Consider the following 57671-nt stretch of genomic DNA (forward strand, 5'->3'; position numbering starts at 1 on the left):
ACAGCACTGAAATTAACAACAAGATTTCCAACCTGCGCAACGAGTGGAATCAGACATTCATCAATCTGGCTACGCAGCACGTCGATGAACTGGGCAACATCATAGGTGGCACAGAGACATTCAACAGACTGATTATTCAGAAGCTTGTCAATAACAATACTGACCTTGACCAGTACGTCAGCCAGCAAATTGACAACACTTATGAGCAAAAAGTACAAAATCACATCTCTGCGATTACTCACAACATTGTGAATAACAATGAGGAGTTAAATCAGTACTTCGACCAGCGCTTACAGCACAGTGTCACCAACAACACTGAAGTGAACAACGAGATTGTCAACTTCGTTGCCAACAGCACTGAAATTAACAACAAGATTTCCAACCTGCGCAACGAGTGGAATCAGACATTCATCAATCTGGCTACACAGCATGTGGATGAACTGAGCAACATCATAGGTGGTACAGACACATTCAACAGACTCATTATTCAGAAGCTTGTCAATAATAATGAGGAATTCAACCAGTACATCGACCAGCGCTTACAGCACAGCGTCACCAGCAACACTGAAGTAAACAACAACATTGTCAACTTGGTTGCCAATAGTACTGAAATTGACAACAAGATTTCAAACCTCCGCAACGAGTGGAATCGGACATTCATCAATCTGGCTACACAGCACGTGGATGAACTGAGCAACATCATCGGCGGCACAGAGATATTCAACAGAGTCATTACTCAGAAGCTTGTCAATAACAATATTGAACTGAACCAGTACGTCAGCCAGCAAATTGACAACACTTATGAGCAAAAGGTACGAAATTACATTCCAGTGATTACCCAGAACATTGTGAATAACAATGAGGGCTTAGATCAGTACATCGACCGACGCTTACAGCAAAATGTAACCAACAACATTGAAATCAACAACGAGATTGTCAACTTGGTTGTCAACAGTACGGAAATTAGCAACAAGATTAATAACGTCTACAGAGATATTGACATCAAGATTGACAGCGTCCGCAACGAGTGGAATCAGACATTCTTAAATCTGGTGAGACAGTACGTTGATGAAGTGATCAACATAATAGGCGACAGAGACACATTCAACACCCAGGTTGCGAATATCATCAACATCAAGGTGGATGAGCTTCTCAACCAAATCATCAGAACCAAGAACGAACTGACTGTACTCATCAACAATGCAGACAGACAACTCTATGAGTGGACTCTGGGAGAACTCATGGCAATCAAAGGCTGCTTAACCGACCGTGAGGTTCTTGTCGAGACGCTAGTCACCTTCAGCGCTCAACTCAGAACCAAGCTGGATGGAACCGCCTGCGTGGACATCCAGACCATCAAGCCGTTCAAACCTGTGTTAGAGCCGAAGCAGCAATCCCAGCAATTACCAGGAAACAAATAACTAGACTTTAGCCCTTAAAGCTAGTTAGCTCAAATTTGATGGTGTAGAGGTTGCGTTACTGCGTTGCTTTAACGCAACCTACTTCAACAAAACAAAGGTGAAAAAATAGACACAAAAAATGATTTACGGAACAGTTGGTGAAGACGGAACAAAACAAAACGGGGAAGGATTTAATGTGAAATCACCAGACACAGGAACTTATATAACTACTTTTTTACAACCTTTTGTTAACCTTCCCAGCGTAGTCGCTACTTTGAAGAATTGGGGTGCTGATAATCAAATCATTGTTAAGGATATAACTCCAAACAAAGCTCAAGTTCCTATCTGGAATTTAGGACTTCAACAACAATCAGGTGAAGATTCTCCAAAGCTGGCTGTTACGAAAGAAAAGTCAGCTTTTAATTTTATTGCCATTGGTGAAGGTAGTTAAGTAAGATTTAGCTAAATTTGATGCAGCGATCGCTCTTTGATTTTTTTCCTGACTATCTCGGTGCAATCACTCGGTTACGCAGCATATTTTATCCTATCGTTGCTGAGTACCGTTATAAAAAACGAAGAGTCAAATACCAGGAACCAACTGTCTGAATGATTACAGGAATTATTAACTATAAAATACTTCCTGAAGATATTTCAATCTGCACCTCTGGTCAATAAAAAATTACTTTGCGAGGGTCGGAAATACTACTTATGGCAAAAAAAAGATATTCATATGTTGGGGTATCACTTTTCTTGGCTCTGTTGCTCCCAACCCCCGTTTTTTCTGATGCACCACCTCATTTAATTAAACAACCGTTCAGGAATTTGGAGAGTGAAGAAAACTCTACAGAAGGGATAGGAGGACAGCCTCAGGAATCCTCTAATAAAAAACCTAATCAAGTACAAGGCATCAATGATCCCTCATCTAAGAAAAATAGTGTTTCAGGTGGAGGTACTTCAGGAGGCTCAAAACCAGCAGGAACAAACAACCCATCATCTGGAGTGTTGACTAATGAAGCTACACAAAATCCTACAAATAAACCCTCTGGAGGATCTTCTGGAACAGGACAGAGTAGTCAGGTCTCGCCCATCATTGGCGGAAACAATACATCGCCTTCCGGAAGAAAAAATGAAGCTACACAAAATTCTACAAATAAACCTTCTGGAGAGCCTTCTGGAACAGGACAGACGAGTCAGCCCTTACCCATACCTGGCGAAAACAATACATCGCCTTCCGGAAGAAAAAGTGACTCAGAGGATCGGATACCCTCGCCTGTAGAAAATACCTTAAACTCCCTTTATAAAAATCCATTTGCATCGCTGCCGTGGTTGTTCTTGCTGGGACTGCTAGGTTTGCCTTTGTGGTGGTTCCGGAGACGTCGTCGTCAGCAGCAGGTCAACAAGTTCGTTGACCAAATCTTTGAGCAAAAGATAAATAACAACATCGGATTCATTATCAACAAGATTGCGGATAAGCAGGAATTCAAGGATTACATCGACCAGTATATAGCTCAGCAAATCGACCAAACCTTTGAGCAGAAGATAAGAAATAACATTCCATTAATGACTCACTACATTGTGAATGATAATGAGGAATTACAGCACTACATTGACCAGCGCTTACACTACGGTGTCATCAACAACACTATAATTAACCATGAGATTGTAAACTTCGTTGCTAACAGTACTGCAATTAACAATAAGATTAATAAAGTATACAGAGATATTGACATCAAGATTTCCAGCATTCGCACCGAGTGGAATCAGACATTTTTAATTCTGGTTACGCAGTACGTTGATGAACTGATCCATATAATAGGTGGCAAAGAGACATTTAACATCCTGATTGCAAATTTGATCAGTGCCAAGCTAGATGAGCTTCTCAACCAAATCATGAGAACCAAGAACGAACTGATTGTAATAATGAACAATGCAGACAGACATCTGTATGAGTGGACTCTAGGAGAACTCATAGCAATCAAAGGCTGCTTAACCGACCGTGAGGTTCTTGCCGAGCAGCTCATTTCCTTCAGTGCTGAACTGAAAACCAAGCTCGATTGTACGCCCTGCGTAGACATCAACAACTTCGAGCGGTTCAGACCTATCTTGATAGATCACAAGCAGCAAGCGCAGCAATTATCAGGAAGCTAATAACCAGAACTACATGGGCTTGCCCACTACTGGTGACTTTTGCTAATGACCATCAACAGAAAGCAGAATCAATATTGAAACAATTTGGTTTCCAATTGTTAAGACGTTTGGTGGCTTAAAGCGACAGTTACAACTTTTTGATAGTTAGCCCAAGAGTTTAAGTAGGTCGGCGTGATGAAACAAACTTATGTAAAGAAATGTAATTGATGTGAAACGCTTGTAGTAAGCGCTTTAGCGCTAAAGCGCTTACTACAAACAAAAAATATTTTGTGCCGAGCTACTTAATTTCTGGGTCAATTTCTGTAAAAGTATAGATCCGGGTCATGGATAGCCTTGCAGGGAAAGGGCTGGGGGGTTAGGTTTTTCGTTAATTTTGCGTAACCGCTTACCAAGTCAAATTGTTAAATTCACCAGACTTAACAATTCGTGCCAATTATCACCTAGCCAAGCAGTAGTTTTAGTGAGATGGGGCTGAAGTTTTTCCATTGCATCGGCAAACCCTTCGGCTTTCTTGGCATATTTCAACGCTCGGTTTAATGCATCACCAATTTCATCTTTATCTGGCTGTGGCTTATTTAACTCCTCCTGTGCATCAGCAAAGGCATTGTCAATTTTACGACGGTCTGAGGTTTCTAAGTTCGCTAAGATCTCACGTAAGGCGTTGAGTTCTGCTTGTATGTTGACGCTTGCTGGTGCGGGTAAACTGACTTGTTGAAAATTGACGTTTGCAGTGCTGCTATCTCCGGTTATAATTGCGCTACCAGTGGCATTACCCCCAATAGAAACTGAACGCTTTTGTCCGCTTTTATTGTCATTATTCATACCATTATCCTTGTCAGATTTCACTGGATTTGTTGCCTGTACTGTCTGATAACGCCGTCGCCTAATTTTGATTGCTGGGGTTAAATATTCTGGAATCCCTTGCAAATCAATGGAGGTACAACCCATTTGAAAACAATCTTCATAATTCCTGAGTGCTGCTAAGGCAGTATAAAACCCGACACTAAACTTAATCGCCGCCCTATCTCCAATCGCCTGATTCATCCCCACCACGCAATCAATGTATTGGTGAATTGCTGTGGCTTGTGATTCGCTGTAGCAGGCGTTGAGTAAAACACACTCAACCTGTGACTGAAACAAATCAAATAGCTTTGCCAGGGCTTGTGTACTGACAAGTTGCACCTGTCCAGAATTATCTTCCAAGGCTAATCCATCAGTACCAGAGCCATGCCCGGAAAAGTGAATAATTGTTGGTTGATGATTAGACAAAAAGCGGGTTAAATCATCCACTCGTACCGCAGATTCAGTGATGATTTGAAATTCCTCTCGATTTGGAGAAAGTTGCAGTGTGTTTTTGATTTCCCGCACCTCTTCATCTAGGCGCAAATTACTTGTGTTTTTGGGGTTGGCGGAGAGGATGAGGATTTTTTTCACGGTGTTATTTGATATGGTTTTTTATATGTGTTTTGGGAAAATAATACCGATTCAAAAAATGTTTGCGACAGATACCCCACCCGCGCTATCGCGCACCCTCCCCTTGCCAAGGGGAGGGTAGGGAGGGGTTTAACCGATGTGTTGCATTCTTTTTTCAAATTGGTATAAGTTGGTATTTGGGATTTTGATACAAATTGAGTATATTTTTTCTGGAAGATTGTAAAATATGCAGCTTGGTAGGTAATCGCACTGTTGTGGAGTTAAGGCGGCTCCTCCAAAGCATCGCGCAAGCGCAGACTTGTCAGTTCGCTAATTATCGCTGTTTAAAAAAAAGTTTCCTCCTCCTCCTCCTCCTCCTTCAACTCAGGATGCTGCTGCTCGGCATGAACCGTTAAAACCTTCGCCAGCGATTCCACCTTACAATCGTCACTGGGACATTCTTGCGTAGCTTTCAGTGCCTGTCCCCAGTTTTTCAGGTTCGCTGCGGCTTCGGCAATGGCACTTAAGGCAGAGGCATTGGAATAGGATTCCTGAATGTTGTTGGCAGAGGCGATCGCTTGCTTGAGCAAATCACCGGCAATTTCTGGTTGGTTGAGCTTGCCAATGGCTTTGGTAATGGCACGTAAGGGAGAGTCTTTAGAGACTTCAAAGGATTCCTGAATCTGGTTGACAGAGGTGATCGCTTTTTCCAGTAAGGCAGATGCTGTTTGCGGTTGTTGTAGCTCTGCATAGGCTTGGGCAATAGCACTTAAGGCATTGGCTTTGTCTCTGGATTCCTGAATCTGGTTGGCAGAGGCGATCGCTTTTTCCAGCAAAGCAGCGGCTTTTTCTGGTTGTTGTAGCTCTACAATGGCTTGGGCAATGGCACTTAAGTTATTGGCTTTATTATAGGAATCCTGATTATCGGAATCCTGAATCTGGTTGGCAGAGGCGATCGCTTTTTCTAGCAAAGCAGCGGCTTTTTCTGGTTGGTTCAGCTTGCCATAGGCTTGGGCAATGGCACTTAAGGTATAGGCTTTGGAATTGGAATCCTGAATCTGGTTAGCAGAGGCGATCGCTTTTTCTAGCAAAGCAGCAGCTTTTGACCGTTGCTTGAGCTTGCCATAGGCTTGAGCAATTGCTCTTAAGGCATCGGCTTGGTTCGCTGGTGCATCGATATAAATAAAGTCACCGGATATCTGAATCTGGTTGGCAGAAGCGATCGCTTTTTCCAGCAGGGGAGCGGCTTTTTCCGGTTGGTTGAGTTTGTCAATGGCTTCGGCAATGGCTCTTAAGGCATCAGCTTTGTCAGAGGAATCATTATTCTGGTAGTCATCAGCTATCGCTTTTTCCAGTAAGGCAGAGGCTTTTTCCGGTTGTTGTAGCTCTACATATACTTCGGCAATAGCTTTTATAGCATTGGCTGATCGGGGAATCTGTTTGGCAACAGTGATCGCTTTTTCCAGCAAAGCAGAGGCTTTTTCCGTTTGTTGTAGCTCTGCAATAGCTTTGACAATGGCTATTAGGGGAAGGAGTTTGTCATTGGGTCTCCCTACCTGGTTGGCAGAGGCAATCGCTTTTTCCAGCAGGGGAGCGGCTTTTTCCGGTTGGTTGAGTTTGCCATATACTGCGGCAATAGCACTTAAGGCAGAGGCTTTGTAACCCACCGCCTGAATCTGGTTGGCAGAGGTGATCGCTTTTTCCAGCAGGGGAGCGACTTTTTCCGGTTGGTTGAGTTTGCCATACACTGCGGCAATAGCACTTAAGGCAGAGGCTTTGTAATAGGAATCATGAATCTGGTTGGCAAGTTTCAAGGCTTGAGCAGAATTTTCATCCTTAGCAAAGGCGATAGCCGCTTCTGATTGATACCTAGGTTCCGTTCGCTGACTCACATCAGTCAATTGCCAGCGAATTTGAGTCAATTGCCCCAGACTTGTATAATTCAACCAACCCCAGATTCCCAGTACCAGTGAAAGGACACTCCCAATCCCCCCCAAAAAATAGTAAATTCGCTGCTGACCACGTTGACGCAGTGCTACACTTGCTTGAATAAATTCTTGCTCTCCTGCGCTTAGTTCCTCTCGGCGTTGTTTCAGCTTTTCTTCCGCTTCTTTTAACACTGCACCCCGCAACAATGCCCCTTCATCCCGTTGCATTTTTTGCCATTGAAGCATTGCGAACCGCAGCCTTTCTTGCCAAGCGCGAAAGCTACGGTCTGCATTCATCCATTGTCGCAGTTCTTCCCAATTACGAATCAACGCTTCATGAACAACTTCCACAGTTTCTTGGTTAGCAGCATTTTGACTGGTGACTACTAATCGATCATCCGCCAACTGTTTCACCAATTTCCAGCGTTCTTCACCCAATTCGGCTTTCGTCGCCACTCGTCGCGTATCTTGTCTGTCTTCACCCGGTTGCACTAATTGGATGAAAATCCGCCGTACCTGTTCTTTCTGGGCTGCGCTCAACTTACCATAATTCTGATCTGCATGACGAGCCAACGCACCTTGTACCTTACCTATGTGCTGATAAGCTGCATGAGTTAACTGTTTACCCTGGCGCTGGTTCCACAATTCCGTCAACGCAAACTCTAAAAGAGGTAAATTCCCCGGTTCATCTTCGACATCATCCAAAATGCGTTCCACCAGTCCCCCTTCAAATGTCACCCCCAATTTCTCAGCAGGCTTTGCAATCACCTGTGAAAGTTCATCATGGTTCATTGATCTGAGCTTGATATCAGTTTTCAATACATCTCCAAAAGCGGGATATGACAGAGCATTCCCCAAGAAATCTGCCCGCATGGTTGCAACTAGCACATGATTGTATTGGGACTGATAAGCAGAGGATTGAAAGCTGACTAATAAACTATCTAGAAAACTATGGCGAACTTTATGATCCGCGCATAAAGTGTAAATTTCTTCAAATTGATCGGCAATCAGCAACACCCGAGCCGTGGGGTGATTTTGGTGAATCTGGGCAAATACATCAGCTAGGGAGATTTCACCATCACCAAGGGATTGTGACAACTTACGAGCTTGGATGATCTTATCAGTAGCATCCAGATTTTCTGTGTAAAGCGGAACCAGAGCCAAAGCTAGGGCATGGAAAGGCTCAGAACCAGGACGGAAGTGAGTAAATAACCAGTGACCTTCATTTTGCAGCTTTGGCACTAATCCCGCCAACACCACCGAAGATTTTCCGCTTCCCGACGCACCTAACACGGGTATAAAATTACGGTTTTGAGTCGCCGCGAATAGTTCTTCTACAAATACCTCACGTCCAAAGAAAAACTCCGCATCATCGGGACCAAAGTGAAACAAACCGCGATAGGGACAGAGAAGATTTTCGCTACTTACAACCGTAGATTCAACAGGTCTTACCGTTGTATTTTCACGGTAATAGTAGTTGGTAATAGTAATAGTAGCAGTATTGCTATTACCAGTAATAATCGCACTGCGGTCAGCACTTCCTCCAACTTTGGCACTGCGATCTTCTTCTGTCATATCACCCTCATTTATTGATTCTGTAAGACTTCTACTGATTTAATACGTCACATTAATATGTAGTAGTTGTAAAATCTTACTTTTCACGGGATGTGGAAAACCTCTCTCCAAACCTCTCTCCTACGAGGAGAGAGGCTTTGATGTTTCCCCCTTCCCTAGTAGGGAAGGGGGCTAGGGGGTTAGGTTTTTCGTGGATTTTTCCACATGGCGTGAAAAGCCAGGTTGTAAAATCTACATACAGCATTCAAAAGAGTATTTCAGTACAAACATCTGTAATTACGGAAAACTTCACGACGACTAGCACCGCAAGGCGGAAGTCAAAAGTCAAAAGTCAAAAGTCAAAAGTATTATGGAATGGGCTTTTTGTGGATTTTAAATGGTTGCTCTATTTACGCCGTGACATACTAGTAGTGCTGCTTTGAAAGTCAAAAGTCAAAATTGTTTGACACTCAACATTAATACGGTGGAAGGCTTATCATTAAGACTGCTCTGAGCAGGGAGCAGCGAGTAAGGGGAGAGAAGGTGTTGCGATTTTTGCACAGATGTTCCAAATAATCTGATAGAGTACCAAATTTTAACGGTATCACTGGCACAAACATGACACGACAATCTTTTGAAGACGGAAATAAAAATAATAGTATTTTTCATATAGGACTCCTCCGCAGATTTTTGAACGACACGTAAGGTGGGCAGTGCTTAGCAAAACCCGGATGTAGTGGGCAAAATACGGTAAGCACTGCCCACCCTACAATACTTAAGATTTTTCATAAATCATTTAGGATTGCTATAGTATTTTTCTAAACTTATTGGAATCTCGGTTTCCTGTAAGCAAAATTTTCCCGTACCTCTACCCCAAAAATTTTTTATTATTATTTGAAACTATTGCTAATTAATAGTTTTTCTTCTTGAGTACATTATTAATTCACACAAATCAATGCAATTGATAGCGTGAGATACTGAATTGTATGAAAGATTGATTTACAGTTAGACTCAAAGTCGCAAATTGTCTGTACGCTTAAGCAAAATGAGACAAAAAGCTACAAAGAAATATTAAATTAATATTTCGCTTCATTGATTTGAGTCTACCAACTTCTGTTGCATTGGCTATTTCTAAGTATTTTATTCATAGTTTCCTTTATGCAGTCTAAAGGAATACTTAATTGATAAAAATTGAGATTGCCAAGATGTGTAAGCTGCAAGTGGGAGTGGGGTAGTTCTTTCATTTGATATCAAATTTGAAGATTGCCCAGGGCTAAGAAGCTTAGGGAATTATCTATGAGCTATTAGGAATTAGCAATGCTCATATTTTGGCACCTGGGGAAACTAACAGGAGGAATGATGAACAAAACCTTTGCAACGATAGATGGGAATGAGGCTGTTGCCCGCGTTGCTTACCGCCTAAATGAAGTGATTGCCATTTATCCCATCACCCCCTCATCGTCAATGAGTGAATGGTCAGATACTTGGTCATCTGAAAGTCGTCCCAACATTTGGGGTACCGTTCCAAGTGTGGTTGAAATGCAAAGTGAAGGGGGAGCAGCAGCAGCGGTGCATGGAGCATTGCAAACGGGTTGTCTCACCACGACTTTCACATCATCCCAAGGATTGCTGTTGATGATTCCCAACCTGTACAAAATAGCAGGTGAACTCACCAGTGCCGTTATTCACGTTGCAGCTCGCACACTCGCGACTCACGCCCTGTCTATCTTTGGCGACCATAGTGATGTCATGGCAGCCCGTGCAACTGGCTTTGCCTTGTTGTGTTCCGCTTCAGTACAGGAGAGCCATGACTTCGCCCTAATTGCTCAAGCAGCCACCCTTGAGGCGCGGGTGCCATTTATGCACTTCTTTGATGGCTTCCGCACCTCTCATGAAATTCAGAAAGTTCAACTACTGGAAGATAGCGACTTGCGATCGCTCATTGATGATGAATTAGTCTTTGCCCACCGCGATCGCGCTTTAACCCCAGACCATCCAGTGTTACGGGGAACCGCCCAAAACCCCGATGTCTATTTCCAGGAACGCGAAAGCATTAATCCCTATTACAACGCTTGTCCCGACATTGTCCAACAGGTTATGGATCAATTCGGGGAACGTACAGGACGGCATTACGGCATTTTTGAATACCATGGAGTCCCAGACGCAGAACGGGTTATCGTACTCATGGGTTCCGGGTGTGAGACAGTCCATGAAACAGTAGATTACCTCAACGCCCGTGGAGAAAAAGTTGGTGTTGTCAAAGTTAGACTCTTCCGTCCTTTTGATGTCAAAAGATTTGTAGACGTTCTACCTACCACAGTAAAAGCAATTGCCGTTCTTGATCGCACCAAAGAACCTGGTAGCGTAGGTGAACCCCTTTATTTAGATGTAGTGGCTGCTATTTATGAAGCAGGATGGGCAGATCGGGAACGAGGGAGTGGCAGAATTTCCCCCGATCTTAAAATTGTTGGTGGTCGTTACGGTCTTTCCTCGAAAGAATTTACCCCAGCGATGGTGGAGGCAGTTTTTCAAAACCTTGCTCAGGTAAAACCAAAAAATCACTTTACCATCGGTATCAATGACGACGTTAGTTACACCTCTTTGGTATTTGACCCCAACTTCTCCATAGAACCGGATAACGTTGTACGGGCAATGTTCTACGGGTTAGGTTCCGATGGTACAGTTGGTGCAAACAAAAACTCAATCAAGATTATTGGTGAAGAAACCGACAACTACGCCCAAGGCTACTTTGTCTACGACTCCAAAAAATCCGGTTCAATAACCGTTTCGCACCTGCGCTTCGGTTCACAACCAATTCGTTCAACTTACCTGATTGACCAAGCAAACTTTATTGGTTGTCATCAGTGGGTATTCTTAGAACGCATAGATGTATTGAAAGCTGCTGTTGTTGGGGCAACATTTCTGCTCAACAGTCCTTACAATGCTGATACTGTTTGGGAATATCTCCCAGTGGAAGTGCAGGAGCAAATTATTCGCAAGCAACTCAAGTTTTACGTCATCGATGCTAATCAGGTTGCTCGTGAAAGTGGTATGGGCAACAGGATTAACACGATAATGCAAGTATGCTTTTTTGCATTAGCCGGTGTCTTGCCACAAGAAGAAGCGATCGCCAAAATCAAACAAGCAATCGAAAAAACCTACGGCAAAAAAGGGGCAGAAGTCGTCCGCAAGAACTTGGAAGCTGTAGACAGAACTTTAGATAATTTGCACAAAGTCCAAGTAGGGACAACGGAGATAAGGAAGACAACGCCGATAACTTCCTCATTCCCTCACTCCCTCACTCCCTCATCCCTTCATTCCCCATTTCCCGTAAGTGCGCCCGAATTCGTTCGGGAAGTCCTGGGCAAAATCATGTCATGGCAAGGGGATGAATTGCCCGTCAGTGCGTTACCTGCAGATGGTACTTTTCCTACAGGGACTGCCAAGTGGGAAAAACGCAATGTCGCACAAGAAATTCCAGTTTGGGACGCTGATGTCTGCGTACAGTGCAACAAGTGTGTCATGGTTTGCCCTCACGCAGCCATCCGTAGTAAGGTTTATCAAGTCGGTGAATTAGCTAACGCCCCAGCAACTTTTAAGTCAGTTAGCCCTAAAGATAAAGACTTTGCCGAACAGAAGTTTACCATTCAAGTTGCCCCAGAAGACTGCACAGGATGCGGTATCTGTGTAGATGTTTGCCCTGCCAAGAATAAATCCCAGGCAGAACGCAAGGCAATTAACATGGAATCACAGTTGCCATTGCGGGAGCAAGAGCGTGAAAACTGGAATTTTTTCTTAAGTTTGCCAAATCCTGACCGTCAAGGGCTTAAAATTAACCAAATTCGCCAACAACAACTGCAAGAACCTTTGTTTGAATTCTCTGGTGCTTGTGGTGGTTGTGGTGAGACGCCATATCTGAAATTGCTCACACAATTGTTTGGCGATCGCGCCATTATAGCCAACGCCACAGGTTGTTCTTCAATCTACGGTGGAAACTTACCGACAACCCCTTGGACAACGAACGCCGAAGGAAAAGGTCCCGCATGGTCTAATAGTTTATTTGAAGATAACGCCGAATTTGGTTTTGGTTTCCGCCTCTCCTTAGATAAGCAAGCCGAATTCGCCGCTGAACTCCTACAAAAATTAAGCAGTGAAATTGGCGATGATAACCTTGTTGAGTCTATCCTAAATGCCCAGCAAAACACCGAAGCAGATATTTACGAACAACGCCAACGGATTGAGCTGTTAAAACACCGATTAGATAAAATCCTTGCTGATGTAGAACTTTCGGATGCAACGTCTCTACAGAATAACAATCTAAAATCTAAAATCCAAAATCTTAAATCAATCGCTGATTACCTAGTTAAGAAAAGTATCTGGATTGTCGGCGGTGATGGTTGGGCGTATGATATTGACTTTGGTGGACTTGACCATGTGCTTGCCAGCGGTCGTAACGTCAACATCTTGGTCATGGACACAGAGGTATATTCTAACACAGGCGGACAATCCTCCAAAGCCACCCCACGGGCAGCAGTTGCTAAGTTTGCCGCCAGTGGCAAGCCAGCAGGCAAGAAAGACTTAGGGCTAATTGCCATGACCTACGGTAATATCTACGTAGCGAGTGTAGCGCTTGGCGCACGAGATGAACATACCCTTAAGGCATTTCTAGAAGCAGAGGCTTACGACGGACCATCGCTGATTATTGCCTACAGCCACTGCATCGCCCACGGTATCAACATGACGACAGCCATGAGTCACCAGAAAGCTTTGGTAGATTCAGGTCGTTGGCTGCTGTATCGGTATAATCCTGAGTTAGAAAAAGAAGGTAAGAATCCTTTGCAGTTGGATATGCGTCAGCCCAAGCAAACAGTAGAACAGTCGATGTACCAAGAAAATCGCTTCAAAATGCTCACCAAGAGCAAACCCCCTCTTGCCAAGCGCCTGTTAGAAGAAGCGCAAGCCGAGGTGGATGCACGTTGGCAGATGTACGAGTATTTGGCGGCGCGTAAACTACCTTAATCACTACTGATGTTAGCTTTATAACCTAGGTTGGTCAAAATCTTAACTATTGCAATTTTGAAATGCGCTGCATCAGAACTGCAAGTGCTTGGGTGTACTGAGTATCTTTCTGGGTAGCAATATTTGCTGGCCTCCATTTCTCAAGCACTGCTTGTGGAATTTCAACCACGTAATCTGGCTTTATGCCAAAGCGGCTAATGTCACGTCCTGCAGGAGTCAACAAGTTGCCGACGGATACCAAAACAACAGAGCGGTCAGACAATTGCTCTCCACCATGAAGCCGTCCTCGACCAAAGGTGGTGGTTCCGACTAACAACGCGCGGCGGTTGTCCTGAAGCGCTCCCGCTAAGACTTCGCTGGCGCTAGCAGTACCATGATTAACCAAGACTACTACAGGTTTATTGGTGAGCTTGGAACCACTTGTCTGAATTTCTTCCAAGCTTCCTGTACGATCTCGAATGGATGCAACCCGTTCTTTATTCAAGAAAAGACTGGCAATCTCCGTGCTAGGCTGAAGCAAGCCACCAGGATTGTTGCGTAAATCAATTAAAAAACCGTCTACGTTTTTATTCAGTAGCTCTTTGACAGCATTACGCATTTCCTGAGATGCGTTAGGCGTAAACTGTGTCAAGGCAATATAACCAATAATTTTGCCTCCCTCCTGCTTGAGCGAGGTACGTACTGGTTGCACAGAGATAGCTTCACGTAAGAGCGGTACATCAAAAGTCTTGCCCTGACGGCGTACAGTTAAAACTACCTGAGTACCTGCTTGACCCCGCAGCCGCATCATCGCCTGATCATGACTGAGAGGTTTGGTGGGTACACCATCAATTGCCTGAATAATATCCTTAGGTTGCAAACCTGCTCTGGCAGCTGGAGTATCCGATATGGCAGTCACTACCCTTAGTTCTTTGGTTTTTTCATCGCTGTCCACTGAAAAATCTATCAGACCAACGCCAATGAACTTTCCACTGCTTTCCATCTCAACACTGGCAAGCTGCTTACCATCCAGAAGCCGGGTTTCAGGGTCGTTAAGTTTTCTCAGCATGGCACGAATAGCGTCATAGGCTGCTTGCTTGGTTGTATAGTCTTTAGACAAAACCTCTCGTCGCGTTTGCAGCCAATTTTGACTATTAAAATTTGTACCAACAAATTTCCGGTTAATTATCTGCCAAGCTTGATCCACAATTTGCCTGTGGCTATTTTCAGCTTTAGCATAGCTACAAGTGCCAAAAGCAGCAGTTAGTAAAAACAATATGGAGGTGTTGGCATAAAAGCGACGCATATCCATGATTCAAAGTTTATGCTTAGACTGCGGGGCGATTGTAACATGGTTATTACTTATCAATACATTGCCCCGAATTGTTATGTTGCTGGCAACTACCGGGTTGACATCTCCCCTCACTAGAAGTAAGGGGATTCTAAACTGATGTTGCCTAGTGGGTCTAGAAGACCCACTAGGCAACGTTTACGGTATGATTTACTTAAGCGATTAAACAAATCAATCCGTTGTGGCACTGTCAAAGATGCCCTACCCACCTCGGCTAAATTAAGTTTTAGCTGTGTGGCTACTTTAGTAGCTATGTTGGCTGCACCGTTGCAATCTGCGTTGATGATATAACCATCACGACTTTTGTACAAACCACGCTTCACTCTCTCACCTGACGCCCTCCAACCTTCTCCTTCGGAGACGCTAACGCGAACGGGTTTTTCACCGTGTTTCGGTAGTGAGTCACCATCAAGAAATGATGCTTTCGATGTGTACGCTTCCTCAGTAATCGTTAACTGTATTCCATACTCACAGGCTAGTTGTTTTAAACGTTCAATCAGTCGTCCTGTGGGAATGACGACAAAGTTTTGATTATTGCGTTTGCCCATATTGGAATTGTTTTTCTGTCCTTCGTTCCAACCGATGACAAGATTACCTACTTTGTCATTAAGGCACTGGTTGATGATGAATCGCGCTGCTTTGTTAACAGCATCGCGCATCTGGTTGTTGCGCTTACGTTGCACTCTATCAAGGTTGCTGTCCCAGTAAAAATCCGATTTCCCTTGCTTGTACTTAGCAACCAGACGACAATAACCTTGATTCATCGCCTTAAGCTTGCGACCATCAATGATTAAGCTTTTACCACGGGTTGATACACCTGTTAACCAATTTGTTCCACCGTGATCAAATGACCAAGCTTGGGTGTAATCAAGATTTGGATTAATCTCAATTGGTTGTTTACCATCATCAATCACCCAATCAATCCACAATTCACCCAAATAAGGACGTACCGTCACTTCCTTAACCCAATCCGAGTCAATAAACTCAGGTAAGTGCAAGAATATTTCAGTCAGCAGGTGTGGTTTGGTTTCACGGCTGATTGACGGGTGAAAACAACCATCTTTGTAATTGAGCGCTTGACGTGGAAAAGTTACCGAAGCAAGACCACCACGTTTTCTGTATTTTGGTAATGACAGTCTATCGACTTCACCCTTGTAGTAAGCGTTAACCAACCCGTTGTAACTGGTGATTGACTCGCCTATTGTCTTAAGTGTTTGCTGTGCTGACTGTGCAGCCATTGCTTTGTAATGTGGACTGTCTTTAAGCGCCTTGTCTAATTCTGGGTAAGTTGTACTGCACTTATAAGTTTTCCAACAGTAGCATAATTCATCACTACGCCAGTAAATCGTAAAAGCATTGCCTTGTTCTTGTAATTTGCTGTAATGAGTCTGCTTGGTGTGATAAATCGCTGAATTAATCAGACTATTAGCGTGTTCACACTGGTTAACCCAAAATGCTTTCTCTTCATCAGTGAATTTTGCTTTAAGTGGAATTGTTTTGTACAGTTGACTCACCTCCTGTTGCCTTGCTAATATAAAATTAGTTTATCCGGGTATTCTAATCATGTCAACAGGAAAAGGAATAAAAAGAATAAAAAATAATCCTGTTTTTTACACTGAGTTAAAGAAAGGGCATGAAATTTCCCTTACAGATTATTCGTGGAATAAACTAAAAACTTTAGCTAAGAAAAAGGGAATAAGTGCAAGCGAGTATGTAGAACAATGGTTAAGAGACACGCAGGACTAAAGTCCTGCGTGTCGCGTTTCATCCCCAGCTTAAAAGGCAGGGGTTCTCACGCTCCCGCTATCTCTTGATAGATTTGGTTCGGCAACACCTGGAAAGCTTTCAAAATTTCGCCGTACCCAATCCATTCCCACTTCATTGTTTAACTTAATTCGCTGCGGTGTATTGGCGTAAATCTTACCTAAAATCTTTGCGTCTTGATCCACAACCACATTAATTAACTTCAGGAGATTGCCTTTGATCAAGTGTGCAATCGGAGAATGCGCCTTCATGTACATCAACACAAACACACGAGATTGATGATCAGTTTCTGGAAGATAGAAGTGACATTCTTTCAGGCTCAGCAGCTTATTCTCACCGTGCATCAATCCCATGAACGGAAAGAAGTTTTCTAGATGAGCTTCCAACACTTTTGGCATCGCCAGCAGACCGGGATTTTTCAAAATGTCACGAAATGTAGGTTTTTTCCTGGGTTGCGACAAGTAGGCATGAGAATGTAACCCTTCGTCGATGAACTGCTTCACGTGGACTTGTTCAATCTCAAATAATTCTCGATGCGTACCATTTTGATGGTTGTAGTCGTGCATATTCAGCAGCAAGCTCAAAATATCAGTCGGAATGCTGCGCTTGCCCGTAACCCCAATGAACTCATACTCTGCTGCAATCTCATTCATGATGTTTGGAATTGATATCTTCGGTTCATACCCTCCATAAGACCAAATAAAGTCACCTTGGATGATTAACTCTAGCGGCTGCATTAACGATTTAGTTTGTTTGTTAGAACCAGGCAGGACTGTGCAACCTGAATGGTCAAATTCCAACGCATGAAAAGGGCAGGCGATCGCGCTACTGCCATCGGGTTTTGTCACACACCATCCCTCTGACAGCATTGCGCCCATGTGAGGGCAAGCGTTGGGCAAGGCACTAATCGCACCATCACTGTTTTGCCAAAGAACGTAATCATTGCCCAACAGAGAAATTTTCATGGGTTTATTGGGCTTTAGCATTGAACGATGTGTCAAAAGCCACGGTGCACCTTGCAATTGCTTCATAATTGCCAAAATAACTGACTAATTAGTTAGTAAGTTTATCAATAGGTTACTGCTGCGTCAATCCAAAGATTGAATATCTTCAGTAATCGTAGCTTTTTGGTACGATAGAAAGACAAACTATGAATCAAGATACTGTGGTTCGATCAAGTAAACGAGTTGCTAAATCAGTCCGCCCGTTTCGAGATGCTGAAGTGACGCAGCAACAAATATTGAATGCCGCAGAGCAAGAATTTTCACGACATGGCTTAAAAGGTACGCGGATGAGTGCGATCGCTGAACACGCCAAGGTGACAACCGCAACGCTTCACTACTATTTTGAGAACAAAGAGAACTTGTATAAAGCAGTCTTGCAACGCCCAGTCGATGAAGTGCAAGCTATCGTTGGGCAATTAAACTTTGATACTTTTTCCTCAGAAGAAGCTCTTAAGCAGATTATTCGCATCGCAATTTCAAATGAAGCTAAAAACCCTCAGCGCCAAATGCTCTGGTTTCAAGAAGCTAGTCAAAATCAAGGAGCTTATTTTAGGGAATGCAATGTTTTAAATCTTCACAAACACCTACTTAAGGTTTTGGAGAGAGGCATGGCAGAAGGATGTTTTCGTCCCCTCAAGCCATTTTTGGCATTGACTCATATTTTGAGCGTTTGTCTGTTTTACTTCACAGTGCATGAAAACTGGAAACAGTTAACACCTGATATTGATCGCCTTAGTCCAGAAATGATTGAGGAACACACAGAAGAAGCGATCGCATTTATTTTGGCAGCTGTGAAGCGATCACAGTGAGAAACTCTTCTTCAGATCCCCGACTTCTTTAAAAAGTCGGGGATCTTGTTTGTTCACAAATCAATTAAATCGCAAAAAAGGTGAGCATTGCCCACCCTATTTTCAATATTCAACGCCAAAAAGTTTTGGCTTTTTTCTTCGCTTTTTTTTCTTTTTTCTTTTGTTTGAGTTTCTTAACTATACATTCACTTTCTAGAAATTACCCAGATTGCATGAACAATGCCAGGAATATAACCGAAAAGTGTCAAAAGTATATTAATCCAAAAGTCTATACCAATACCAACTTGCAAAAATACTCCTAAAGGTGGTAGAAAAATAGCACAGATTATTCTAACTAAATCCATCGCTCCCTCCTATGAATATCAAAACGAGCAGGATTTCTGTACTTATCAAAGATAACATTTATGTTTTCAAGCAGCAGATTTCTGGTGTTCGGTAAACTGCACTCCCTAACCACCACTAATTTTTGCTTTATAACCTAGCTTGAGCAAAATCTCCAAAATTTTCTGCTTCTGGTCGCCTTGAATTTCAATTTCGTTGTCTTTTAATGTACCACCTGTACCGCACTGAGTTTTCAACTGCTTCAGTAACGCTTGCAAGGTTTCTGGTTTGGCTTGAAAGCCAGTAATCACAGTTACAGTTTTCCCTTTGCGTCCGGCGCGGGTAGCTTGCACGCGCACATTTTGCTGTTGAGGGGGTAGTTCTTGTATTGCTCTTTCTAGCGCAGGGGATGTTGGTCTTTGTAGGGCGGCGGAGTTATCGTTGCCAAATTCCCGGTAGACAAGACGGTTTTCAGAGGATTTGGGATTGGATGAAGACATAAATTTAATTTAACGAAGCACAAGAGATGCTGAGAACGAAAGCCAGAGAGAGTTATATATAATTATGGTCGTTATGTCATTCTAGCTTGTCCATGACTACTACTCCTGTACCCTGGATAAGTTCTATGTAGGAGGGAAACTCTGATGGACAAACAATTCATACACCCGATGCTGCCGCAAGCCACACACGACGAGCTGGCACGGCAAAACTTTGTTCAAAGTCTGAAAAAGCACATTTTTCAGAATATTGCTCCTGGCAATAAGGTCATTTATGAAACAGTAGCAAAGCCAAGATTTGAGCGGGAACATCAGCGTCCTCCCCAGAACCGTCATGAAATCCGGAAGGTTATGCAGCAAGAACCGCAATATCGTTGGTGGGGTGCGCTGAAGCGTCTTAACCAAGAGATGTTATGGGATGCGGTAAACGCTAGCGTTGAGAGACAGCTACCAGATCTGATAGAACGAGCTAAAGACAAGGGTGGCGAACTGGGTACATTAACAGTTGAGCCTAATTTCCAAATTCCTGCTTACCAAACTGCGGTAGACATTCACTGTATGCCTGGTGGATATCACAGTGAATTTGCTCAGAACGATGTTGCTGCTGGTGCAATTTATGATCGCGGGACTTATGTTTATGGTGTCGGTTGGCTGGGACCATTAAACGATGATATGGGACTGTCTATTGTCGAGAACTACCTCAAGCCGGAATATCCCAACTTTCAACCAAAAAAAATTCTTGACATGGGTTGTTCTGTTGGTCACAGTACCCTACCATACGTGGATGCTTACCCTAATGCAGAAGTCTACGCCATAGATATCGGTGCGCCGATGTTGCGTTACGCTCATGCTCGTGCGGAAGCCTTAGGTAAACGGGTTCACTTCTCGCAACAAAATGCTGAACATACCAATTTTGCGGATGGCTCGTTTGACCTGGTGGTTTCGCATATTTTACTACATGAAATTCCTAAACCAGCCATTCGGAATGTGCTCCACGAGTGTTATCGTCTGCTGGCTCCTGGTGGGATGATGATCCATGTGGAAGCACCTTTGTACAGTCACATGGATGCGTACACAGCTTTCGTGTACGATTGGGAAACTGCTAACAACAATGAACCCTTCTGGAGTGCTACGCGGGATTTGGATTTGGGAGCGTTAGTGACTGAGGCTGGTTTTGCAGCCGATAAGGTTATTCAGAAGTTTGTTCCTAATGGTGCATGGCAAGCAAAAGTATCTAGCAACAATTCTCAAAATGGTAGGTTAAGTAGTCGGGGTAGTTGGTTTATTGTTGCTGCAATCAAGTAGACAGGGATTTCTAAGATGAATAAAACAGCAAAGGGAAAACGACCTGTTTATTTTGATGATCCTCAAACCGATAAGGTGCTAGCAATAGTTATGGCTCTTATCGGTGAGGTGTCTGTGCTGCGAGAACGTCTCGACACTATCGAACGTTTGCTTGAAGCTAAAGATATTTTAGCGATCGCCGACATTGAAGCATACCAGCCAGACGAGTCGGTAGCTAAGGAAAGGGAGCAGTGGCGTGCAGAATATATTGCGCGGGTGCTGCGGGTGCTACAGACAGAGAGTTAAACGTTTTTGTTTAAAATTTTTGTTTGAAGCTTAACAATTCAAGCATAAGGAATGCGGTTTTGTATGGACGCAGTTCATAAAGAGGGTTTCGTTTGTCTACTCCCGCAATGTGGATATTTGTCCGGATAACTACAGAAATGGATGGGTATTTTTTATTATGAATGACTTTACCTTTTTAAAATGAGCATGAAAAACTATTGGCGCGGCTACTTTGATACGCAATGAGTTCCTAACCTCTGGAATCCTGAAAAGTATACGGATATATACAAAAAACAAAAAATCACCGATATTGAAGGGCGGAAGCCCCTAAATTCTATTTATGGGGATGAAGCCCGTTCGCGCAGCGTGCCCGTCAGGGCTTAGGGAAATTTATTTCTCGTCGAACTTATCCGAAAAATCCCGTTTCCGGGAAACCCCATCTCTGGGTAAGGTTTGCCTCGTTCATGTTTACGGTCGCAAACTACCAGATTACACTGCCTTAACCTCATTGGACGTTTAACAATCTAGTTTCAGAGCTTGGGGCGCTCACGCACCCCAAGGTGAGTTCTTAAACACTTGCCGTAAACGTAGCCCTTTGACGGACTTGAACTGGTCAACTACTGTGAACTACAAGCCCCTGCCTTTTAGGCATGGGGGTTGCACTCAACGCTTAGGTCGTTGACGGTGTGCGTCTGATAACTCTACACATTACTTAATTTTCCATGTTCCGACAAACTGCTTTTGGCATAGCTTTAAGTACGCTTTTCCTTGGCAGCGCATTATTATCCAATTCTATAGTAGGTCAAACCTCTACAAAGAAATCAGAGTACAGTAAGGTGTTGTCAATGTCGTCACGTCGAGTGACATCACCTGTTACTATTAAGCCTACTGATTTAGAAAAGTCAGTTTTTGACCAAATTAATCGATATCGAGCTTCCAAGGGTTTGCCAAAGCTCTCCCTAAATGCAAAAATTTCGCAACAAGCAAGGATTCACAGTCAAAATATGGCTAGGGGTAAAGTTCCGTTTAGCCATCAGGGATTTGTCAGGAGAGTCGGTGCTATTCCTATTCGCTACAGAAGTGCAGGGGAAAATGTCGCCTTTAACCTAGGATATAGCGATCCCGCGCAGGAAGCTGTGACTGGTTGGCTCCACAGTCCCGATCATCTCGTTAATATCAAAGGAAATTACAATATGACTGGAATTGGTGTAGCAACAAATAGCGAAGGCGAAGTTTATCTGACGCAAATTTTCCTTCGCAGCAATAGATATCAGCGCTTAAGCGCTCACAAGAAACGTAGATAATATAGGTGTTTCACCGAACTTAATCTGATTCATGGAAGATTTTCAGGTTTGCGATCGCGACCTTAGTGACGATGCTTTATCTCATTATCTACAAGCTGAGGTCATTGCTGTAGATACCGAAACGATGGGATTACTACCGCAGCGCGATCGCTTGTGTCTCGTCCAGCTGTGCAACAATGAGGGCAAAGTCACTGCAATTCGTATTGCTAAAGGTCAAACGGATGCTCCAAACTTAAAAAAACTCTTAGAAGCTGGTAATGTCCTCAAGGTCTTTCACTTTGCGCGTTTTGACATTGCCACGCTGCGTTACAATTTGGGCATTCACGTTGCTCCTGTTTTCTGTACGAAAATTGCCAGCAAGTTAGCCCGTACCTACACCCAACGTCACGGACTCAAAGATGTGGTGCAAGAATTGGAACAGGTAGAACTCGATAAAAGCGCTCAAAGTTCTGACTGGGGAAACGCTGCTAATTTATCTGAAGCCCAACTGAGTTACGCCGCCAACGATGTGCGGTATCTCATTGGTGTACAGCAGAAACTCGCAGAAATGCTCAAACGAGAAGAACGTTTAGAACTTGCTCAAGAATGCTTTCGGTGTTTACCAACGATAGTTTCGTTGGATTTGTTGCAATTCAAGGACTTGTTTGAACATTAACAAAGTCATGAGTTAATAGTCATTAGTCAATAGGAACTAATGACTATTGGCTAAAAACTATACTTGTTTTTGCTGTGTTTCTGCGTGATTTTTTAAACGGTCTACAACATTGTAGTCATCTGCGCCAGCAGGAGTCCTTGATTCTAGAGTTCCTTCAGTAGGACCGCCGACTGCCTTCCATGCTGCCAAACCGCCTTTGAGTTCAGATACGTGTACATACCCAGCATTTCTCAGCAATTGTGCAGCTTGAGCAGTTTGTTCGTCACTTTCACCGTAAACGTAGATATCACGGCTTTTAGCTAAAGATCCTGCTCTGTCTACCAATTCATCAACTGGAAAAGGCATTGCGCCCATGATACGACCTTGGTTATAGGCATCGCGATCGCGCACATCCAGAATTGTAAAAGCAGGTTCACCCCATTCTAAACGAGACTTGAGGACATGAACATCAGACTGGGCTTCAATTGGTGGTTGTGAAGGAGTAACATTGTCTACTACATTCTTGGCTGATTCCACAGTCTTCTTCGCTGCTGATTCCACAGCATTCTTTGCTGATTCCACTGTATCTTTCCCTGATTCCACCATAGTGTTCCTCCCTAATTAGATTAGACACCTTGCAAAAGCCTTTGTGAGCTAACATACAAAGAAACGCGAGCGGACTGCGCGTCTCCAAATTAGTCAGCACATCCTCTCCAGCTCTTTCATCCTCCATTTAAGAGGAAAACAGGGTAATATCACAACGCCTGATTTGTTAAGTACTTTTGCAAGAATTGTATTGACTGTCCAAAATTTACCTGACAACAGCACTCGAATTGCTCTTTCTTGAGAATGAAGATTGAGAATGTCTATCTAATGGTAGACTGGCTGACTGGACTTGCTGACTAATGAATAAATTTTATTAATTTTTATGTCATTATCTTTTGCTTCTAAAATATCCTAATAAAAATACATAGAAAAACAACAGAAATGTCTGAAAAAATCACAAAAATCCTTGGTCCTGATGGGGAAGAAATTTATATTCAATACGACGAGCAAGACAGTGATGAACTTCAAGCAGTTGGATATATTGATGACATCAAAGAAAGAACAGAAAGATTGACAAAAATGACAGTCAGTACCGTACGCAGCTATTCAAAACTGGTACTAGACAGTGTGAAAGAAGGAATAACTCATACCACTGCACCAACCAAGGTGACATTGGAATTTGGTTTACAAGCAGGAGGAGAAACAGGAGTTCCCTTTGTGACCAAGGGAACAGCACAAGCTAATGTTAAAGTCACTATAGAGTGGGATTTCAGTAAAGCTAAACAGCAAATACCGCCCAATCCTTAATTTCTGGGTTCTGCGCCGTGAGTCATTACACCCTGGATCAACTTAGAGAATCGATGGTGAAAATTCTCAACCCTAACTCGCCAAAAGGAGAGATTGCGGGTTCTGGATTCATCATCCGTGCTGATGGCTATCTGGTGACTTGCCATCATGTTATCTATTTGTTGGACTTACTCAAGGTAGAGTATCACGGGGAGATTTACGAGGCGCAGTGGTGCGAAGAACTTTCAAACCCAGAGATTGATATTGCCATTCTCAAAATAAATGTCACAAATGCCAAGGCAGTTCCGATTATCAATCCTCAACAGCTATCAACATCGGTAACAGTCTATGGATTTCCGCCTGCAAAAAAGAAAAATTTTCCCGAAGGGTTCGCTGTTTCTGCTCAAAGTATTGATCGCAGTGCGCCTCTCAAGACTGTCTCTACTTATGGAACTCAGGAAATAAAATTTACTAACTCTTGGAATAAACTCCCCCAGGAAACATCTACTTTTCTCTCCCACAGAATTGATGCCAAAGTGGAGTCGGGAACGAGTGGCGGAGCAGTTTTTGTGGAAGAATTGGGCGGAGTGGTGGGTGTTATCCAATGCAGCAAAAGCGATGAAAGTTTTGTCATTCGCTGGGACAATATTACAACGCAATTAGACCAACTAGGACTAGAGCCAGAGAAAAATGCTGTTTGTCAATTCCTGCAAGAGATTGAAGACTATTTCAAATACATTAAGCTTTTCCACACCCAGCAGCCAATTCTCTTGAAAGAACAATATATTCCTATTCAAGTCAGCTTGGAAACAAAACGCAAAGATGTAGAAAATTTCTGGGAATATGGGGAATCTGAAGCCGAACTCAAACGCGCCTACGCCCTTAAACGCATGGGTGAAGAATCTCAGCGGACACAAGTTGACTGGGAAGAGGCAAAAAAAGAGAATCAGAAAATTATGGTTCTGGCTGACCCAGGTATGGGAAAATCTACTTTATTGAAGATGGAGGCTGGGTTAACGGCTCAAGCAGAAAGGGAGAAGTTATTAGCTAGAACTCATGCTAATCCTCTCGTGCAAGGAGAGGGAGCCAAACCTCACCCCAACCCTCTCCTACAAGGAGAGGGAGCTAGAACTCACGCCAACCCTCTCGTGCAAGGAGAGGGAGCCAAACCTCACCCCAACCCTCTCCTACAAGGAGAGGGAGTTATAAATGATGTGATATTTCCGCTGTTTATCAGGCTATCTGATTTGGATGAGCAAGCGACTGAAGTTATAGACACAATAAGACTCATCATACAAAGAGACTACCCGAAAACCGCGCCACTGGTCAAGCATTTATTAGAAGAGAAATTGAAAAATGGCAAATGTCTGCTGCTTTTAGACGCTTTAGATGAAGTGCCAAAAGAACATCGCAATGACTTAAAAGACAAGCTGAACCGATTTGCCAGAAATTATCCCTGTCCGATAATTTGCACTTCCCGAATTGTGGGTTATGGTGGCGCTTTTGTGGAGAGTGCTAAGGAGGTGGAAATCGTTCCTTTTAGCCAAAAGCAAACAGAACAGTATATTGAAACTTGGTTCACCAATGCTGCGGGTTACATTGAAGATGATTCCGTTTCAGCAGAGAAACTGATTGAAGAATTGCGGGATAAACCCCAAATTACAGGATTAGCACAAAATCCCTTACTTTTATCCTTGCTGTGTAGTTTGTATCAAGAAAAAGAGCTGACGCTTCCTGCAGGGCGGACTCAGGTTTATGAAGAACCCGTTAATTATATGTTGAGCAAATGGCGGAGTGACAATTATAGACAATCATCGTCTGATGGTTGGGTTATCGCCAAAATTCAATTATTAGAATCACTGGCATATCAATTTAGCTGCGAAGGCAAAGAAATTTTTTCGCTACGGGAACTGCGGGACAAAATTGAAAAATTTCTGCGAGGTGAGAGTGGCAGTGATTTCAGAAATGCCACAGCCGCCAATTTAATTGAAGAACTGTGTGAGGAAGATGGTATTATCCAAAAATTGGCAAGGCAAGGAGAGCAATACCTGTTCCTCCATCGGACTTTTCAGGAGTATTTGACGGCTTCTTATTTGAATAATGCCAGTGATGGTATTGCGTTGGCGAGAGAACATTTTTGGGAATACGACTGGCATGAAACTTTGACTTTATTGGCAGGGTTGAGAAAAGATCCAATTCCCTTGCTGCAAGCTATCACCAAAGAAAAAGATGATATTTTTAAAACGTTGTTGTTATTGGCTGGTCGTGCTGCTGCTGAATGCAAAGTAGCACCTGTCATTGCGAGTGCAACGAAGTGGAGCGAAGCAATCTCCTTTAACCACAAACTACAACATAAGATAATCGACAGCATTTACCAGTTTTGGCAGTCTTACCCAAGTGCTAGTTTCATTACATCAACAGTCGTGACGCTTGGTCAAGTCAACTCACAGATGTGCCAGAAGTTGGAAGAAGCCCTCAACGACTCAGACTCGGACGTGAGAAGCAACGCGGCACATGCTTTGGGTAAGATTGGCAACTCCCAAGCAGTCGATGCTTTAATTGCTGCCCTCAACCACTCAAACTCGGACGTGAGAAGGAACGCGGCAGATGCTTTGGGTAATATTGGCAACTCCCAAGCAGTCGATGCTTTAATTGCTGCCCTCAACCACTCAGACGGGGGCGTGAGATGGAAGGCGGCAGATGCTTTGGGTAAGATTGGCAACTCCCAAGCAGTCAATGCTTTAATTGCTGCCCTCAACCACTCAAACTGGGACGTGAGATGGAAGGCGGCAGAAGCTTTGGGTAAGATTGGCAACTCCCAAGCAGTCGATGATTTAATTGCTGCCCTCAACGACTCAAACTGGGACGTGAGAAGGAACGCGGCAGATGCTTTGGGTAATATTGGCAACTCCCAAGCAGTCGATGCTTTAATTGCTGCCCTCAACCACTCAGTCTCGGACGTGAGAAGGTACACGGCATCTGCTTTGGCTAAGATTAGCAACTCCCAAGCAGTCGATGCTTTAATTGCTGCCCTCGACGGCTCAAACTGGGACGTGAGAAGGAACGCGGCAGCTGCTTTGGGTAAAATTGGCTCCTCCCAAGCAGTGGATGGTTTAATTGCTGCCCTCAACGACTCAGATTCGCACGTGAGAAGCTACACGGCATCTGCTTTGGCTAAGATTAGCAACTCCCAAGCAGTCGATGCTTTAATTGCTGCCCTCAACGACTCAGTCTCGTACGTGAGAAGGAAGGCGGCAGATGCTTTGGGTAAAATTGGCAACTCCCAAGGTGTAGATGCTTTAATTGCTGCCCTCAACGACTCAGTCTCGTACGTGAGAAGGAAGGCGGCAGATGCTTTGGGTAATATTGGCAACTCGCAAGCCGTCGATGCTTTAATTGCTGCCCTCAACGACTCATACTCGGACGTGAGAAGAGACGCGGCATTTGCTTTGGGTAAAATTGGCAACTCCCAAGGTGTAGATGCTTTAATTGCTGCTCTCAACCACTCAGACTCGGACGTGAGAAGAGACGCGGCATTTGCTTTGGGTAAAATTGGCAACTCCCAAGGTGTAGATGCTTTAATTGCTGCTCTCAACCACTCAGACTCGTTCGTGAGATGGAAGGCGGCATATGCTTTGGGTGAGATTGGCAATCCAGAAACTTTGGCAAAGCTGATCCAATTCCCTGAAATAAACATTTATGATGATGACATATTTGTCTTAGCAAGGACATTGGCGGTTCGATTCAGCAAGCAAGGACTACTCAGCAAACGAGGAAAGCCTTTGATTCCCGTCTATCCTGAGTTAGTGAAATTCATACCGATATGGGCATTTGTGAAGCGCCACATCCGATTTTAGATTTTGTCTTTTCGCTTGCTGATAAAAACCAAAACCGTGATCAAGACGCCAATGTAGAGACGTAGCATGCACTTTCACTACACATCCTTCAGGGAAACACCTTGGATAAATCAACAGATAAATCCGGAAAACCAGGGAGATTTACAACAGCATGAGGCAAAAAAATCTGCTTGCTTGCATAGCCAAAGTTGCCTTGCAAGTCTTGATAGGGCTGAGTGTAAACTTCCAAACAACTTGCTACTAAATTAAATATCCAGTAATCGGAAATTCCAGACTCCGCGTAGAGTGGTAACTTCACTTCCTGATCATACTTGAGCGTAGCATCTGCAACTTCAGCCACTAGCAAAATATCAGCCGGACTTGGATGTCCTGATAGGTAGCGTTTAGCGAAGCTCTGCCGAAGGCAATCGCCCCGACTGTAAGCAATCACCAAATCCGGTTCAGGTTCACTATTGGGAGGTAGGGTAATGGGTTCTTGTCCTCGGACTATTGCCCGTCCTTGGAGCAATATTGTAAGTTCGTAAACTAAGGAGGTATTGCAAACAGTATGGGGCGTTCCTTTTGCTACCATTTGCATGAGTTCTCCGCGAATTAACTCTACTCGGTCATTTTCTGTAAGAAACCCCAATTCAATTAAGCGGTGATAGTCAGCGACTGTAAAACGTTTGGGAGTAACTGCTGCAAAAGTAGCCATACACAGACAATCATTTAGAAATAGGAACTCTGCCTTTAACTTCTTCGTCTTAAGTCCCGCGCTATAACGGTACTCCGTTTAGCGCCGGGATATAAGACGGGAGGCGATGAGGGTATCTCCAACTTAAACTGACCGTAGGTCGGTGAAGGAGGAGATGTCCGAAGAGTCGCCAATCTCTGGAGTCGGTAGTCGTTTGATATAATCTCGAAGCACTTCGGCTGAAGAGACCCCTCTCTTGAGCGCTGTTTTTTCTAGTTTGTCCCATTCTTGCTGGGTTAGGCGAACTCGAAATACTTTGTCTCTTGCCATAATCGTAGTCTATATGTGCTACAATTATGATATCAGCTAACCACTGACTAGATTGACACAAACGAACTGCAATGCAGGTGAACAGTGCAAACTCTGGGAACGGTCTGAACCTTGACAATTGGTATGGGGTTGCATTGAGAAAGATTGTTGTGTGCATGAAACCATCAATGCGTAAAACCAGTTTGGTTTGGTAGTACAAAGCTTTGCTTTTTGTACAACTCTCCGTGGGGCGTCAGGAGAGTCTAAACTGCCTGTGGAGGTATCGGAGCGCAGATGTTGCTGTATGGCTTGCCTTGGGGCATCTGGAGTAACGACCAATGAAGCAGGAAATTTCTAGTTCCTAAAAGGAACCGCTTCGCTTCAAAGCGATTTGGAGAAGCCCCCACCATAACGGTACACCGGAAAGGTGGTGGGAGAACGTCACAAACTAGTCTAGCGTCTTACCTCTATGAAACAAGCTTTAGTAATGCATCTCAAGCGATCGCATTAACCATTTACATGATTTTAAGCCTCTGAGACACCAACTCAGCCGCCAACTGTATCGCTGCTTTCATACTCGTAGCATCAGCAATTCCCTTACCCGCAATATCAAACGCCGTCCCGTGATCTGGTGAAGTACGAACAAAAGGAAGACCAATAGAAGTATTGACTGCTCTGTCAAATGCCATCAGCTTTACGGGTATCAAGCCTTGGTCGTGGTACAGTGCAAGGTAGGCATCCGCTGCTTTTGAAGGCTCAATGCTACCATACCAAGCTTGACCCGGCTTGACCCACATTGTATCTGGTGGAATTGGACCTTGTAACTGTAAGTTTGGGCGATTTTTACGTTCTTGCTCTATCCAGGGAATTAACCAATCTTGTTCTTCGTGTCCTAATTGTCCCTGTTCGCCGCTGTGAGGGTTCAAACCAGCAATGACAATCCTCGCGCTTTGTAAACCAAAATCTTTCTCCAAACACTCCACCAGCAAATCAAGTTTTTCTGTCATCAACTGCGGAGTTAATACTTTCGGTACTTGACTTAAAGGAATATGTGTGGTCGCAAGCAGAGTACGAAGTGTCCAGCCAGAGTGGGGTGATGCTCCCTCTGGGAGCCGCCCAAAAGGCGATCGCGCGACAAATAACATTCCCACACGCTTTGCGCCGGATTTTTCGGCTAAAAGTTCCGTTTGTCCTGGATAGTTATACCCCGCCGCCTTCCATGCTGATTTCGCGATGGGACCTGTGACGATACCATCAAATTGTCCTGCAACTGTGGAGGCGATAGCTGTTTCCATATAAGCAAAGCTAGCCGCACCACTTGCCGCATTACCCGTCCCGATGATAATTTCATCCTGTATGTGCTTATCTAACAGCACATCAAGTATTGATAGCTCTGCTGGATTTGCTAAGGGCTGAGAATTCTCGGCTTGCAGTTTGGTATAAGTCTCTACTAGTAAATCCCGGCTACCCACCACTGTCACGTCACAGCTTTTGCTAACTTCCGGGTCTCTAAGAGCTTTCAAAATCACCTCTGGTCCAATCCCCGCCGGATCTCCCAGTGTCAATGCCAAGCGTGGGCGGCTTCGCACTGATGTTATATTTTTTTCATTAAACTTGGACATACAGATAATTGTATAAGCAATATAGCTTTACAATGTTTCACATACATCTAATACTATGGCAGCTCTTTGCGGCTCTGGTAGACTTAACTTAATTAAACAATGTTCAAAGGAGAATGACACTCATGGGCGGCGAAATTTTGAATGCAGCGCTGTTGTCCTTCGGTTTAATCTTTGTGGGCTGGGCTTTGGGTGAGTTGTTGCTCAAAGTTCAGGGTGGAGAAGAGGAATCCCTGTAGGGAAGCTCAAAATCGAGGCAAGAGGCACCTAAGAAGCCTCTGTGTCTCGTATACACTTGTTAAAAAAATGTAAAGTTTTGTTTACAGAGATCATTCTGATAAGATTTTATTCATAAAACTTTAAAATTTGTAAAAAGCTCTCATGACATTATTAATAATTGGTGCCACTGGTACTTTGGGAAGGCAAGTGGCTCGTCGTGCGATCGATGAGGGGTATAAAGTCCGCTGTCTTGTCCGGAGTGCCAAGAAAGCCACATTTCTAAAAGAATGGGGTGCGGAACTCGTACCGGGAGATTTGTGTTATCCTCATACACTGAACGCAGCACTTGAAGGTGTCACAGCAGTCATCGATGCGTCAACATCTCGTCCTACAGATTCACTAAGTATCAGACAAGTGGATTGGGATGGCAAAGTCTCTTTGATACAAGCGTCTGTTGCTGCAGGTGTAGAGCGTTTTATCTTTTTCTCCATACTCGATGCCGAAAAATATCCGGAAGTGCCGCTGATGGAAATCAAGCGGTGTACAGAACTATTTTTGGCTGAATCGGGTTTGAATTATACCATATTGCGGCTGGCTGGCTTCATGCAAGGCTTAATTGGGCAATATGGAATTCCCATATTGGAAGGACAACCTGTTTGGGTAACAGGAGAGTCTTCTCCGATTGCCTACATGGATACTCAGGATGTTGCTAAATTTGCCATCCGCGCCTTGAAGGTGCCAGAAACTCAAAAGCAAACTTTTCCGGTGGTGGGAACTCGTGCTTGGAGTGCCGAGGAAATCATTGGTGTGTGCGAACGTTTGTCTGGAAAAGAAGCACGGATCACGCGGATGCCAATCAACTTACTGCGTACCATGCGCCGAGTCATACGCTTCTTCCAGTGGGGATGGAACGTAGCAGACAGACTTGCCTTTACAGAAGTCCTAGCGAGTGGTAGACCGCTAAATGCCCCAATGGACGAGGTTTACACGGTCTTTGGATTAGAACCAAACGAAACCACGACCGTAGAAAGTTACCTGCAAGAGTACTTTAACAGAATCATGAAGAAGCTTAAGGAGTTAGATTACGAGAAAATTCAGCCCAAGAAGCAAAAACCAAAAAGATCGCCGTTTAAGAAAGTTAACAGTCAGTAGTGAGCAGTCATGAGTCATGCGTCAGTAGTACTTACACAAAGAACAAAGAACAAAGGACAAATGACAAATGACAAATGACTAATGACTAAAACATCAAAAATGTGTAAGGATTAACATAATAAAGCGCGTCACCAATAAGTTGGATATTTGAGTGTGCCCAAAGCAGGCATTATCTACAATGACGTTAAGCCGATAGCGAGTCGCATCGCTATCGAACTGAAAGACAAGTTCACCGCTGCAGGTTGGGATGTCTGCATCACATCAGGCGTCGGTGGAATACTGGGTTATTCTACTCCAGAAAGTCCCGTATGCCACACCCCAATTGAGGGACTAACACCGCCTGGATTTGATTCAGAAATGAAGTTTGCGGTGGTGTTAGGGGGAGACGGTACAGTTCTGGCTGCTTCTCGATTGGTCGCCCCTTGTGGTATCCCAATGTTAACGGTTAACACTGGTCACATGGGGTTTTTGACGGAAACTTACCTCAATCATTTGCCTCAAGCAATAGAAAACTTGCTCTTGGGCAATTATGAAATTGAGGAAAGAGTGATGCTCACAATCAAGGTTTTTCGGGGAGATTCTATACTGTGGGAAGCTCTCTGCTTAAATGAGATGGTGCTGCATCGGGAACCGTTGACCTCTATGTGTCATTTTGAAATAGCAGTGGGTCGGCATGCACCAGTAGACATTGCAGCCGATGGTGTGATTATATCGACGCCGACAGGTTCTACAGCATATTCGTTGAGTGCTGGTGGTCCAGTCGTCACCCCTGGCGTACCTGTGTTGCAACTCGTACCTATTTGTCCTCATTCTCTGGCTTCTAGAGCGTTGGTGTTTCCAGATAGTGAGCCAGTCAACATCTACCCAGTGAATACTCCTCGGCTAGTTATGGTTGTGGATGGCAACGGGGGGTGTTATGTTATGCCAGAGGATAAGGTTTATGTAGAGAAATCACACTACTGCGCCCGGTTCATTCGCCTGCAACCGCCAGAGTTTTTCCGGATATTACGAGAAAAACTGGGTTGGGGTTTACCACACATCGCTAAACCCACTTCTGTGGAATTACCCTAGCGGGATTTTGGATTTTGGATGAGTTAGGGGTGATATGTAGAAATTATACTAAGTCCGTTTAAACACTCATCATTACCAACGTGGGTACACCCCATCACGCCAGTCGCACCCGGAAGGGGCGCTGGCTCCCTAACCCCTCCCCAAAACATCGGGGAGGGGCTTTTGGCACTGGTATCGTTTTTTGAAGCAACGCCTGCACTGGACACTTCCTAAGCTAAGCACCCCCAAACAGTGTGAGCGTTGGAGTGATTTGATGCCAATGATGACTTGGGAGTTATGGTTAGCCCGTGATATTGTTACTGATAATCCCCTACCTTGGCAAAAGTCAATGGACAAATTGACTCCTGGAAGAGTTGCTCAAGCTATGGGAGGAATTTTAGCGGCGATTAGTACTCCTGCACGATCGCCTCAACTTCGCGGAAAATCCCCAGGCTGGAAACCAGGACAACCACGACAACGTAGAATCCGCTATCCTATTGTCAAAAAAAATACACCAAAGCTTCGCAAAGAACAACCCAAATCGGCTTAATATCAAAGATTTTCGTGCTTAAAGCTTGTCTTTTATCAACTCAGCCCTGCTGGGTCATTTCTTGTTACTTAGTCTAAACTCCAGTGGGAACGAGGCATATTTAAATGAAATTGTTGTGGGGTGGGCATCCTGCCCGCCCAAATTGTGCTTTCTTAAAGGCACAACAGCTTATTACCTATGTATAACGCAGCGGAGTGGCACGTTTGAACAAAGGTTATCGGTAGGAAAATTATTTTATCTCAAGGGTAGTGACAAGAGCCAGATTTGGAATTAGTGATTAAAATGACTGTATCTGTTGATTTTTATGACTGATACTTATACGTGCTAAAACATGGTAGAAACAAAGCGTGCCAAGTCAAGATTGATATATCATCAAAAAGCCGTAAATTGCACTACCAACTAAATCCAAATCCAAAATCTAAAATCGAACATTCAAAATCAATATGACGCTTGCTCATAGCCCTTGTGTTTTGCTGATTGAAAGCGACGAAAGCCTAGCAAATCAGCTTGCTTTTGATTTGAAAGAAGCTGGTTATGACCCTATCGTGGCTCATGATGGAACAAACGGTATCCAATACAGCCGCGATCGCGATCCTGCTTTAGTTGTGATTGACCGAATGCTAGCAGGAGAATCAGGGCTGTCGCTGTGTAAAAATTTCCGAACCAGTGGAATGCGATCGCCTGTGCTGGTACTGATGGCACGCGATACAGTTGATGATCGCGTAGCTTGCTTAGAAGCAGGAGCTGATGATTATTTTCTCAAGCCTTACCGCGCCGAGGACTTTTTGAACCTGGTTCGCTTATACTTAAAACCTGATATTGATACTTCTGAGCAGTTACGTTTTGGCGACCTCATTTTAGATCTCGCAACCCGCCGCGCCATACTTAATGGACGGGCGATCGACTTAACAATGAAGGAATTTGAACTGCTCAAGTATCTCATGGAACATCCCCGCGAAGTCTTAACCCGCGAACAAATTCTGGAAAATGTTTGGGGTTACGACTTTATGGGCGAGTCGAATGTGATTGAAGTGTACATTCGCTACTTGCGACTGAAAATAGAAGATGAAGGTCAAAAGCGCCTCATTCAAACGGTACGGGGTGTAGGTTACGTATTAAGGGAAACTTGAACACAAGTAAGGAAGCGGGGCAGTAGGCAAGGTACGCCGTGCTTTGGTTCCCACCAGTTGTAGACCGTTCTCAGGACTGCGGTGGAGATGGGCAGATAAAGAGAATGGGAAATTGTGAGTGCTAAATGATGAATTATGAAATAATATAGAGCCTCTAGTTTCAAAATTCATCATTTTTTCGACTGTTAAGAAAAATTGCTATGATTAATTGGCTCGGTTTGCTATCAATAGTTTTGGGCGTTTTACTAGCGGGCTGTTCCGTTCCTACACCAGCAGTTTCTCCCACCACTACGCCTAGTAGCTCTCAATCTCAAGCACCAATGTCTTCGCAGCAAACACCACTGACTAAGAATGCTGGTCAACAACTACCAATTTCAGCTGTGGCGGTTGTTCCCGATGGCACAAAAATTCAGTTAGAAGTCGCCCAGACGCGCCAACAGCAAGCGATGGGGTTGATGTATCGCCCTGCTTTGCCTGATGATCGTGGTATGCTGTTTCAGTTCCCATCACCGTTCCAAGCCAGTTTCTGGATGAAGAATGTACCCGTAGCCCTGGATATGGTTTTTATGCGGGATGGTGTAGTGCAGTATATTGCCCCTTCTGCACCTCCTTGCAATAGCAATCCTTGTCCGACTTATGGTCCCGAGACACCAATTAACCAAGTGATTGAACTGCGTTCCGGACGAGCTGAGGAGTTGGGTTTGAAGGTTGGCTCTCGTGTCAAAATTGAATTCTTAAACTCCAGTTCTTTACGGAGATAAAGGTTTGCATCTTGCCTGCTCCCAAGTTCATATAAAATTGCTTTTGTAATATTTCTGTAAAAAAAGTCTTGCGTAGTCTGGTAAAAATGTTTATTGTGAGGCTATGATTTAATTCAGTGTAGATACTTGAAGCCTTGTTATTCCAAAACTGGATAACAGATTTTACACCAGATAACAAAAAATATTCCTTTTGACATACGTGTAAAGAGTAGTCAATAAGGGAGTATAAGCTAAGGAATCTTCCTTACTACAGGTGTATTTAACTAGAACACTGAAGTAAAAATATAAAACCACATATACCTGAGCATTGTGCTGCTTAAGACTGGGTAAGACAAGTGGCACGATTGTCTATTTTTTCATAAAAGCTCTGTTTGAGGAACATCCAGACAAATTTAGCTGGAGTATCTATTAGGTAAGGGCATAGTGACAGGTGAAATATTGGCTACTTGCAACTATTGAAAAATAGTGAATTGAAATATAAAAGTACACACTATGTGAGAAGGTAGAAGACAAAATGTCACCATCAACCTATTCTAGATTTATTAGCTTTTTGCAGGAAGATTTGGCAATTTCCACAGCTTCCATTGCAGTCGCTCTTCGTCATCGCGAGCAAGATCCAGGTCCTTTGCCAATGATTCTTTGGCAATATGGCTTGATTAGCATAGAACAGTTAGAGCAAATATATGATTGGCTAGAGACGGCATAGGAATGATTAGCTGATTAAGGAGAATCGAACTATGCTGCATAGACTATGCCTTTTACAAAGGCTAATGTATGAAATTGCAAAAATAAAGATGACTGATATAAAGAGCGAGTTGAATTATCAACTCGCTCTTTTGATTTTGTTAATTAAGGGAGTGGAGTCTGTTGCTGTAGCTTCCTGATATTTTTCTAATCTAATAAATAGCTCGTAAAAATAAAGTTAATATGATGTCCGCTTAATTACTTATAATTCCTGCTTGACCTCACGCCAACCCTCTCCTTAGGGAGTACCAAAAAATAAATTATCCATTATGTAGGGTGGGTTAGGCGCACGACAGTAGAGGTTTTAGATACAGGACTTCCATTGCGCCGTAACCCACCAATATTCGGTGCATCACTACAAATTGGAGTTTTTTTTAATTGGAAGTCCCTTATTCCTACCTATTTAATTTTGCTAAAATAATATTTATAAAAAAATATAATTTTGGAAGTCATTATCTAATCAACCAATCGTCGCATATGAACAAAAAATCTGGGCGTTCGGGAGTTGGGTAGAGAGTGAAGCAAGTATTGAGAGTCGGGAAAATGCTCACCAAATCTCTACTCAGCACTCTCTACTCACAATTTTTACCTCCAGTGAGTTGATCTCCCTAAAACTTGCCAAGTTCTGAGGCTAGCCAAAGGCTAAAGTAAATGCCTTGACTTATACTCATGACTCGGGAGCAGCAATCTGCCCAGTATTAAGATGATTGAGCGACCAACGATGGTCAATCTTAACAGATGAGGACTGGCAAATTTCTTCCAAATGCTTTTGTTGTACAGCCGCTTTACGTAGGCTAATAATGAGCTGATTCACCTGATGCCGCAAATCTGGATTATTACTGACTGCTTGCATGGTTTGTCTCTCTAGCAGTTGCAGTATAAGTTCGTAGTGGATCGGTGAAGGCAGAGGAATTGGATCCATGAATTGGTAGTTAATTAAAGATTTTGGATGAGTCAGAAGTTGGTTGTCATTACATGAATTGTTACATAGGCAAAAATTATTTGGCTAAAGCCTGAATTATGCAGAAGCTGAAGATTGGGCAAAGAGGTTGGCGATCGCTTCTTCTGGATCTGGGTGTTTCACCAGAGACTCGCCGATCAGGACGCCAGATACTCCTGCTTGTTCTACTAAAGTCAAATCTTCTGAGGTATGTAAGCCTGACTCGCTGACAACCAGAATGTTCCGTTCCTGCAATTGGTTGCCTTTTGCTGCCAAAAGTTCGCAAGTCGTTTGTAAGTCAACTGAGAAATCTTCCAAGTTGCGATTATTAATACCCACCAGTGATACGCCATCTATGGTTAATACCCGCTCAAGTTCGGCTATTGTATGAACTTCAATCAAAGCCGTCATTTTCAGGGTTTTAGCAATTTTCACGAAGTATTGCAAATCTTGATCACTCAGTATTGCCGCAATTAATAATACAGCATCTGCACCTCGAATACGCGCCATGTACATTTGGTAGGGATATATGACAAAATCCTTACATAGTAAGGGCAAATCTACTTTGGCACGTACCAAAGCTAAGTTTTCAAAGCTGCCAGAAAAAAACTTTTCATCCGTAAGTACCGAAATACAGCTCGCACCACCTTTTTGATACTTTAACGCAATCTCCACTGGATCAAAATCTTCTCGTAAAATTCCTTTACTGGGAGACGCTTTTTTGACTTCAGCAATTAAAGCTGGTTTTGTTTTACCTTGTCGCAAAGCTGCCACAAAATCACGGGTAGGGGGTGCTTCAAGAACCTGACGCTGCAATTCCTGCAAAGACAGCTTTTCCCGCATTTGGTCAACTTCTTCTTCTTTATGCCAGACAATTTCTTCTAAGATGTTGTTTGCCTGGGCATCAAGGATGGCAGCTTGATACTGCACTGTGGATACAGCAATAGCTGGGTTAGGTCTACGGCGACGGATTTGCATAATTTAGTTAAGAGTCATTGGTTGTAGAGACACGCTGTCATTAATTGTAGAGACGTGACGCCAGAGCCGGCACGAGGGAGACCCTCTTGCATAGCACTGGCTCGCCATGGCACGTCTCTACATTTGTCACATATACAGGACAAATGACTAACTGGCAATTGCACGTTTGTATGCTTCGTCCAGCACTTCGGAAAGTGTTGGATGGGCGTGAACCAAATGAGCGAGGGTGTGGACAGATTGACGGTTGGCGATCGCCGCAGATGCTTCATGAATTAAATCCGAGGCGTGTATGCCGAAAATGTGAACGCCTAAAACTTCCCCTGTGTCTTTGCGATAAACGACCTTTGCCATGCCGTCAGCTTCACCTTCTGCCAAGGCTTTGGAATTTCCTTTGAAGTAACTCTTTGCCACTGCGACTGCAAATCCAAGGGCGCTGCCTTTTTCCTTGGCTGCTGCTTCGGTCATACCCACATAGCTGATTTCTGGATGAGTGAACGCTGCTGCGGGGATACTGTGATAGTCTACTTCTTTGTGCTGCCCACGGATATTTTCTACTGCGATGATACCTTGAGCAGAAGCAGCGTGCGCCAGCATCATTTTGCCATTAGCATCGCCAATTGCCCACAGATGGGGCACCACCTCACCAGCCGATAGCACAGCCATGCTGTCGTTCACTGGGATAAAATTCCGCCGATCAAGTTCCACACCCACAGACTCTAAACCGAGGTTTTGTGTAGCCGGGATGCGTCCCGTCGCCACTAGGCAAGCATCTACCTCGATGACGCCTACGTCTTCTTTGGTTTTGAAGTCAGCTAACTCAATGACTACGGGTGAACCAGGAATGACTCTCTTAGCGTATATCCCCACATACGTTTCAATATCGCGCCCAGTAATCAGAACCCGTTCGGCAAGTTTGGCAATATCGCGGTCAAATCCTGGCATCAGCTGGTCTAGGGCTTCTATCATCGTGATTTCACTGCCCAAAGCTGAATAAACATCAGAGAATTCTAAGCCGATGTAGCCACTGCCAACAATTGCCACCCAATCTGGTAACCATTCCAGCTTGACACCTTGGTCGCTGGTAAATACAGTTTTGCCATCGACTTCAATACCTGGAGGAACAAAGGGTATTGAACCGGGAGAAAGAATGATATCTTTTGCCGTAATCGTTTTTTCGCCGCTGTCTGTTGTCACAGAGACTTTTTGAATCCCTGCTATCTTACCCCAACCTCGGATGATATCGACTCCCAAACGTTTCAGGCTGTTGGTCAAGTCGCCTTGTATTTTGGCTACGAGATTGTTTGCATGATCGGCGATCGCCTCTCGGTCAAACGCCACACTTCCCAGTTGGATTCCTAGCGACTTGAGGTGATGGGCATCTCTTAACTCCCGCACACGTCCAGATGCCGCCAGCAGTGCCTTAGATGGAATGCAGCCCCGGTTGACACAGGTTCCTCCCATGTCTGCTGCTTCGATAATGGCTGTTTTCAAACCACAGCTCACAGCGTGTAAGGCAGCACCATGTCCGCCTACTCCAGCGCCTACAATCACTAAATCGTAATCAAATCCATCACTCACGTTAGTCTCCCCGTGTGCTTCGCCTATTTATTCTTAACTGACCTAGCCATCAGTGCAAGTTTTTTCATTGTAGGCTGTTGCCAAATCAAATTTATGATTTAGACTACTAGGGAGTGAAATTGATGCTCTTACTTTAAACTTGTAGTATTTTATACTTTTTTTACTCAGCCTGTCCCTGTTTACAGAAACTACTAGCTCGCCTGAAGAATCCGCAAACTCAACGACTTCTGCAGGAACCCGTGGCAAAACATCCATGATAGCAGAAATTTCGCGCCATGCGACGCAATGACTAATGACTAATAACAGCCGAGTAAGTACGGATGTTCGTCTGGGTTAATTCCCTACGAAATTCTTAGCTAAAAATTTAATAATTTAAGATATAGTAATCCTCTGTTCCGCAGAGGGAATAAGCCCTAGATAGCTTAGGGTTTTGAAATATTCGTATATGGCTTGGTATGACTTGAGGAGTTACGACTACTAGGTACAGAATTTACAATATTCGCAACACCCTGTACCTTCTGTGTACTGTTAGAAACACGTGCCAAGGTCGTGGTATCGCCGAAAGTCTTTCCATTGTGTGAATCAGAGTTATTGACAGGAGAAGTTTCTTGTGGCTTCTCTATAAAGTATGCTTCTTGTGGTGGAACCGATATAACTTCAACTTCTCCCTTTGGAACCGATTGAGCATTTGCCTGAGTGTAGGCTCCAAACGAGAGCGATAGCGCCAGTGAAACCAAAGTAAATTTTACAAAGCCAACAGCGTTGAATTTAACTTGAATGGGTACACACTTGTTCATAGTAGTCTTTGTAAATCTTATTAAAGATAGAAATTAGCTGAAGTCTTGTGTTCAATTAAAACCAATCGCTAAGTAACTCCACGCTCAGTTGCGGTCATTCCGGAATCGAACTTAAAAATTTCATCAACCGTAATTAAGTACCGTTGGGGTTACTACTAGGAATTATAGATTTACAAAAAACTTATTCTGTGATTCAAATCACAAAAGTAGCGTGTCCAAACGCAAAGCAAGATAGCGGTTCTTGTAGGACGGACATCTTCACCGATAGTCTAGGACAGTCGTCTCACCCATCCCATCAGACAATCACGTCTTTGACATCCTGCAACTTCCATGAGCTTTTCGCTACTCTCCGATCATTGCTTAAATTGGCTTTTTGAGATAATAATCAATTTGTGACTCTACAGATCCAATGGACGTAACTGGATTCGAACCAGTGACCTCTACGATGTCAACGTAGCGCTCTAACCAACTGAGCTATACGTCCGCAACCCCACTACTATAACATAACTTTAGCTCAATTGCCAACACTAAGTTAGTGACGCTCCTACACCTCCCTGGCGGGTAGGTGTAGGCTTCTCAAGTATTCCGTTCGCGAAGCGTGGCGCTTTGCGCCTTAGAATACGTAGAACTTCCTTAGAGGTATCATCAGTGTTGAACTCTCCACGCTTTGAAAAACGTGGATTCTAGACTGTTGTTGCAACGCGTAGGCTAAAAGCCACACTCCGCAACGTTGTCTCGTGTTTTTTGTAAAACACGTTGACGAGGGTAAGACAGCCCTACCCGCCTCGACCCTTTCAGGCTGTGCGGCTACTTTAGGATCTTCCAACCTTGAAGATTTTACGTGTTGAAGGCAACGCAGCGCGTTCTTCTCAACACAACCCCATATCTTCAGTTGTCGTGGTTCAGTCTACCCTTACGGGTTCGACACTTCCTTCAAGCCGGGAAACCCGTCCAACGGAGTGCCTCACCAACACGTTTGTTTTTTGGAGTTTTTCATCCTGTGTTAGTATGACCTTATTTTAACACTAATATGAGGTCATTTAGAAACTAACTGTTAGGTTTTCAGACAAAGAGCATCAAGATTTGACAAAACTCTCTCAAAAAACAGAGCGTTCACGATTGGGATTTAATTCGAGAAGCTAGTAGCCGCACGTTGAAAGAGAAACAACAAGTTAAAACTTGTTGTGTCGGGTTTCATCCCCTGCTTAAAAGCAAGGGGTTCTCACCCTCCCACTATGCTTTGATAGAACCAACTATCACGATGCCACCTTTACGGCGTTTTATAGTGGGGAACACGTCCAGCCCCACTCTCTTGAGGTTGATAGCGGCATTGATATCCCTATCAACCCAGAGTTTTAGATTAGCGTCCCAATACTCCCGAATACTGGTATCAGTGAAAACCACTTCATCCCGATAGCTTAGGAGTTGAGACGTATAAGCAGGATTCTTCGCAATCACTACAGCCCCAGCTTTTCCAGCTATGTGTCCGAGAATTTGGAAGAATTGACCAAATGCGGCATCTGCCCAAGACAAATTGAGTCCAGACTTGGCAGATTGCCCGTTTGGGAGATAAGCACCCTTATAGTCTTGTTTGGGTGGATTGCGGCGCGTTAGACCTTTGAGATTGAGGTCTTCATGGAAGAATACTTTCTTACCTGTTCTCACGAGCTTGTGAGCGGTTTTGTATTGTTCATCCTTTCTGGCACGGGCAATCTTTTGGTGTTGCCGTCCTTCGCGTATGCCGTGTTTGCGACGTGCCTTAGAGCCTTTCTTACGAGCATTCTTTTTCTGGGAGATGCGGGTTAGCTTGGCTTGGCTTTTCCGCAGCACTTTGAGCGAGGGCAGCTTCAAGCCGCAAGAAGTTGCCAGATAAACATCCTCATTCAGCACCGCATCCAGCGAGAGCGAATTTCCCCAAGTTGGCAGAATCGAATCAGGCGTAATGGCTGGAACAGTCGGGTCTTCAAGCCGCAAATTGACAAACCAGCCATCGTTTTTCTTGATGAATTGCAGTTGCTTGAGAACTGCACCAGCTGGTAAATGGCGGTGTGAGCAAATTTTGACCAGCCCAATTTTCGGCACTTTGGCATACAAATATTTGCCACCAATCGAACAGGAATGCAGTTCTAGTCCAGCACCCTCAATTACAAATGAGCGATAACGGGACTCGGATTTGAACCGTGGTTTACCGCTTCGCTTGTCATTGCTGTCACCCCCAATGAATCGCTCAAATGCCTTTGTTTTTTAACACCTGGTTTATACGAGTAGGTACGGTGAACCTGTGCTTGAGCTTCGATTTCTTTTGCTATTTCGGCAAGGGTTTTAGGTCGGGATGGCACAGGTGCTGAAGGCTTTAGCACGATAGGCTGTTGACTTTTTAGCAACGGGTCAATTCCACAGCTATTTTGGGGTTTTCTGTGCAGGAGATTAAAGGGCAGATTCCGAAAAAAAATCATCACAATATAGTATAAACTTTCACTGATATTTAATATGCCCAAATGCTGATGAAATGAAACAGGTTGATATATTCCTTTAAATAGGGGAAAGCCTTTAAAAGGATTGATACAATCTGTGCAATAGCTGAAAAATTATCGTAGTAGGTAGAATGTCAACTGCTTTAATTACTGGTGCCTCTAGTGGTATAGGTAAAGCCTTTGCAGAGGAACTAGCCGCACGCAATACAAATCTTGTTTTAGTTGCTCGTTCAGAAGAAAAATTGAACGAGTTAGCAAAACATTTGCAAGAAAAATATAAAATTCAAGTAGATACAGTTGTTAAAGATCTCACAGAAATTGGCGCTGGTTATGCTGTATTTGATGCTGTCAAATCAAAGGGATTAACAATTGATTTGTTAATTAATAATGCAGGTTTTGCCTGCTATGGCGATTTTTGTGAAAGCGATGCAGAACGGCAAGTCAAAATAGTGCAATTAAACATTCTTGCCTTAGTAGATTTAACTCATAAATTTTTGCAAGAAATGCGGCAACGTCGTTCTGGAAGCATAATTAATGTCTCCTCCCTGACCGCATTTCAACCAATGCCTTACATTTCTGTTTATGCTGCCAGTAAAGCGTTTATTGTCAGTTTTAGTCAGGCATTGTGGGCAGAAAATCGTCAATATGGCGTACGCGTTCTAGTGACTTGTCCAGGACCAGTTGAGACAAACTTCTTTACAGAAGCTAATTTCCCGCCAGCCCTTGCAGCTAGAACAAATAAGATATCGACTTCAAAAGATGTGGTACGCGAATCCTTAAAAGCTTTAGAAAGGGGAGATTCTATTGTTGTTATTGGTGGCTTAAGCACTCACCTGATCACCAAGTTATCCCCGTTTGTACCCCGCAAAACTCTGCTCAGTATTTTGGAAAAGCAATTTAAGGCAAAAACAATTTAAGATATAGCGCCTATTAATTTTGAATTTCTGTTAGGAAGTCGTGAGATGAGAACAGTAAAAAGCCAAAAAAAAAAAGATTGAATTTATCTTTTTTATTTTTACACATACCTGGTTAACTGCACGCGGTAGCGGTCTTTTTTAGTAACGGCGATTTCTCCAACTTCTAAACGTCCTTTACCACGAATAGCGATTAAGTCACCTGTTTTCACTTGAGAACTTGCTTGAGTAATTTCCTTCCAGTTGACGCGAACATCACCGCCATCAATTAACTCAACCATTTTGCTGCGAGACATCCCAAAACCAGCAGAGGCGATCGCATCCAACCGTAAAGAAGCTTCCACTGTGGTTAATTCTTTTTTCTTCGGTTCGCGCACCTTCAACTCACTTAAATCAATGCGCTGGGTTTTCACGGGAACCGATCGCACCTGCTTGAGATTCATCTCTAAAAAGTCCGCCAACTCCGGCACGACAATTACCTGCGCCCCTCGTTCACCCAGTACAATAATATCCCCAGTCTTTTCGCGGACAATACCAGTTCCCAACATTGCGCCCAAGAAGTCGCGGTGAGTAGCGGTATCAAACAGGAAATTTCCAGCTATATCTAAGGCGGTAACGGCGACTTGAGATTGATCCAGAGGCATTTCGGAACGGGCGATCGCTATTCTTTTACGTTCAGCCTGGGGATATCCACCCCACACCACAAATTCCACCTCAGTCAGACGGCTGAACACCTGCTGAATTTCCACCAACTCTGGAGGAGACAGAAAATCAGTCAAAACAACTTCCCAAGTTTTGATGGCTTGTTCAGCCTGGTCAATCACATGAGCGATACTATCTCGATTTTCAACACCTTTTAAAAGTTCTTCCCGTGGCAGCATTCTATGTAGTAGTTATGAGTTATGAGTCGTTAGTTGTTAGTTGTAGAGACGCGCCATGGCGCGTCTCTACATTTGTTAGTTGTCACGTTTGTACATTTGTTAGTTGTCAGTTGTTAGTTGTAAAAAAATACTACCCACTACCCACTACCTACTAACTACTAACCATAGACTAACGAATACTTGTGTCAGCGTAACCTTGAAGATTTTCTGGCTTAAATTGACGCAACAGGCTGGTTGCTTGACGGGTAAGACTTTCAGAACCTTGAACGACAACCAAGTATTTACCAGCATTTAAGCGGTTGCGGTAAGGTAAAGCGTCACCACTCCCAAGCACTAAACCGACTCCACCACCAGCAAATACACTACCCATAGCACCAGCACCAGCGCCCAACAGTCCGCCAATAATAGCATTGCCAACCTGACCTACCCAAGGAAAAGTCTCCAAACCAGTCAGCAGGTTAAAAGTCACTCCACCGAAAAATCCAAACGGCACCAACCAAAAAGCCATAAGCTGCGCTTGCTTCTTTGCTTGCTCGTTAGGGTCAATCAAGCCAAACTCATCAGCACTTTTATAACCTCTACCTAATATTGTAGCTTCTATGCCTTCTTTCTCTAAGGCTACGTAAGCAGCTTCTGCTTGGATGCGGTCTTGTAAAACGGCAACAAGGTAATTCATCAATGTTAAAACTGAGTTCTGATAAGGGTTACGCTTTTAATAAATGTCAAATAAATGTCAAATCAAACTGCGCTCATCAAATCCACATTATCAGCAAAAAGCCCATAGTGTTAATTTTCCTTTACATCTTTATTTTTTGGTTTATTCTTTATTAATACAAAGGATTCCTGCTGACTTTTTTAGCTAGATGTAAAGGTTCGGGTGAGCAGTATCTGCCTAACAGATTGGTGTGAAAGTACATTATTGTACTAAGTCAAGAGGTTCGCAAAAATTATTTACACCTTTCTTTAAAACATATATTAAAACTGGCGTTGCTAACATATTAGGAAACGTCGGCATTGTCTTGAGGTGTTCCATCATCCCCTTAACTGAACCGTTAAGCAAATCATCGCGAAAATCTTGTTGACAAATAACGGCACGCCATTTTCGAGCTAAAGCATCCAACCACTCTGAATTCGCTATTTCTGGTTCTTGTCCTGCCCGAATCGCTAAAGTCATTGCTGCATCTTCTAAATCCCCCTCACATTCCTCAATGATGTCGAGTGCTTCCATAGCTGTGAAGTCATCTGCGACTTGAGAGCGAAACTGTGCAATTTCTTTTGCCGTAACTTCCGTCATCAGTTTGTGTTCTATCCAGTCCTTGAAGTATATCTCTATGCTAGGATATTCCAATTTTGATTGATAGAATCAACAATCTTCTGATAGGTGTAGAAACTACAAGAAAAGTACGGGAGCGTGAGAGCCAGATGGCTTTAGCCTCCGAACGGCTCGCTCCATCTAGACAGATATCCCTCACGCGAGACTTTGCGCGTGAGGCTTCCCGTAAAGCCCCTTGGGCTTCCCGTAGACGCCCAGAGGGCGTCTACAAGGGAGAGTAGGGTAGAGTAGGATTTTAATCCCCCTCATGACATCGATAACTAGCAACTTGGGTTAGTACTCTGCGATGATATGGATCAGGAGCAGAGTACTTTCCAAAATAAGATGAAAGTCTACAGTCTATGGTTCATCATCCGGTGTGAATGAGTAATGATTAATGACTAATTTAGGGTAATCCCCTTGAGGTGACATTTCGTTGTAAAGTAGCTAGAGCGCGGTTGTAATTTAAGATTGCCTGGACTCGTTGACCTTCAGAACTTGTCAAGGCATTTTCCGCGTCAATGACTTCAGTTTGAGTGCCTACACCTGCTTGGAATCGCAAACGCGCCAAACGCAATGCCTCTCTAGATTGTTCAACAGCAGCATTTGCAGTTTGAACATTCTCCAAATTAGATTGCAATTGAGAATAGGCTTGTTCTACGTCAAAGCGGATTTGGTTGCGCTGGCTGCCAAATTGAGTTTCGGCAATCCGAATAGCAACTCTAGCTTGATCTGCTGCAGCTCTTGCCGATCCCCCATCGAACAAAAGCAGGTTGGCTCTGACTCCCAACAAATAGTTATCAGTACCGTTTCTGCTATCATCAAACTGATCCGAAAGGTCGTAGCTGGCAACCAAACTCACTTGAGGACCGAGCTGCCCAAGCGCCTGCCGTCGCTGTTGCTCAGCAATGTTGCGTTGGATCAGTTGCTGTTGCAGTTCCGGACGGTTTTGAAAAGCTAAGACAACAGTTTCTGGCAGCGGAATATTCCATAGACCTGCTAATCTCACTGGATCTGCCGTAGTTACATCAATCGACTGCGGCAAATTCAACGTTTGCGCTAATTGACGACGGCTAATTCGCTGCTGTGAGATTGCATTTACCAGCCGTTGTTGGAAATTTGCTAGTTGAACCTGAGCCTGTAGAACATTGAACCGAGTACTCACACCAGCTCTTTCCAAAGCTTGTGCATCCCGCAAACTAGCCTGGGCATTTGTCACAGCAGACTGCTCAATACGTACTTGTTCATCTGCTTGTTGCAGGTTGTAGTATTGAGTGGTGACATTTAGGCGGATATCCTCAGATTGACGCTCAACTTCCAACTGGTCCGAACGTAGCCGTTCCTCAGCTTCTCTGATGCGGGCTGACGTTTGTCCAGAGCTGTAGAGATTATATTGCAGTTGCGCGGTACCAGAGACACTTGTCGTAGAGGGTACATCTTGAGTTCCCTGCAGAGTCTGTGTTTCTTGATCTAAGAAAGCTGGTCCACGACGATTTAGGCTAGTACTAAGACTGGCATTAGGTAACAAAGCAGCTTGCGCCTGCCGCAAAGAAGCTAGAGTGCGTTCTACGGTCAGTAAGGCCCGCTGTAAGTCCAGATTATTGCGCCGTGCTAGCTCTAAAGCTTGTGCCAAACTAATCGGCTGAGTTCCCTGAATCCTCACTTCTTCTGGTTTGGTAGGAAACTGTAAGGAATTTGGGTTGGCATTGAGGTAATCAGGCGTTGGCACGGAACCTGCTGGCACGGAACCTGTTGGTGCAGGAGTCGTTGGTGCAGGAGTCGTTGGCGCAGGAGTCGTTGGCGCAGGAGTCGAGGAACCTGCTTGAGCTACCTGATTTCTCGTAGCATTTTGTTGCCCACAGGTAGACGACCTAAGGAGCACAGAAGCCGAACGACCAACCTTACCTTTACCTTTCCCCTGTAGTTGCGGGCACGACTCCACCTGCTCCAATAGCTTCGCTACTTCTACTGTGCTGCGTGTTGAAGTTGCTGACACTTTTGCTAACCCAGAATCAGGGTTTTTCTTTTGTGTAGCAGGCTGCTCAGAAGAAGCAGGCATTTTTGGTTGCACAGAGGAAGCGGCTGTTGAGGTAGTATAATTAGAAACAATTGTATTTTCTGATTCCTGAGCAGCAATTGTTGGCTGATTCTGTTTTTGCGTGCTAGTAGCAGAACGAATCTTATTTATCAACTGGCTTTGCTTTGAGTTAGGCTTCAAGCTTAAAAGCACACCTTGAACCTTACCCGCGACTTTTCTTATCGGCACACCAGTTTTTCCAGTCAGTACGACTCCGACACTGCTACTACCTACAGAATTTAGACGAGCTGCCATAACACCAACAGTAGATACAGTAGATAGGGCTGGCGCTGGAAAACTGTTGTCAACAGTAGGAGCCAGCTGCTGCGTGTTGATGTTGAGTGCTGCCGAGGTTTCCTCGTAGGTAGAAGTCAAGGCACTGGGTGAGGCTAAAAGCCCGACTCCAGTTACTTTGACAGTCTCAGCCCAAGCAGGCTGAGTTGTTAACACTGCTGCTGTTACACCAGGTAACAAACTACTGAATATTAGCTGTCCTTTCACCGCATCCCCTCACACGAAAATAAAGCGGCAGAAACCGTTTTCTCACCAGAGAATATATCACGATGCCAAGTTTAGGAATCGGAACTCTGTTTGTCTTGAAATCCTTTGACAATGCGAGACAGTTCCGCCTTCTCATCGATAGTAACGCGCGTAGGAGCACCACTGACAATCCGTTCATAGTTGCGGAAAGAATCTTTAATTTCGGGACCATCAGCCGTAATATTATATTCGCGGATACCCTTGTCATGCCATGAACCGCGCATTTTAAATACGTTGATCGCCCGCGACATCTCTCCACGAATTTCTACATACTGTAACATCAAAATTGTGTCAGTAATCGTAGAAATATGGGAGTCTGTAATCGAATGCGACCCCATAAATTGGTCGGTTGTGTTGGTAAAAAAGCCTGTAATTTCTTCTTGCTTGGCGTAACCCGTAACACCGATGACAAATTGCCGGAATGCATTATTGCTTACACCTCTTGCTAACGCGCTAAGAGAGTCAATAGCAATACGAGATGGTTTAAATTCAGCAATTTCTGACTTAATAATTTGTAAGTGGTCTTCCAAACCAGTTGATTCAGGATATGTACAAATTATTTTTAGCAAACCTTGACGTTCTAAATCCTCAAAATCAATTCCCCATGAGGAAGCGTTGCGAGATAGTTGAGCGCGTGATTCTTCATAGGCAAATAATATCGACCGTTCCCCGTGGAAACAACCAGTTTGCAGAAACTTACTAACCAATAGAGTTTTCCCAGTACCAGTTGCTCCTGTTGCTAAAATAATCGAATCTTTGAAGAAACCACCGCCGCACATTTGATCTAAGGTTTTCACGCCAGAAGATACCCTGACATTTGAAGACCGTTGAGTTAAGCGCATCGCTCCTAATGGAAAAATGTTAATCCCTTGATTGGTAATTGTAAAAGGATATTCACCCTTCATATGTGTCGTACCGCGCAGTTTGAGTATTTCAATTGTCCGACGGCGACGTTCTCCTTCTAAAACATTACGGACGATCGCCACATTATCGGAAACAAATTCTTCTACCCCATAACAGGCAACAGGCCCGTACTCTTCCGTGCGTTCTGTGGTTATAATCGTGGTGACACCTAGTTGTTTGAGACGCGCTACCAGACGAAATATTTCTCGCCGCACCACTCCTCCAGCTTCATACTGTTGAAAGACTGCTGTGACTGAGTCAATAGAAACACGTTTTGCCTTATATTTACGAATAGCATATTGCAGGCGCTCAATCAGGGCAGAAAGGTCAAAGTTACCCACGACATCTTGCCCCTCTGGATCGGGAGAAGCATCGAGTATAAATAATTTTCCTTCACTCATCAAGCGCGGTAAATCCCAACCAAAAATACCAGCATTTTTTATAATATCACTGGGAGATTCTTCAAATGTAACAAAGACTCCTGGGTCATCAAAGTAGGTAATACCGTTGTAAAGAAATTGCAGAGAAAATAAAGTTTTGCCCGTTCCAGATGTGCCGCTGAATAAGGTCGTTCTTCCTACAGGTAACCCTCCATGACTAATATCGTCAAAGCCTTCTATCATTGTCCGAATTTTTTCTACACCTGTATATGTCGGTGTTTTATTTTGCTCTAAATTTTCTTTATCATTCATTGCTAACGCTTATAAATCGGGATGAGACCCAGTTATTTTATTAATAAACTATGTCGTTTCTGTCGTCAGTATTGTTTTGTTATATAGTCTACTCTTCAAATTGTTCTTGCTCATCTTCACTCAGTTCTTCATAAAGCAAATCCAATCCAATTAATACTCTTTCTCTATCTGACAGATCTCCAATAATTTTCCGAACGGGTGGAGGCAAAATTTTAGATAATGTCGGTGTTGCTAATATCTTATCTTCTTCTGCCAGTTGTGGGCTTTTCAGTACATCAATAACTTTCAAAGCATAAACGCCTTGAAACTCTTGTTCTAAAATGTTTTTGAGTATTTTTAATGCCCGTACTGAGTTTGCAGTGTTGCCTGCTACATAAAGCTTGAGAACATAGGTTTTTCTTGGTTTATTCATAAAAGGTACAGGCTATAAGTAAAGATAGAAGGAGCTAGATGCTATCTTCTTCCTGAATTCAAAGGGCGACTTCCACCAACAAGGGCGGCTGAACTTTGATTAAGTTATTCTATTTAGGAATCGAACAACGATAAAGTTCACATAAGTGAGCTAGTATATCAATCAATGTCAGACGGTAATCAAGTAAGGCTTCATCGCTCCGTCCTTCCAATTTTAGCTGCTGGGAAAACTCGTCAATAAGTTCCATGTGAATTTCGATGATTTGGGGCACAGGAATATTACCATAAAATACTGCATGGATAAATTTATCAATTTTCTCTTTTAGTGTTTCCTCTGTGGTGATAAAGTAATTTATGAGAATTTGACGGTACTCTGATTTGAGTTGTTGCAACAATGCCTGTTGTTCGGCTCTCGTCGTCATTTGTTGAAAAAACTGGTGGGATTCTAGCTTGTGCTATTTAACAGCATAAGAACAATTAAAGCTTAATACTTTATTTAGATTTTTTTGCAGCCAATTGAGTAAATACTGAAAGATTGGTACTTGTGGTGGCTACCAGCCAAAACTGGCAAAGCTCGGCAAGAGTAACATCACTCACGCCGCACAATCCACCCGAGTAACCTTTGTTCAATCGTAAACTCAGCTTGAGTAGCCCAAAATGGTCTACAATATTGCTGAAGAATCTCTATGGGTAATAACATTTGTTTTGATACATCTAGTTGCTCAGCCTACCAAAACTATTCTCGGTTATGACAAGAGCAAGCATTTCCAGACCATATCATTAAGTGCAAAGCAAATTCGCTACCTTACCCAAAAAACTTCCTCTCTGTCAACAAATAGTGGTAAATAATTAACAACCTGTTGCCACAAAGTTGTAAAATTTAGTGGGTGGTTGAAGAGGCGTTCACGCTGAGAAACGGAAATGAGGATGACTTCTGGTGAACTCCACTTTCGCTCGCTTGCAAGTAATGCCCACAAAAGGACTAACTGATTGGAGTTAGTGGTATAGCTGAAATGGAAGTGGACATTTGCCACCCTAACTCACTGTGCTTGCTGTAGTTAGTTCGTGATTTGCTTGCTTCATATCTATCTAAATACAGATTTCTTTACTTTGCTCCTCAATAAGATACTTAAACGAAGGTAAATGATTGTCGCATTATAAATCATTATAATTCCTAAAGGTTCTAGAGCGAATCTTTAGATCCATAATTGTTGTAGCTGTCGCTATCGATTATGAGTTTCAACACTCTTGTTAACATCGGTGTTGACGCCCGTAATACCCGAAGGGCGGCTTTCCCGCTTTCTTAGAAGAGCTTCTTCAAAGATTGGTGGCTGACAGAAGTTTGGGGGTTCCTCCAAACTGCTAGGCAGCAAAGGGAAATGCCCTACTTTAACCACTCTTGCTGACAAAGAATTTGTCAGGAACAAAGAAGCTCTTTGTCTCTAAGGCGTTCAATTTATGACAAAAATGTTAGACTCAGTCTTCTTAGAGGATATAGCTTCATACCCAAACACCGAAAGCTTTTTTGGCAGTTAGCTGGTGGTGCTGGAAGTAAACCGCATAAGAAGGACGACCTCATCGCCATATGTCAATGCTAAAGTACCCGTTATATGAATTTATAGCAACCGTACCCAACTGCGTAGAAACGACTACTGTGGCAGTTGTGCTGGAGATTTTTCAACAACAGCAGTGCGATCGCCTGGCAGTCTTGGATAAGCAAAAATGCTTGTTAGGATTAATTTACTCTGCCCGTTTATTACCACAATTACTCACAGCAGAGCAAGGCGAAGGTCGTTCTAAGTTTGTAGACTTACAGCAACCCCTCTCGACACTGGGTCAAGGTCTCATTGAACCTATACAGACAATACCAGCTTCTTTCAATGTGGAGCAATTTAGTTCGTTTTTGCGCTTTCAAAAGACCCAGGGAAACACGAATTTAGATTGGGCATTGATTGACTTGGATGGCAAATTTTTGGGGCTTGTGGATACCTCGCGTTTGTTGGGGTTTTTGAGCAAGCAAAAATTGGAAACTGAAACTTCTAAGGGGACTAGGCGCACAAATTCAAGGAAAACGCTTCACAAGTCTTGTGCAAAGCTTTTGAGTAATTCTAATGAAGCATATGAACAAAAAGATACTATTAGCATAAGTTACGCACCTCAGCAAAGACGAGAATGTAAGCCACTGGTGGAGTTATTAGAACGATTGCCTTGGCCATTAATGTTACAAACAAGCAATGGCGAAGTGGTAACGCAAAACCCGGCTTGGTGGCAACAATTGGGAGCATTGAAAGATCCAGAAGGAGTCAAGCGACAGGTAGAAGCGATTTTGGCAAATGCTCCAGCCAAGAAATTAGAATACGCCACTCAAACGCCAACCAAAGTTTATTCCTTTGGCAGCAATGAGTATTTTGGTGAAGAAAATTCTTTGTCAGCTGTGAACGAAGTGATGCCTCAAAAAGGTGTGTCACCTCGGTCAACATTGGCGACTCCTCGCACTCCTGGGGTGCAAGAACAGTCTTTAGAGGAACCTGGATTAAATCGCTGCTTTTTGGATAGTCAGTTAGGGACTTGTACTTGTGTAGTAGAAGTGCAAAATGGTCAGGAGCGAGTTTGGCAGTTTGCCAAAATTCCCTTGGACAGCCCTGATTTAAAAGCCCTGAGTACTGATTTCAAAACACTGCCCACTCAAAATTCAGCACTCAATAGTGATTTGTGGCTGATGCTAGCGACGGATGTCACCGAACAGCAGCAGCTTTGTAAAGAACTAGCCGCAAAAAATGCCGATTTAATTCAACTTAATCGGTTAAAGGATGAGTTTTTAGCTTGTATCAGTCATGAACTCAAAACTCCTCTCACTGCCGTTTTGGGATTATCACGGTTACTCGTGGATCAGCAATTGGGAGAATTAAACGAGCGTCAAGCCCGTTATGCAGGACTGATTCATCAAAGTGGACGCCACCTAATGAGTGTGGTCAATGATATTTTGGATTTGACCCGTATGGAGACGGGACAAATGGAGTTGACGCTCACCAACGTCAACATTCAAGCTGTGTGCGATCGCGCTGTCTCTGAGGCAAAGGCGATTCATACCCAAAGTAGCAGAGGTTCATTAAAATCCCAAGCTCAAAGTACGCCTGCAGAAGAACACCAATTTAGCCTCTCAATTGAACCTGGCTTAGACCAGATTATGGCGGATGAGCTGCGGATGCGCCAGATGCTGGTACACCTGCTTTCTAATGCCTTCAAATTTACTGAAACAGCTGGTGAAATCGGGCTGTCGGTCAGTCGTTGGGAAGGTTGGATTGCCTTTACAGTTTGGGATACAGGCATTGGTATTCCCGAACACCAGCAGCATTTAATCTTTCAGAAATTCCAACAACTGGAAAATCCCCTCACCCGCCAGCATGAAGGAACAGGTTTGGGGCTTGTATTAACTAGAGCTTTGGCTCGTCTCCACGGTGGCGATGTCAGCTTCTTGTCGCGTGAAGGTAAGGGTAGCCAGTTTACACTACTCCTACCCCCCAGTCCTCCTAAAGAAGTGGGGCGATTGGGAGATGAGGAGATAGAAAGAAATTCTTTTTCGCCCCCTCACTCGAACCCTACCCTACCCTTAGTTTCGCCCCCTGAGGCTGTACGGGAAACTCATTCTAGATCTAGGGGAAGCCGCCGCCCTCCCGTCGTCTACGCCCCGTCATCACCCCATCACCCGACATCTTCTAAATCGCTAGTGTTGGTAGTGGAGGCAGTAGCTCGGTATATTGAAGACTTGACCGAACAATTGACAGGTTTGGGTTATCGGGTCGTGATTGCTCGCTCAGGATGTGAAGCAGTAGAAAAAGCTCGGCGCTTGCAACCCAAAGCTATCTTCCTCAATCCCTTGCTTCCTTTGCTGTCGGGTTGGGATGTCCTAACCTTGCTCAAATCCGATGGCGCAACTCGTCACATTCCCGTGATTGTGACAGCAACAGGAGCTGAAAAAGAGCAAGCATTTGCCAACCGAGCAGATGGTTTCTTGAGCTTACCAGTACAGCATCAGGTTTTAACACCGCTGGTAGAAAGTCTGTGTGCTCCACCAGAAGCAAAACAGCAAAAATCAGATAATGGAGAAATTCACCGCAATAACACACCACTAAAAATTTTGAGGTTGGTCAATGCTGAGTGTGAATCTCTGACATCGCAACCGTTACTTCAACAGCACCGAGTCATAGAAGTGGATGACCTGGATCAGGCAGAACTCCTGGCTCGCGTTTGGCAGTTTGATGTCGTTTTGCTCGATACAGAAATGCCAGCAGCCGAAGCTTTGCTAAAACAACTCAGTCAACACCCCCGTTTGGCAGATCTGCCACTAGTGACTTGTAATGTCTCAACGACACAAACTGCTTCTGCGATGCCAAAGCTCTCTGTGTTCCCTTGCTTAACGCCATTAGGCACAGATAAGTTTCATAATGCTGGGAAAACAGAAGCTTTATTGTCAGTTTTGCAAATTGCATCTGGTGCATGCTGCCCACCCAGCATCTTAGTGGTGGATTTAGCAATTCTGCCGGATTTACCAGAGGTAAGACACAAGCAGGTGAGCAGTTATCGCACAGAAAAAAACTCCTCATTGAGTAGGCACATTGCTGGGGAGAATGGTTTGTGTCCCTTAACGATTTCTCGTGGTTCTGAGTGGTTCCAAGCTTTGATTCAGTACCTGCAAACAGCTGGCTTGAAAGCATCCATGAGTCGGTCTTGGGCAGAACTGCTACAGCAAATTCGCCATCAAAGTGTTGACTTATTGCTGATTTGCTTGGGAGAGTCTCCCATTCCAAAAGAAGTGTACTCAGCCCTGAAAGCTTTAGGACAGTTGCCTTTTAACTTACCACCAGTTTTGCTGCTCGACCAACGATTAAATCCCCATGAGGTTGAAGATGAACAACCTGACATTTCCCCAAACGACACAGATGAAAAATTGGAGTCGATAGAAACTGTGGTAAGTACTATTGCCTGCCAAATCTTACCCCGCTCTATATCAATGGAGGACTTGCTAAACGAGGTTAATAAAGCTTTGGATCTGGACTCATGATCCTCAGTGCGCTCAAATTCGCTCATTCAAAATTTAAAAAAAGGCGTTGCTGAATTGAGGTATGAAATTTTCTTGCTTACCCTTATCTTTGCAACGCCAGTCGCCTGCGGAGGGAGACCCTCCAAAGGGCGCTGGCTCGCCTTTGCGCCTTTGCGCGAACCTAAATTCATACTTAGAATCAGCAACGCCGGATAAGTTATTACGGGGAAGGGGTTGACGGATTTTTAAAAGGAACTCGAATCAGTTCATAAGCACCACTGGTGCCTAAATTTTCATAATCGCTACGCTTTAAGCCCATTTGAGGAAACTTTTTCGGCTGGGCAAGAACCAGCACTGAGGCAGGCTGTGCATTCTTTGCGGCTTTGTCTTGAATATATTTTCCAGCAACCGAAGACACTTTCACATAGGTGACGGGACGACGAGTATAAAAAACTACTGTAGGTTTTTTGAAGCCCACCATAACCAGTTCTTCATTGGGTTTTTGTGCTTGCACGGCGATCGCAGACAATTGCCGTAAAGGTAGCTGCCGTTCCTGATCGATCAAAAACAAACAAGGTGTGAGGACAAAAACCATAAACGCCGCAAATCCCAACACATTCACCATTAACACAGGCTGGTAACGACGACGCACAAGTAGTACCGCCAGCACAACAGCACAAAGCAGCCAAAGCACACCTCCCAATACAGTTAAACCTGACTGTTCAAACAATTTGTGGAAGTTGGGTGCAGCCGGATCTTTTATTAACTGAGGAACGTAAAACATTGCCACCGCCAGTGCTGATAACAACGCCACATTCACCCAGCCTGTTATGAGGAGGGGAGTATAGGGAGGATGAGGGGGATGAGGAGGATGAGGAAGGTGTTGCTTGCCTATCTCCGTTATGTTCCTCGTCTTTTGATGTCTCGTTGTTGCTCCCGTCAACAGGTCGCTCCACAGCAGTGCTACCAAAATAGCTGCTGCTGGCATCAAGGGCAATACGTAGCTTGGGAGTTTGGTTACAGCAATGGTGAAAAAGCCAAAGATAGTAATAAACCAGAAAAAGGCAAATAAACCAAGTTGGCTAGAGCGTTCTTGCGATCGCCAGTAGTTTCGCTGCCAAAACTTCAGCCTTGCCATTGCTAAAGGCAAGTACACCGAGTATGGTGCAAAACCCAGCAACACTATAATAAAGTAAAAATACCAAGGCGCTGAGTGGCGATTGACGACGCTTGTAAATCGTTCAACATTGTGGTAACCAAAAAACGAGTTAATATAATTTTCGCCATTGCGCCAAATAACCAGCACATACCAAGGTAATGATAAGCATAGGGTAATGAGCAAACCTGTAACAGGACGCATTTCCCGCAAAACTTCTTTTGCGTTTCCCATATAAAGCAAAAATATGCCGATAATCAGCGCAGGTAAGACAATTCCCACTGGTCCTTTGGTTAAAATCGCACCAGCAATGAGGATATAAAAAGCTAAATACCACCGTGCTTTCACTTCTGATTTTGAGGGTTGGGCATACCCGAGAAAAAAGCACAACAACGCTGAGTCCATGCACGCAACGAGCAGCATATCCGAAACACCTGCTCTCCCCCAAACAATCATTTCTGGATTGAGTGCCATGATAGCCGCTCCCAAAGCAGCGGTTAACCAGCGTCGAGTCGGGCGAACTTTTTGATCAAGGTAGTCTTCTCTTGCCAAATACCACTGTATAGTGTAATATGCCAAAGTTATCAAGCCGAGTGCAGCAAGCGCCGAAGGCAAACGTACTGACCATTCATTGACTCCAAAAATTGAGTAGGCGATCGCCTGACACCAGTAAATTAAAGCAGGTTTATCGAAACGAGTTTCGCCATTGAAGAACGGAGTGATCCAATCACCTGTAACTAACATTTGGCGCGAGGCTTCGGCAAACAGTGGCTCTGTCTCATCAATTAAGCCGAGACTGCCCAAATGCCAAAAGAAAGCAACCCCACTTATCAAAAGTAACCATAAAATCGACACAGTCACAGCGAGGGCTGGACGCTTGCCTATAT

At 43.9% G+C, this 57671-nt stretch carries 47 protein-coding genes and 1 tRNA gene (1 of these 48 running past the window's edge); 22 read left to right on the plus strand and 26 right to left on the minus strand.

Going from position 1 to position 57671, the window contains the following annotated elements:
• The 3 genes from ACM0OZ_RS01465 to ACM0OZ_RS01475 form a co-directional block, all read left to right on the plus strand.
• On the plus strand, positions 1-1421 hold a 1421-nt coding region (locus ACM0OZ_RS01465), incomplete at its 5' end, for a hypothetical protein (RefSeq protein WP_414581062.1).
• Positions 1422-1539: 118 nt separating this feature from the next.
• Positions 1540-1851 carry a hypothetical protein gene (locus tag ACM0OZ_RS01470; RefSeq protein ID WP_414581064.1) on the plus strand — a complete coding sequence of 104 codons (312 nt, stop codon included), beginning with the start codon at positions 1540-1542 and terminating at the stop codon, positions 1849-1851.
• 257 nt (positions 1852-2108) lie between these two features.
• The gene (locus ACM0OZ_RS01475) at positions 2109-3548 is read left to right on the plus strand and encodes a hypothetical protein (protein ID WP_414581065.1); all 1440 of its coding nucleotides are present in this window, start codon (positions 2109-2111) and stop codon (positions 3546-3548) included.
• Positions 3549-3941: 393 nt separating this feature from the next.
• Here ACM0OZ_RS01475 and ACM0OZ_RS01480 read toward each other — a convergent pair whose 3' ends face one another.
• On the minus strand, positions 3942-4982 hold the full coding sequence (locus ACM0OZ_RS01480; RefSeq protein WP_414581067.1) for a CHAT domain-containing protein: 1041 nt from the start codon (positions 4980-4982) through the stop codon (positions 3942-3944).
• Positions 4983-5305: 323 nt separating this feature from the next.
• A complete protein-coding gene (locus ACM0OZ_RS01485; RefSeq protein ID WP_414581069.1) occupies positions 5306-8464 on the minus strand; it encodes a tetratricopeptide repeat protein in 3159 nt (1052 codons plus the stop codon).
• 1338 nt (positions 8465-9802) lie between these two features.
• On the opposite strand from ACM0OZ_RS01485, the gene nifJ reads away from it, so the two are divergent.
• Positions 9803-13462: a pyruvate:ferredoxin (flavodoxin) oxidoreductase gene (gene nifJ, locus ACM0OZ_RS01490; protein ID WP_414581262.1), complete on the plus strand. Its 3660-nt coding sequence runs from the start codon at positions 9803-9805 to the stop codon at positions 13460-13462.
• Between the two features lie 46 nt (positions 13463-13508).
• On the opposite strand, the gene ACM0OZ_RS01495 is transcribed toward nifJ, so the two are convergent.
• Positions 13509-14753 (minus strand): S41 family peptidase, encoded by a 1245-nt coding sequence (locus ACM0OZ_RS01495; protein ID WP_414581071.1) that lies wholly within the window; start codon positions 14751-14753, stop codon positions 13509-13511.
• Between the two features lie 113 nt (positions 14754-14866).
• Positions 14867-16297 (minus strand): RNA-guided endonuclease InsQ/TnpB family protein, encoded by a 1431-nt coding sequence (locus ACM0OZ_RS01500; protein WP_414581263.1) that lies wholly within the window; start codon positions 16295-16297, stop codon positions 14867-14869.
• Positions 16298-16355: 58 nt separating this feature from the next.
• Here ACM0OZ_RS01500 and ACM0OZ_RS01505 point away from each other — a divergent pair, with 58 nt between their 5' ends.
• Positions 16356-16538 carry a hypothetical protein gene (locus ACM0OZ_RS01505; protein WP_414581073.1) on the plus strand — a complete coding sequence of 61 codons (183 nt, stop codon included), beginning with the start codon at positions 16356-16358 and terminating at the stop codon, positions 16536-16538.
• Between the two features lie 29 nt (positions 16539-16567).
• Here ACM0OZ_RS01505 and ACM0OZ_RS01510 read toward each other — a convergent pair whose 3' ends face one another.
• The gene (locus ACM0OZ_RS01510; protein WP_414581075.1) at positions 16568-17587 is read right to left on the minus strand and encodes a Rieske 2Fe-2S domain-containing protein; all 1020 of its coding nucleotides are present in this window, start codon (positions 17585-17587) and stop codon (positions 16568-16570) included.
• Positions 17588-17706: 119 nt separating this feature from the next.
• Between ACM0OZ_RS01510 and ACM0OZ_RS01515 the strand changes: the two genes are divergently transcribed.
• Positions 17707-18369: a TetR/AcrR family transcriptional regulator gene (locus tag ACM0OZ_RS01515; protein WP_414581076.1), complete on the plus strand. Its 663-nt coding sequence runs from the start codon at positions 17707-17709 to the stop codon at positions 18367-18369.
• A gap of 185 nt (positions 18370-18554) precedes the next feature.
• Here the strand turns inward: ACM0OZ_RS01515 and ACM0OZ_RS01520 are convergent, their stop codons facing one another.
• Both ACM0OZ_RS01520 and ACM0OZ_RS01525 read right to left on the minus strand, forming a co-directional pair.
• Positions 18555-18713, minus strand: coding sequence for a YqaE/Pmp3 family membrane protein (locus tag ACM0OZ_RS01520; protein ID WP_414581077.1), 159 nt, complete (start codon positions 18711-18713; stop codon positions 18555-18557).
• Between the two features lie 105 nt (positions 18714-18818).
• Positions 18819-19190 carry a translation initiation factor gene (locus tag ACM0OZ_RS01525; protein ID WP_414581078.1) on the minus strand — a complete coding sequence of 124 codons (372 nt, stop codon included), beginning with the start codon at positions 19188-19190 and terminating at the stop codon, positions 18819-18821.
• Positions 19191-19334: 144 nt separating this feature from the next.
• On the opposite strand from ACM0OZ_RS01525, the gene ACM0OZ_RS01530 reads away from it, so the two are divergent.
• The 4 genes from ACM0OZ_RS01530 to ACM0OZ_RS01545 all read left to right on the plus strand — a co-directional run bounded on the left by ACM0OZ_RS01530 (position 19335) and on the right by ACM0OZ_RS01545 (position 22715).
• Positions 19335-20492: a class I SAM-dependent methyltransferase gene (locus tag ACM0OZ_RS01530; protein ID WP_414581079.1), complete on the plus strand. Its 1158-nt coding sequence runs from the start codon at positions 19335-19337 to the stop codon at positions 20490-20492.
• Positions 20493-20507: 15 nt separating this feature from the next.
• Positions 20508-20777 carry a hypothetical protein gene (locus ACM0OZ_RS01535; protein WP_414581080.1) on the plus strand — a complete coding sequence of 90 codons (270 nt, stop codon included), beginning with the start codon at positions 20508-20510 and terminating at the stop codon, positions 20775-20777.
• 701 nt (positions 20778-21478) lie between these two features.
• Positions 21479-22060, plus strand: coding sequence for a CAP domain-containing protein (locus ACM0OZ_RS01540; RefSeq protein ID WP_414581081.1), 582 nt, complete (start codon positions 21479-21481; stop codon positions 22058-22060).
• Between the two features lie 31 nt (positions 22061-22091).
• Positions 22092-22715: a ribonuclease H-like domain-containing protein gene (locus ACM0OZ_RS01545; RefSeq protein WP_414581082.1), complete on the plus strand. Its 624-nt coding sequence runs from the start codon at positions 22092-22094 to the stop codon at positions 22713-22715.
• A gap of 57 nt (positions 22716-22772) precedes the next feature.
• On the opposite strand, the gene ACM0OZ_RS01550 is transcribed toward ACM0OZ_RS01545, so the two are convergent.
• Positions 22773-23300, minus strand: coding sequence for a rhodanese-like domain-containing protein (locus ACM0OZ_RS01550; RefSeq protein WP_414581083.1), 528 nt, complete (start codon positions 23298-23300; stop codon positions 22773-22775).
• Between the two features lie 381 nt (positions 23301-23681).
• On the opposite strand from ACM0OZ_RS01550, the gene ACM0OZ_RS01555 reads away from it, so the two are divergent.
• Together ACM0OZ_RS01555 and ACM0OZ_RS01560 are read left to right on the plus strand one after the other, a co-directional pair.
• Positions 23682-24047 (plus strand): CU044_2847 family protein, encoded by a 366-nt coding sequence (locus ACM0OZ_RS01555; protein WP_414581084.1) that lies wholly within the window; start codon positions 23682-23684, stop codon positions 24045-24047.
• A gap of 17 nt (positions 24048-24064) precedes the next feature.
• Positions 24065-27883, plus strand: a complete 3819-nt coding sequence (locus ACM0OZ_RS01560; protein WP_414581085.1) for a HEAT repeat domain-containing protein — start codon at positions 24065-24067, stop codon at positions 27881-27883.
• An 88-nt stretch (positions 27884-27971) separates the two neighbouring features.
• Here ACM0OZ_RS01560 and ACM0OZ_RS01565 read toward each other — a convergent pair whose 3' ends face one another.
• From ACM0OZ_RS01565 to pdxA, 3 genes are all read right to left on the minus strand, one after another.
• Positions 27972-28577, minus strand: a complete 606-nt coding sequence (locus ACM0OZ_RS01565; RefSeq protein WP_414581086.1) for a Uma2 family endonuclease — start codon at positions 28575-28577, stop codon at positions 27972-27974.
• 123 nt (positions 28578-28700) lie between these two features.
• Positions 28701-28886 (minus strand): hypothetical protein, encoded by a 186-nt coding sequence (locus ACM0OZ_RS01570; protein WP_414581087.1) that lies wholly within the window; start codon positions 28884-28886, stop codon positions 28701-28703.
• Positions 28887-29380: 494 nt separating this feature from the next.
• Positions 29381-30487: a 4-hydroxythreonine-4-phosphate dehydrogenase PdxA gene (pdxA, locus tag ACM0OZ_RS01575; protein WP_414581088.1), complete on the minus strand. Its 1107-nt coding sequence runs from the start codon at positions 30485-30487 to the stop codon at positions 29381-29383.
• A 122-nt stretch (positions 30488-30609) separates the two neighbouring features.
• Here pdxA and ACM0OZ_RS01580 point away from each other — a divergent pair, with 122 nt between their 5' ends.
• The 7 genes from ACM0OZ_RS01580 to ACM0OZ_RS01610 all read left to right on the plus strand — a co-directional run bounded on the left by ACM0OZ_RS01580 (position 30610) and on the right by ACM0OZ_RS01610 (position 36052).
• Positions 30610-30723, plus strand: a complete 114-nt coding sequence (locus tag ACM0OZ_RS01580) for a PetM family cytochrome b6-f complex subunit 7 (RefSeq protein WP_073635712.1) — start codon at positions 30610-30612, stop codon at positions 30721-30723.
• A gap of 142 nt (positions 30724-30865) precedes the next feature.
• Entirely contained in the window at positions 30866-31855 is a 990-nt protein-coding gene (locus ACM0OZ_RS01585; protein WP_414581089.1) for an SDR family oxidoreductase, read from the plus strand.
• Between the two features lie 153 nt (positions 31856-32008).
• Positions 32009-32926 (plus strand): NAD(+) kinase, encoded by a 918-nt coding sequence (locus tag ACM0OZ_RS01590; RefSeq protein ID WP_041039267.1) that lies wholly within the window; start codon positions 32009-32011, stop codon positions 32924-32926.
• A gap of 181 nt (positions 32927-33107) precedes the next feature.
• Positions 33108-33455, plus strand: coding sequence for a hypothetical protein (locus tag ACM0OZ_RS01595; protein ID WP_414581090.1), 348 nt, complete (start codon positions 33108-33110; stop codon positions 33453-33455).
• 443 nt (positions 33456-33898) lie between these two features.
• Complete coding sequence (gene nblR, locus ACM0OZ_RS01600; RefSeq protein ID WP_414581091.1) at positions 33899-34585, plus strand: response regulator transcription factor NblR; 687 nt, start codon at positions 33899-33901, stop codon at positions 34583-34585.
• Between the two features lie 200 nt (positions 34586-34785).
• Entirely contained in the window at positions 34786-35346 is a 561-nt protein-coding gene (locus tag ACM0OZ_RS01605) for a DUF192 domain-containing protein (protein ID WP_414581092.1), read from the plus strand.
• A 514-nt stretch (positions 35347-35860) separates the two neighbouring features.
• The gene (locus ACM0OZ_RS01610) at positions 35861-36052 is read left to right on the plus strand and encodes a DUF2949 domain-containing protein (RefSeq protein ID WP_073635718.1); all 192 of its coding nucleotides are present in this window, start codon (positions 35861-35863) and stop codon (positions 36050-36052) included.
• Between the two features lie 705 nt (positions 36053-36757).
• Here ACM0OZ_RS01610 and ACM0OZ_RS01615 read toward each other — a convergent pair.
• From ACM0OZ_RS01615 to ACM0OZ_RS01645, 7 genes are all read right to left on the minus strand, one after another.
• Positions 36758-37012 carry a DUF5340 domain-containing protein gene (locus ACM0OZ_RS01615; protein WP_073635720.1) on the minus strand — a complete coding sequence of 85 codons (255 nt, stop codon included), beginning with the start codon at positions 37010-37012 and terminating at the stop codon, positions 36758-36760.
• 96 nt (positions 37013-37108) lie between these two features.
• A complete protein-coding gene (gene trpC, locus ACM0OZ_RS01620; protein WP_414581093.1) occupies positions 37109-38008 on the minus strand; it encodes an indole-3-glycerol phosphate synthase TrpC in 900 nt (299 codons plus the stop codon).
• A 147-nt stretch (positions 38009-38155) separates the two neighbouring features.
• Positions 38156-39586: a dihydrolipoyl dehydrogenase gene (lpdA, locus tag ACM0OZ_RS01625; RefSeq protein ID WP_414581094.1), complete on the minus strand. Its 1431-nt coding sequence runs from the start codon at positions 39584-39586 to the stop codon at positions 38156-38158.
• A 422-nt stretch (positions 39587-40008) separates the two neighbouring features.
• The gene (locus ACM0OZ_RS01630) at positions 40009-40383 is read right to left on the minus strand and encodes a hypothetical protein (RefSeq protein WP_414581095.1); all 375 of its coding nucleotides are present in this window, start codon (positions 40381-40383) and stop codon (positions 40009-40011) included.
• 410 nt (positions 40384-40793) lie between these two features.
• Positions 40794-40867: transfer RNA gene (locus ACM0OZ_RS01635), tRNA-Val, on the minus strand.
• Between the two features lie 749 nt (positions 40868-41616).
• Positions 41617-42603, minus strand: a complete 987-nt coding sequence (locus tag ACM0OZ_RS01640) for an RNA-guided endonuclease InsQ/TnpB family protein (RefSeq protein ID WP_414581264.1) — start codon at positions 42601-42603, stop codon at positions 41617-41619.
• Positions 42528-42839: a hypothetical protein gene (locus tag ACM0OZ_RS01645; RefSeq protein WP_414581096.1), complete on the minus strand. Its 312-nt coding sequence runs from the start codon at positions 42837-42839 to the stop codon at positions 42528-42530. Before ACM0OZ_RS01645 ends, ACM0OZ_RS01640 begins: the two co-directional genes overlap by 76 nt.
• Positions 42840-42988: 149 nt before the next feature.
• Between ACM0OZ_RS01645 and ACM0OZ_RS01650 the strand changes: the two genes are divergently transcribed.
• On the plus strand, positions 42989-43774 hold the full coding sequence (locus tag ACM0OZ_RS01650; protein WP_414581097.1) for an SDR family NAD(P)-dependent oxidoreductase: 786 nt from the start codon (positions 42989-42991) through the stop codon (positions 43772-43774).
• A 98-nt stretch (positions 43775-43872) separates the two neighbouring features.
• Here the strand turns inward: ACM0OZ_RS01650 and ACM0OZ_RS01655 are convergent, their stop codons facing one another.
• The 7 genes from ACM0OZ_RS01655 to ACM0OZ_RS01685 all read right to left on the minus strand — a co-directional run bounded on the left by ACM0OZ_RS01655 (position 43873) and on the right by ACM0OZ_RS01685 (position 51009).
• On the minus strand, positions 43873-44652 hold the full coding sequence (locus tag ACM0OZ_RS01655; protein WP_414581098.1) for a photosystem II S4 domain protein: 780 nt from the start codon (positions 44650-44652) through the stop codon (positions 43873-43875).
• Positions 44653-44821: 169 nt separating this feature from the next.
• The gene (locus tag ACM0OZ_RS01660; protein ID WP_414581099.1) at positions 44822-45328 is read right to left on the minus strand and encodes a hypothetical protein; all 507 of its coding nucleotides are present in this window, start codon (positions 45326-45328) and stop codon (positions 44822-44824) included.
• A gap of 240 nt (positions 45329-45568) precedes the next feature.
• Positions 45569-45946: a hypothetical protein gene (locus ACM0OZ_RS01665; RefSeq protein ID WP_041039297.1), complete on the minus strand. Its 378-nt coding sequence runs from the start codon at positions 45944-45946 to the stop codon at positions 45569-45571.
• A 424-nt stretch (positions 45947-46370) separates the two neighbouring features.
• A complete protein-coding gene (locus ACM0OZ_RS01670; RefSeq protein WP_414581100.1) occupies positions 46371-48542 on the minus strand; it encodes a TolC family protein in 2172 nt (723 codons plus the stop codon).
• Between the two features lie 71 nt (positions 48543-48613).
• Positions 48614-50176 (minus strand): circadian clock protein KaiC, encoded by a 1563-nt coding sequence (kaiC, locus tag ACM0OZ_RS01675; protein WP_414581101.1) that lies wholly within the window; start codon positions 50174-50176, stop codon positions 48614-48616.
• An 88-nt stretch (positions 50177-50264) separates the two neighbouring features.
• Complete coding sequence (gene kaiB / locus ACM0OZ_RS01680; protein ID WP_414581102.1) at positions 50265-50588, minus strand: circadian clock protein KaiB; 324 nt, start codon at positions 50586-50588, stop codon at positions 50265-50267.
• A gap of 109 nt (positions 50589-50697) precedes the next feature.
• The gene (locus ACM0OZ_RS01685) at positions 50698-51009 is read right to left on the minus strand and encodes a phosphatase RsbU N-terminal domain-containing protein (protein ID WP_414581103.1); all 312 of its coding nucleotides are present in this window, start codon (positions 51007-51009) and stop codon (positions 50698-50700) included.
• Between the two features lie 235 nt (positions 51010-51244).
• Between ACM0OZ_RS01685 and ACM0OZ_RS01690 the strand changes: the two genes are divergently transcribed.
• On the plus strand, positions 51245-51436 hold the full coding sequence (locus ACM0OZ_RS01690; RefSeq protein WP_414581104.1) for a hypothetical protein: 192 nt from the start codon (positions 51245-51247) through the stop codon (positions 51434-51436).
• A gap of 742 nt (positions 51437-52178) precedes the next feature.
• A complete protein-coding gene (locus tag ACM0OZ_RS01695) occupies positions 52179-55649 on the plus strand; it encodes an ATP-binding protein (protein ID WP_414581105.1) in 3471 nt (1156 codons plus the stop codon).
• A gap of 199 nt (positions 55650-55848) precedes the next feature.
• On the opposite strand, the gene ACM0OZ_RS01700 is transcribed toward ACM0OZ_RS01695, so the two are convergent.
• Positions 55849-57671, minus strand: partial view of an ArnT family glycosyltransferase gene (locus ACM0OZ_RS01700; RefSeq protein ID WP_414581106.1) — the 3' portion only. Its footprint extends 34 nt past the window's final position; the window shows 1823 of its 1857 coding nt (coding positions 35-1857); its start codon lies beyond the right edge, outside the window; it ends in the stop codon at positions 55849-55851.

This window comes from Scytonema sp. PCC 10023, assembly GCF_963920835.1.
In the GTDB taxonomy this organism is placed as follows: domain Bacteria; phylum Cyanobacteriota; class Cyanobacteriia; order Cyanobacteriales; family Nostocaceae; genus Kalymmatonema.

What these genes read in the sequence shown, in the direction of transcription:
- nblR (WP_414581091.1), top strand. Translation starts at nt 33,899, where the DNA reads ATGACGCTTGCTCATAGCCCTTGTGTTTTGCTGATTGAAAGCGACGAA.
- ACM0OZ_RS01685 (WP_414581103.1), bottom strand. Translation starts at nt 51,009, where the DNA reads ATGACGACGAGAGCCGAACAACAGGCATTGTTGCAACAACTCAAATCA.
- ACM0OZ_RS01475 (WP_414581065.1), top strand. Translation starts at nt 2,109, where the DNA reads ATGGCAAAAAAAAGATATTCATATGTTGGGGTATCACTTTTCTTGGCT.
- ACM0OZ_RS01485 (WP_414581069.1), bottom strand. Translation starts at nt 8,464, where the DNA reads ATGACAGAAGAAGATCGCAGTGCCAAAGTTGGAGGAAGTGCTGACCGC.
- ACM0OZ_RS01495 (WP_414581071.1), bottom strand. Translation starts at nt 14,753, where the DNA reads ATGGATATGCGTCGCTTTTATGCCAACACCTCCATATTGTTTTTACTA.
- trpC (WP_414581093.1), bottom strand. Translation starts at nt 38,008, where the DNA reads ATGCAAATCCGTCGCCGTAGACCTAACCCAGCTATTGCTGTATCCACA.
- ACM0OZ_RS01610 (WP_073635718.1), top strand. Translation starts at nt 35,861, where the DNA reads ATGTCACCATCAACCTATTCTAGATTTATTAGCTTTTTGCAGGAAGAT.
- pdxA (WP_414581088.1), bottom strand. Translation starts at nt 30,487, where the DNA reads ATGTCCAAGTTTAATGAAAAAAATATAACATCAGTGCGAAGCCGCCCA.
- ACM0OZ_RS01530 (WP_414581079.1), top strand. Translation starts at nt 19,335, where the DNA reads ATGGACAAACAATTCATACACCCGATGCTGCCGCAAGCCACACACGAC.
- ACM0OZ_RS01525 (WP_414581078.1), bottom strand. Translation starts at nt 19,190, where the DNA reads ATGTCTTCATCCAATCCCAAATCCTCTGAAAACCGTCTTGTCTACCGG.
- ACM0OZ_RS01510 (WP_414581075.1), bottom strand. Translation starts at nt 17,587, where the DNA reads ATGAAGCAATTGCAAGGTGCACCGTGGCTTTTGACACATCGTTCAATG.
- ACM0OZ_RS01585 (WP_414581089.1), top strand. Translation starts at nt 30,866, where the DNA reads ATGACATTATTAATAATTGGTGCCACTGGTACTTTGGGAAGGCAAGTG.
- ACM0OZ_RS01580 (WP_073635712.1), top strand. Translation starts at nt 30,610, where the DNA reads ATGGGCGGCGAAATTTTGAATGCAGCGCTGTTGTCCTTCGGTTTAATC.
- nifJ (WP_414581262.1), top strand. Translation starts at nt 9,803, where the DNA reads ATGAACAAAACCTTTGCAACGATAGATGGGAATGAGGCTGTTGCCCGC.
- ACM0OZ_RS01695 (WP_414581105.1), top strand. Translation starts at nt 52,179, where the DNA reads ATGCTAAAGTACCCGTTATATGAATTTATAGCAACCGTACCCAACTGC.
- ACM0OZ_RS01615 (WP_073635720.1), bottom strand. Translation starts at nt 37,012, where the DNA reads ATGGATCCAATTCCTCTGCCTTCACCGATCCACTACGAACTTATACTG.
- ACM0OZ_RS01655 (WP_414581098.1), bottom strand. Translation starts at nt 44,652, where the DNA reads ATGCTGCCACGGGAAGAACTTTTAAAAGGTGTTGAAAATCGAGATAGT.
- ACM0OZ_RS01605 (WP_414581092.1), top strand. Translation starts at nt 34,786, where the DNA reads ATGATTAATTGGCTCGGTTTGCTATCAATAGTTTTGGGCGTTTTACTA.
- ACM0OZ_RS01630 (WP_414581095.1), bottom strand. Translation starts at nt 40,383, where the DNA reads ATGAACAAGTGTGTACCCATTCAAGTTAAATTCAACGCTGTTGGCTTT.
- ACM0OZ_RS01660 (WP_414581099.1), bottom strand. Translation starts at nt 45,328, where the DNA reads ATGAATTACCTTGTTGCCGTTTTACAAGACCGCATCCAAGCAGAAGCT.
- ACM0OZ_RS01690 (WP_414581104.1), top strand. Translation starts at nt 51,245, where the DNA reads ATGGTCTACAATATTGCTGAAGAATCTCTATGGGTAATAACATTTGTT.
- ACM0OZ_RS01550 (WP_414581083.1), bottom strand. Translation starts at nt 23,300, where the DNA reads ATGGTGGAATCAGGGAAAGATACAGTGGAATCAGCAAAGAATGCTGTG.
- ACM0OZ_RS01645 (WP_414581096.1), bottom strand. Translation starts at nt 42,839, where the DNA reads ATGATTTTTTTTCGGAATCTGCCCTTTAATCTCCTGCACAGAAAACCC.
- ACM0OZ_RS01665 (WP_041039297.1), bottom strand. Translation starts at nt 45,946, where the DNA reads ATGACGGAAGTTACGGCAAAAGAAATTGCACAGTTTCGCTCTCAAGTC.
- ACM0OZ_RS01650 (WP_414581097.1), top strand. Translation starts at nt 42,989, where the DNA reads ATGTCAACTGCTTTAATTACTGGTGCCTCTAGTGGTATAGGTAAAGCC.
- ACM0OZ_RS01555 (WP_414581084.1), top strand. Translation starts at nt 23,682, where the DNA reads ATGTCTGAAAAAATCACAAAAATCCTTGGTCCTGATGGGGAAGAAATT.
- ACM0OZ_RS01505 (WP_414581073.1), top strand. Translation starts at nt 16,356, where the DNA reads ATGTCAACAGGAAAAGGAATAAAAAGAATAAAAAATAATCCTGTTTTT.
- ACM0OZ_RS01540 (WP_414581081.1), top strand. Translation starts at nt 21,479, where the DNA reads ATGTTCCGACAAACTGCTTTTGGCATAGCTTTAAGTACGCTTTTCCTT.
- kaiB (WP_414581102.1), bottom strand. Translation starts at nt 50,588, where the DNA reads ATGAATAAACCAAGAAAAACCTATGTTCTCAAGCTTTATGTAGCAGGC.
- ACM0OZ_RS01545 (WP_414581082.1), top strand. Translation starts at nt 22,092, where the DNA reads ATGGAAGATTTTCAGGTTTGCGATCGCGACCTTAGTGACGATGCTTTA.
- ACM0OZ_RS01565 (WP_414581086.1), bottom strand. Translation starts at nt 28,577, where the DNA reads ATGGCTACTTTTGCAGCAGTTACTCCCAAACGTTTTACAGTCGCTGAC.
- ACM0OZ_RS01570 (WP_414581087.1), bottom strand. Translation starts at nt 28,886, where the DNA reads ATGGCAAGAGACAAAGTATTTCGAGTTCGCCTAACCCAGCAAGAATGG.
- ACM0OZ_RS01470 (WP_414581064.1), top strand. Translation starts at nt 1,540, where the DNA reads ATGATTTACGGAACAGTTGGTGAAGACGGAACAAAACAAAACGGGGAA.
- ACM0OZ_RS01535 (WP_414581080.1), top strand. Translation starts at nt 20,508, where the DNA reads ATGAATAAAACAGCAAAGGGAAAACGACCTGTTTATTTTGATGATCCT.
- kaiC (WP_414581101.1), bottom strand. Translation starts at nt 50,176, where the DNA reads ATGAATGATAAAGAAAATTTAGAGCAAAATAAAACACCGACATATACA.
- ACM0OZ_RS01520 (WP_414581077.1), bottom strand. Translation starts at nt 18,713, where the DNA reads ATGGATTTAGTTAGAATAATCTGTGCTATTTTTCTACCACCTTTAGGA.
- ACM0OZ_RS01515 (WP_414581076.1), top strand. Translation starts at nt 17,707, where the DNA reads ATGAATCAAGATACTGTGGTTCGATCAAGTAAACGAGTTGCTAAATCA.